This is a genomic window from Cellulosimicrobium composti, from assembly GCF_009711085.1.
GTDB lineage: Bacteria > Actinomycetota > Actinomycetes > Actinomycetales > Cellulomonadaceae > Cellulosimicrobium > Cellulosimicrobium composti.
Genome location: NZ_WMKA01000015.1, coordinates 1 through 57,143, shown reverse-complemented (window position 1 = coordinate 57,143; position 57,143 = coordinate 1). Strand labels below are relative to the sequence as shown.

At 75.7% G+C, this 57,143-nt stretch carries 54 protein-coding genes (1 of these 54 running past the window's edge); 10 read left to right on the top strand and 44 right to left on the bottom strand.

Annotated elements, in window-relative coordinates; all coding sequences use genetic code 11:
* Window positions 1-2,005: the 5' portion of an APC family permease gene (locus GJV82_RS08725; RefSeq protein WP_162289396.1), read on the bottom strand. It extends 2 nt beyond the left edge of the window; only the first 2,005 of its 2,007 coding nucleotides appear in the window; the start codon lies at window positions 2,003-2,005; the stop codon is cut by the window's left edge — 1 of its three bases falls inside, at window position 1.
* Window positions 2,006-2,099: 94 nt separating this feature from the next.
* On the opposite strand from GJV82_RS08725, the gene GJV82_RS08720 reads away from it, so the two are divergent.
* Both GJV82_RS08720 and GJV82_RS08715 read left to right on the top strand, forming a co-directional pair.
* Window positions 2,100-2,753, top strand: a complete 654-nt coding sequence (locus tag GJV82_RS08720; RefSeq protein WP_024839526.1) for a potassium channel family protein — start codon at window positions 2,100-2,102, stop codon at window positions 2,751-2,753.
* On the top strand, window positions 2,753-3,538 hold the full coding sequence (locus GJV82_RS08715; RefSeq protein WP_024839525.1) for a potassium channel family protein: 786 nt from the start codon (window positions 2,753-2,755) through the stop codon (window positions 3,536-3,538). Before GJV82_RS08720 ends, GJV82_RS08715 begins: the two co-directional genes overlap by 1 nt.
* A gap of 27 nt (window positions 3,539-3,565) precedes the next feature.
* Here the strand turns inward: GJV82_RS08715 and GJV82_RS08710 are convergent, their stop codons facing one another.
* The 4 genes from GJV82_RS08710 to dut all read right to left on the bottom strand — a co-directional run bounded on the left by GJV82_RS08710 (window position 3,566) and on the right by dut (window position 6,291).
* Window positions 3,566-4,474: a DUF3159 domain-containing protein gene (locus tag GJV82_RS08710; RefSeq protein WP_115942458.1), complete on the bottom strand. Its 909-nt coding sequence runs from the start codon at window positions 4,472-4,474 to the stop codon at window positions 3,566-3,568.
* Between the two features lie 117 nt (window positions 4,475-4,591).
* Window positions 4,592-4,966: an OB-fold nucleic acid binding domain-containing protein gene (locus GJV82_RS08705; protein WP_024839523.1), complete on the bottom strand. Its 375-nt coding sequence runs from the start codon at window positions 4,964-4,966 to the stop codon at window positions 4,592-4,594.
* A 1-nt stretch (window position 4,967) separates the two neighbouring features.
* Complete coding sequence (locus tag GJV82_RS08700) at window positions 4,968-5,708, bottom strand: DUF3710 domain-containing protein (protein WP_115942457.1); 741 nt, start codon at window positions 5,706-5,708, stop codon at window positions 4,968-4,970.
* Between the two features lie 106 nt (window positions 5,709-5,814).
* On the bottom strand, window positions 5,815-6,291 hold the full coding sequence (gene dut, locus GJV82_RS08695) for a dUTP diphosphatase (protein WP_318657448.1): 477 nt from the start codon (window positions 6,289-6,291) through the stop codon (window positions 5,815-5,817).
* Window positions 6,292-6,367: 76 nt separating this feature from the next.
* Here dut and GJV82_RS08690 point away from each other — a divergent pair, with 76 nt between their 5' ends.
* On the top strand, window positions 6,368-6,880 hold the full coding sequence (locus tag GJV82_RS08690) for a DUF3093 domain-containing protein (protein ID WP_115942455.1): 513 nt from the start codon (window positions 6,368-6,370) through the stop codon (window positions 6,878-6,880).
* 121 nt (window positions 6,881-7,001) lie between these two features.
* Here the strand turns inward: GJV82_RS08690 and GJV82_RS08685 are convergent, their stop codons facing one another.
* The 3 genes from GJV82_RS08685 to GJV82_RS08675 all read right to left on the bottom strand — a co-directional run bounded on the left by GJV82_RS08685 (window position 7,002) and on the right by GJV82_RS08675 (window position 9,132).
* A complete protein-coding gene (locus tag GJV82_RS08685) occupies window positions 7,002-7,301 on the bottom strand; it encodes a DUF4193 domain-containing protein (RefSeq protein ID WP_021483601.1) in 300 nt (99 codons plus the stop codon).
* Between the two features lie 322 nt (window positions 7,302-7,623).
* A complete protein-coding gene (locus GJV82_RS08680; RefSeq protein WP_231492795.1) occupies window positions 7,624-8,475 on the bottom strand; it encodes an inositol monophosphatase family protein in 852 nt (283 codons plus the stop codon).
* 3 nt (window positions 8,476-8,478) lie between these two features.
* Window positions 8,479-9,132: a trimeric intracellular cation channel family protein gene (locus tag GJV82_RS08675; RefSeq protein ID WP_024839518.1), complete on the bottom strand. Its 654-nt coding sequence runs from the start codon at window positions 9,130-9,132 to the stop codon at window positions 8,479-8,481.
* A 229-nt stretch (window positions 9,133-9,361) separates the two neighbouring features.
* Between GJV82_RS08675 and sepH the strand changes: the two genes are divergently transcribed.
* The gene (sepH, locus tag GJV82_RS08670; protein ID WP_024839517.1) at window positions 9,362-10,477 is read left to right on the top strand and encodes a septation protein SepH; all 1,116 of its coding nucleotides are present in this window, start codon (window positions 9,362-9,364) and stop codon (window positions 10,475-10,477) included.
* 76 nt (window positions 10,478-10,553) lie between these two features.
* On the opposite strand, the gene GJV82_RS08665 is transcribed toward sepH, so the two are convergent.
* The 4 genes from GJV82_RS08665 to GJV82_RS08650 all read right to left on the bottom strand — a co-directional run bounded on the left by GJV82_RS08665 (window position 10,554) and on the right by GJV82_RS08650 (window position 15,935).
* Window positions 10,554-11,195: a thymidine kinase gene (locus GJV82_RS08665; RefSeq protein ID WP_024839516.1), complete on the bottom strand. Its 642-nt coding sequence runs from the start codon at window positions 11,193-11,195 to the stop codon at window positions 10,554-10,556.
* 56 nt (window positions 11,196-11,251) lie between these two features.
* Window positions 11,252-12,454 carry an alkaline phosphatase family protein gene (locus GJV82_RS08660; protein ID WP_318657447.1) on the bottom strand — a complete coding sequence of 401 codons (1,203 nt, stop codon included), beginning with the start codon at window positions 12,452-12,454 and terminating at the stop codon, window positions 11,252-11,254.
* Window positions 12,451-13,044, bottom strand: a complete 594-nt coding sequence (locus GJV82_RS08655) for a DUF5998 family protein (protein WP_024839514.1) — start codon at window positions 13,042-13,044, stop codon at window positions 12,451-12,453. Before GJV82_RS08655 ends, GJV82_RS08660 begins: the two co-directional genes overlap by 4 nt.
* 83 nt (window positions 13,045-13,127) lie before the next feature.
* The gene (locus GJV82_RS08650) at window positions 13,128-15,935 is read right to left on the bottom strand and encodes a GNAT family N-acetyltransferase (RefSeq protein ID WP_318657446.1); all 2,808 of its coding nucleotides are present in this window, start codon (window positions 15,933-15,935) and stop codon (window positions 13,128-13,130) included.
* 212 nt (window positions 15,936-16,147) lie between these two features.
* Here GJV82_RS08650 and GJV82_RS08645 point away from each other — a divergent pair, with 212 nt between their 5' ends.
* Window positions 16,148-18,598 carry a DNA gyrase/topoisomerase IV subunit A gene (locus tag GJV82_RS08645; protein WP_155098929.1) on the top strand — a complete coding sequence of 817 codons (2,451 nt, stop codon included), beginning with the start codon at window positions 16,148-16,150 and terminating at the stop codon, window positions 18,596-18,598.
* An 81-nt stretch (window positions 18,599-18,679) separates the two neighbouring features.
* Here GJV82_RS08645 and GJV82_RS08640 read toward each other — a convergent pair whose 3' ends face one another.
* Entirely contained in the window at window positions 18,680-19,378 is a 699-nt protein-coding gene (locus tag GJV82_RS08640; RefSeq protein ID WP_155098928.1) for a lysoplasmalogenase, read from the bottom strand.
* A gap of 183 nt (window positions 19,379-19,561) precedes the next feature.
* Here GJV82_RS08640 and GJV82_RS08635 point away from each other — a divergent pair, with 183 nt between their 5' ends.
* A complete protein-coding gene (locus tag GJV82_RS08635; RefSeq protein ID WP_318657445.1) occupies window positions 19,562-20,212 on the top strand; it encodes a sigma-70 family RNA polymerase sigma factor in 651 nt (216 codons plus the stop codon).
* Between the two features lie 55 nt (window positions 20,213-20,267).
* On the opposite strand, the gene GJV82_RS19995 is transcribed toward GJV82_RS08635, so the two are convergent.
* From GJV82_RS19995 to GJV82_RS08555, 17 genes are all read right to left on the bottom strand, one after another.
* Window positions 20,268-20,888: a helix-turn-helix transcriptional regulator gene (locus tag GJV82_RS19995; RefSeq protein WP_225873221.1), complete on the bottom strand. Its 621-nt coding sequence runs from the start codon at window positions 20,886-20,888 to the stop codon at window positions 20,268-20,270.
* 18 nt (window positions 20,889-20,906) lie between these two features.
* Complete coding sequence (locus tag GJV82_RS08630) at window positions 20,907-23,039, bottom strand: ATP-binding protein (RefSeq protein WP_318657444.1); 2,133 nt, start codon at window positions 23,037-23,039, stop codon at window positions 20,907-20,909.
* A 169-nt stretch (window positions 23,040-23,208) separates the two neighbouring features.
* On the bottom strand, window positions 23,209-23,973 hold the full coding sequence (locus tag GJV82_RS08625; RefSeq protein WP_024839510.1) for an SDR family oxidoreductase: 765 nt from the start codon (window positions 23,971-23,973) through the stop codon (window positions 23,209-23,211).
* A 105-nt stretch (window positions 23,974-24,078) separates the two neighbouring features.
* Window positions 24,079-25,068 carry a hypothetical protein gene (locus tag GJV82_RS08620; RefSeq protein WP_225873220.1) on the bottom strand — a complete coding sequence of 330 codons (990 nt, stop codon included), beginning with the start codon at window positions 25,066-25,068 and terminating at the stop codon, window positions 24,079-24,081.
* Complete coding sequence (locus GJV82_RS08615) at window positions 25,065-25,547, bottom strand: hypothetical protein (protein ID WP_318657443.1); 483 nt, start codon at window positions 25,545-25,547, stop codon at window positions 25,065-25,067. The genes GJV82_RS08620 and GJV82_RS08615 overlap by 4 nt, the downstream gene beginning before the upstream one ends.
* 2 nt (window positions 25,548-25,549) lie before the next feature.
* Window positions 25,550-26,050, bottom strand: coding sequence for a nucleotide disphospho-sugar-binding domain-containing protein (locus GJV82_RS20450; protein ID WP_404812950.1), 501 nt, complete (start codon window positions 26,048-26,050; stop codon window positions 25,550-25,552).
* An 844-nt stretch (window positions 26,051-26,894) separates the two neighbouring features.
* Window positions 26,895-27,593, bottom strand: coding sequence for a lysophospholipid acyltransferase family protein (locus GJV82_RS08605; protein ID WP_155098926.1), 699 nt, complete (start codon window positions 27,591-27,593; stop codon window positions 26,895-26,897).
* A complete protein-coding gene (locus tag GJV82_RS08600) occupies window positions 27,583-28,812 on the bottom strand; it encodes a glycosyltransferase (RefSeq protein ID WP_318657442.1) in 1,230 nt (409 codons plus the stop codon). Before GJV82_RS08600 ends, GJV82_RS08605 begins: the two co-directional genes overlap by 11 nt.
* Window positions 28,813-29,014: 202 nt before the next feature.
* Entirely contained in the window at window positions 29,015-30,406 is a 1,392-nt protein-coding gene (locus GJV82_RS08595) for a helix-turn-helix domain-containing protein (RefSeq protein WP_155098925.1), read from the bottom strand.
* Window positions 30,407-30,688: 282 nt separating this feature from the next.
* Entirely contained in the window at window positions 30,689-31,042 is a 354-nt protein-coding gene (locus GJV82_RS08590) for a metal-sulfur cluster assembly factor (protein ID WP_024839505.1), read from the bottom strand.
* Window positions 31,039-31,566, bottom strand: coding sequence for a Fe-S cluster assembly sulfur transfer protein SufU (gene sufU / locus GJV82_RS08585; RefSeq protein WP_024839504.1), 528 nt, complete (start codon window positions 31,564-31,566; stop codon window positions 31,039-31,041). The genes GJV82_RS08590 and sufU overlap by 4 nt, the downstream gene beginning before the upstream one ends.
* Window positions 31,567-31,577: 11 nt before the next feature.
* Window positions 31,578-32,873 (bottom strand): cysteine desulfurase, encoded by a 1,296-nt coding sequence (locus GJV82_RS08580; protein WP_155098924.1) that lies wholly within the window; start codon window positions 32,871-32,873, stop codon window positions 31,578-31,580.
* Between the two features lie 26 nt (window positions 32,874-32,899).
* Window positions 32,900-33,682 carry a Fe-S cluster assembly ATPase SufC gene (gene sufC, locus GJV82_RS08575; RefSeq protein ID WP_024839502.1) on the bottom strand — a complete coding sequence of 261 codons (783 nt, stop codon included), beginning with the start codon at window positions 33,680-33,682 and terminating at the stop codon, window positions 32,900-32,902.
* A 69-nt stretch (window positions 33,683-33,751) separates the two neighbouring features.
* The gene (locus GJV82_RS08570) at window positions 33,752-34,096 is read right to left on the bottom strand and encodes a non-heme iron oxygenase ferredoxin subunit (RefSeq protein WP_021480875.1); all 345 of its coding nucleotides are present in this window, start codon (window positions 34,094-34,096) and stop codon (window positions 33,752-33,754) included.
* The gene (gene sufD, locus GJV82_RS08565; RefSeq protein WP_024839501.1) at window positions 34,093-35,346 is read right to left on the bottom strand and encodes a Fe-S cluster assembly protein SufD; all 1,254 of its coding nucleotides are present in this window, start codon (window positions 35,344-35,346) and stop codon (window positions 34,093-34,095) included. Before sufD ends, GJV82_RS08570 begins: the two co-directional genes overlap by 4 nt.
* A 1-nt stretch (window position 35,347) precedes the next feature.
* Window positions 35,348-36,808 (bottom strand): Fe-S cluster assembly protein SufB, encoded by a 1,461-nt coding sequence (gene sufB, locus GJV82_RS08560; protein WP_024839500.1) that lies wholly within the window; start codon window positions 36,806-36,808, stop codon window positions 35,348-35,350.
* Window positions 36,809-36,905: 97 nt separating this feature from the next.
* A complete protein-coding gene (locus tag GJV82_RS08555) occupies window positions 36,906-37,706 on the bottom strand; it encodes a helix-turn-helix transcriptional regulator (protein WP_115942446.1) in 801 nt (266 codons plus the stop codon).
* Between the two features lie 192 nt (window positions 37,707-37,898).
* On the opposite strand from GJV82_RS08555, the gene GJV82_RS08550 reads away from it, so the two are divergent.
* The 3 genes from GJV82_RS08550 (at window position 37,899) to GJV82_RS08540 (ending at window position 40,664) form a co-directional block, all read left to right on the top strand.
* Window positions 37,899-38,861, top strand: a complete 963-nt coding sequence (locus GJV82_RS08550; protein ID WP_318657441.1) for an ABC transporter ATP-binding protein — start codon at window positions 37,899-37,901, stop codon at window positions 38,859-38,861.
* A complete protein-coding gene (locus GJV82_RS08545; RefSeq protein WP_155098923.1) occupies window positions 38,858-39,658 on the top strand; it encodes an ABC transporter permease in 801 nt (266 codons plus the stop codon). Before GJV82_RS08550 ends, GJV82_RS08545 begins: the two co-directional genes overlap by 4 nt.
* Before the next feature lie 67 nt (window positions 39,659-39,725).
* Window positions 39,726-40,664: a COX15/CtaA family protein gene (locus GJV82_RS08540; RefSeq protein WP_115942443.1), complete on the top strand. Its 939-nt coding sequence runs from the start codon at window positions 39,726-39,728 to the stop codon at window positions 40,662-40,664.
* Window positions 40,665-40,704: 40 nt separating this feature from the next.
* On the opposite strand, the gene GJV82_RS08535 is transcribed toward GJV82_RS08540, so the two are convergent.
* The 14 genes from GJV82_RS08535 to GJV82_RS08470 all read right to left on the bottom strand — a co-directional run bounded on the left by GJV82_RS08535 (window position 40,705) and on the right by GJV82_RS08470 (window position 56,115).
* Window positions 40,705-41,694: a patatin-like phospholipase family protein gene (locus GJV82_RS08535; protein WP_225873219.1), complete on the bottom strand. Its 990-nt coding sequence runs from the start codon at window positions 41,692-41,694 to the stop codon at window positions 40,705-40,707.
* Between the two features lie 246 nt (window positions 41,695-41,940).
* A complete protein-coding gene (locus GJV82_RS08530; protein WP_404812948.1) occupies window positions 41,941-42,813 on the bottom strand; it encodes a formylglycine-generating enzyme family protein in 873 nt (290 codons plus the stop codon).
* A gap of 59 nt (window positions 42,814-42,872) precedes the next feature.
* Window positions 42,873-43,544, bottom strand: coding sequence for an NUDIX hydrolase (locus GJV82_RS08525; RefSeq protein ID WP_318657440.1), 672 nt, complete (start codon window positions 43,542-43,544; stop codon window positions 42,873-42,875).
* Entirely contained in the window at window positions 43,545-45,230 is a 1,686-nt protein-coding gene (locus tag GJV82_RS08520; protein ID WP_024839492.1) for a CTP synthase, read from the bottom strand.
* A 99-nt stretch (window positions 45,231-45,329) separates the two neighbouring features.
* Complete coding sequence (gene murJ, locus GJV82_RS08515) at window positions 45,330-47,006, bottom strand: murein biosynthesis integral membrane protein MurJ (RefSeq protein ID WP_318657439.1); 1,677 nt, start codon at window positions 47,004-47,006, stop codon at window positions 45,330-45,332.
* Window positions 47,003-47,833, bottom strand: a complete 831-nt coding sequence (locus GJV82_RS08510) for a hypothetical protein (protein ID WP_318657438.1) — start codon at window positions 47,831-47,833, stop codon at window positions 47,003-47,005. The genes murJ and GJV82_RS08510 overlap by 4 nt, the downstream gene beginning before the upstream one ends.
* Before the next feature lie 10 nt (window positions 47,834-47,843).
* Window positions 47,844-48,908, bottom strand: a complete 1,065-nt coding sequence (locus tag GJV82_RS08505) for a copper transporter (protein WP_024839489.1) — start codon at window positions 48,906-48,908, stop codon at window positions 47,844-47,846.
* A 118-nt stretch (window positions 48,909-49,026) separates the two neighbouring features.
* Entirely contained in the window at window positions 49,027-50,214 is a 1,188-nt protein-coding gene (gene steA, locus GJV82_RS08500) for a putative cytokinetic ring protein SteA (RefSeq protein ID WP_024839488.1), read from the bottom strand.
* A 6-nt stretch (window positions 50,215-50,220) separates the two neighbouring features.
* Entirely contained in the window at window positions 50,221-51,963 is a 1,743-nt protein-coding gene (gene recN / locus GJV82_RS08495) for a DNA repair protein RecN (RefSeq protein WP_318657452.1), read from the bottom strand.
* A 2-nt stretch (window positions 51,964-51,965) separates the two neighbouring features.
* Complete coding sequence (locus GJV82_RS08490; protein WP_318657437.1) at window positions 51,966-52,952, bottom strand: NAD kinase; 987 nt, start codon at window positions 52,950-52,952, stop codon at window positions 51,966-51,968.
* Window positions 52,949-53,974, bottom strand: coding sequence for a TlyA family RNA methyltransferase (locus tag GJV82_RS08485; protein WP_318657436.1), 1,026 nt, complete (start codon window positions 53,972-53,974; stop codon window positions 52,949-52,951). Before GJV82_RS08485 ends, GJV82_RS08490 begins: the two co-directional genes overlap by 4 nt.
* 2 nt (window positions 53,975-53,976) lie before the next feature.
* Window positions 53,977-54,180: a hypothetical protein gene (locus GJV82_RS08480; RefSeq protein ID WP_024839484.1), complete on the bottom strand. Its 204-nt coding sequence runs from the start codon at window positions 54,178-54,180 to the stop codon at window positions 53,977-53,979.
* A 136-nt stretch (window positions 54,181-54,316) separates the two neighbouring features.
* The gene (locus GJV82_RS08475) at window positions 54,317-55,339 is read right to left on the bottom strand and encodes an HAD-IIA family hydrolase (protein WP_318657435.1); all 1,023 of its coding nucleotides are present in this window, start codon (window positions 55,337-55,339) and stop codon (window positions 54,317-54,319) included.
* On the bottom strand, window positions 55,336-56,115 hold the full coding sequence (locus GJV82_RS08470) for a tetratricopeptide repeat protein (RefSeq protein WP_225873218.1): 780 nt from the start codon (window positions 56,113-56,115) through the stop codon (window positions 55,336-55,338). The genes GJV82_RS08475 and GJV82_RS08470 overlap by 4 nt, the downstream gene beginning before the upstream one ends.
* Window positions 56,116-56,295: 180 nt before the next feature.
* Here GJV82_RS08470 and GJV82_RS19410 point away from each other — a divergent pair, with 180 nt between their 5' ends.
* Complete coding sequence (locus GJV82_RS19410; RefSeq protein ID WP_196217210.1) at window positions 56,296-57,057, top strand: hypothetical protein; 762 nt, start codon at window positions 56,296-56,298, stop codon at window positions 57,055-57,057.
* Window positions 57,058-57,143: the final 86 nt, after the last annotated feature.

Below are 57,143 nucleotides of genomic sequence, written 5' to 3'. Positions count from 1 at the left end.
AGTAGCCGGTGAAGCGCTGGCGGAACCCCTCGCCCTCGAGGCCCGTCTGGCCCTGCGACGAGGAGAGCTGCCACGGCACGGACGCCACGACGACGCCGGGCGTGAAGAGCAGGCGGCCCTTGAGTCGCAGCGCGCTCTGGTTGTGCAGCAGCTGCTCCCACCAGTGCCCCACCACGTACTCGGGGATGTAGACCACCACGAGGTCGCGCGGCGACTCGCGCCGCACCGAACGCACGTAGGACAGCACGGGTCGCGTGATCTCCCGGAAGGGCGAGTCGAGCACGCGGAGCGGCACCGGGAGGTCGAGCGCCTCCCACTGGCGCATGAGCTCGTCGACGTCGTCCGGGTCGACGCCGACGGTGACGGCCTCCAGCACCGACGGGCGCGACGCGCGCGCGTACGCGAGCGCGCGCATCGTCGGCCGGTGGATCTTCGACACGAGCACGATCGCGTGCACGCGGCTCGGCAGGGCGCGCGCCGCGGTGGCCTCGTCGTCGCCGAGCGCGAGCTCGTCGCGCACCGTGTCGTAGTGCTTGCGGATCGACCGCATGAGCACGAACACGAGGCCCATGGCGAGGATCGCGATCCAGGCGCCGTGCGTGAACTTCGTGACGAGCACGATGACGAGCACCGTCGCGGTCATCGCGAGGCCGACCGCGTTCACCGCGCGCGAGCGGCGCATCCGCGAGCGCTCGCGCGGCTGGTGCTCGGTGCGCAGCGCGCGCGTCCAGTGCCGCACCATCCCGAGCTGGGAGAGCGTGAACGAGACGAACACGCCCACGATGTAGAGCTGGATGAGGCGCGTGACCTGCGCGTCGAACGCCCAGATGAGCACGATCGCGGCGACGGCGAGCGTGATGATGCCGTTCGAGAACGCGAGCCGGTCGCCGCGCGTGTGCAGCTGCCGGGGCAGGTAGCCGTCCTTGGCGAGGATCGAGCCGAGCACCGGGAAACCGTTGAACGCGGTGTTGGCCGCGAGGACGAGGATGATCCCCGTCACCGCCGAGACGACGTAGAACAGCACCGGCACGCCGCTGAACACCGTCTCCGCGAGCTGCCCGAGCACCGGGTGCTGCACGTAGTCGGCGGGCAGCGGCTCGCCGTCGAGCGCGAGCTGCGTGTGCGGGTCCTCCGCGTAGTGCACGCCCGTCGCGCGCGCGAGGAAGAGGATGGACAGCATCATCACGGCGGAGATGCCGCCGAGCAGCGCGAGCGTCGTCGCCGCGTTGCGCGACTTCGGCTTGCGGAACGCGGGGACGCCGTTGCTGATCGCCTCGACGCCCGTGAGCGCCGCGCACCCGGACGCGAACGCGCGCGCGACGAGGAACGCGCCCGCGATCCCGATCAGCCCCTGGTCGAACCCGCTCTCGGCCGTGAGCTCGAACCGCGCGCTCTCCGCCTGCCCCAGCGAGCCGGTGACGTACCGGAAGAACCCGACGACCGCCGTCGTGCCGATGGCCGCCATGAACAGGTAGACCGGCACCGCGAAGAAGGTGCCGGACTCCTTGACCCCGCGCAGGTTGACGAGCGTGAGCAGCACGACGAGACCGATCGCGAACGCCGCCTCGTGGTCGCGCAGCGCGGGGATCGCGCTCGCCGCGTACTGCGCTCCCGAGGAGATCGACACGGCGACCGTGAGCACGTAGTCGACCATGAGCGCCGACGCGACGCCGACGCCCGCGGTCGGTCCGAGGTTGACCGTCGCGACCTCGTAGTCGCCGCCGCCCGACGGGTAGGCGCGCACGTTCTGGCGGTAGGACGCGACGACCGTGAGGAGCACGACCACGACGGCGAGCCCCACCCACGGGGAGATCATCGTGGCGCTGAGGCCCGCGATCGCGAGGGTCAGGAGGATCTCGTCGGGCGCGTACGCCACGGACGAGAGCGCGTCGGACGCGAAGACGGGCAGGGCCACGCGCTTGGGGAGCAGCGTGTGGCCCAGGTGCTCGCTGCGGACCGGCCGCCCGAGCAGCAGCCGCTTCGCGGCATCAGCGATCTCCGACACGAGGCCTCATGCTATGCCCGCCGTCGCCCGGCCGCGCTGGTGCGCGCCGGGCGGGCCGCCGGACGGTAGCGTTCGACTCGTGCACTTCGTGATCATGGGCTGCGGCCGGGTCGGCGCGACCCTCGCCCAGTCCCTCGAGTCGAGCGGGCACTCGGTCGCCGTCGTCGACCAGAACCCTGACGCGTTCCGCCGCCTCTCCTCCGAGTTCACCGGGAAGAAGGTCACGGGCGTCGGGTTCGACCGCGACACGCTCGTGCAGGCCGGCATCGAGGACGCGTACGCCTTCGCCGCGGTCTCCGACGGCGACAACTCGAACATCCTCTCCGCGCGCGTCGTGCGCGAGACGTTCGGCGTCGAGAAGGTCGTCGCGCGCATCTACGACCCGCAGCGCGCGGAGATCTACCAGCGCCTCGGCATCCCGACCGTCGCGACCGTGCGGTGGACCGCGGACCAGGTGCTGCGCCGCATGCTGCCGTTCGGCGCGACGGACGAGTACCGCGACCCGTCGGGCCGCGTGCGGCTCGCGCAGGTGGACTTCCACCCCGGCTGGATCGGGCGGACCGTGCGGGCCATCGAGGACGCGACCGGCGCGCGCGTCGCGTTCGTCAGCCGGTTCGGCGACGGGACCGTCGTCACCGAGCGCACCGTCCTGCAGGAGAACGACGTGCTGCACGTGATCATGGAGGACGAGCGCGCGGCCGCCGTCGAGCGCCTGCTCACCCACGCACCGAAGGTCGAGGCCGAGTGATGCGCGTCGTCATCGCGGGAGCGGGCTCGGTCGGCCGCTCGATCGCCCGGGAGCTCCTCAGCCACGACCACGAGGTCATGCTGATCGACAAGCAGCCGGCGGCGATGCGCGTCGCCCAGGTCGCCGAGGCGGACTGGCTGCTCGCGGACGCGTGCGAGCTGTCGTCGCTCGCGGACGCGAAGGTCGACGAGTGCGACGTCATCGTGGCCGCGACGGGCGACGACAAGGTCAACCTCGTCGTGTCCCTGCTCGCGAAGACCGAGTTCGGCGTGCCGCGCACGGTCGCGCGCGTCAACAACCCGAAGAACGAGTGGATGTTCGACGAGTCGTGGGGCGTGGACGTCGCCGTCTCGACGCCGCGCATCATGACGGCGATGGTCGAGGAGGCCGTCGCCGTGGGCGACCTCGTCCGCATCTTCACGTTCCACCAGTCGGGCGCGGACATCCTCGAGGTGACGCTCCCGCCGGGCTCCCCGCTCGTCGGTCGCCGCGTCGGCGCCGTCCCGTGGCCGCCGGACACCGTGCTCGCCGCGATCGTCCGCGGCGCGCGCCCCATCGCGCCCAGCCCGGACGACACGCTGGAGGTCGGCGACGAGCTCCTGCTCGTCACCGGGAGCGAGGCGGACGAGGACGCGCTGCGCCGGCTCCTCGCCGACGCGCCGGACGAGGGGACGGCGACGCCGGACGACGAGCCGCAGCAGGCCGTCGAGTCCCCGGTGCCGGCTCCCGAGGCCGACGACGACGCCCCGCTGCAGGCCCCCGAGGCGACCGACGACGCGCGGTGACGCGCCGTCCGCCGGCGGGTGGTCGCGCTACGCGGCCGGACGGTCCGCGGCGGGACGGTCCGCGACGGCGTGCGGACGACGCACGAGGACCCACGTGAGCCACAGGACGAGCGCCCACAGCGGGATGCCCATGACGAGCCGCGCCGTGCCGAGCCAGCCGACGTCGCCGTCGAGGTACAGCGGCACCTGCACGGCGAGGCGCGCCGCGAACAGGCCGATCCAGAGCCACGTCGCGGCCGTGTAGCGGCGCAGGAGCGCGCGGTCGGACCGCCACGCGCGCGCCCAGCGCGCGAACGCGCCGGGCTCCCCCGGCTCCGCGGCCGCCGTGCCGTCCGGCGACGCCGGATCGCCCGGCTCGCCCTCCGCGCGCGCGTCGTCGGCGGCCGCGGGCGACGTCGTCGCCGCCCCCGCGCCGAAGCCGCTGCGGAAGCCCTCGACGACGAGACCGACGAGCGGCCAGCGCACCAGCACCGAGACGAGGAGCGCGACGAGGTACGCCGCGTTGGTCCACAGCCCCCAGGCGAAGTAGTCCTGCGCCTCACCCGAGCGCCACGCCCAGATCACGCCGATCCCGACGCCGAGCAGCCCGCCGAAGGCCTGGGTCACGGGCGTGCGCTGGACCAGACGGGCCGCGACGGCGACGAGCGCGGCGGCCACGGACGTCCACAGCGCCCACGGAAGGTTCGTCGTCGCGACGTACACGACGACGAACACGAGCCCCGGGGCCACCGACTCGACGAGCCCGCGGACGCCGCCGATCGCGTCCGCGACCGAGAACTCTTGACCGGCGAGCGCCCGGACGCCGCGCGCGCGGCCGTCCTCGGGCGCCGCGACGTCGTCGACGACGGTCTCCGCGACGTCGGCGTCGTGGGCCGCGGACGGCTCGTCGGCGTCGGGACGCTGCGCGGGGCCGCTCGGGTCGCTGCTGGGTGTCATCTCGTGGCGTCCTCGGTGGCTCGGGGTCGGTCGGCCGCGGTCCCGGCGACGGGTCCGGCGCGGCCGCGGCGGACCCGCAGGATCGTACGGCACGGTGCGGCGGGCGCCGCCGCGACGTCACTCCCCCGGCTTGGCGAGGAGCTCGTAGCGCGGGTTGAAGATGGTGCGCCGCCCGTCGACGTCGCACACGAGGCCCTCGACGAGCGCGCGGCGCCCCGGCTCGATCCCCGCGATGCGGCGACGGCCGAGCCATACGAGGTCGACGACGCCGGAGCCGTCGAACAGCTCGACCTCGACCGTCGGGACGCCCTCGCGCGGCCGCAGCACGACCGAGCGCAGGACGCCGGAGATCTTGGCGCGGCGGCGGTTGGGCAGGTCGGAGACGGCCCGGCAGCCCTTCTGCCGCGCCGCCTCGGTGCGCTCCTCGTCCGCGGCCAGCTCCTCCTGGGAGGCGAGCGCCGTGCGCCAGGCGTCGCGCAGCGTGGGGGCCATGTCAGCGGATCTCCGTGATCTCCGGCCCGCGCGTGAGGGGGTCGAACGAGGGCGTCGCAGGGGTTCCGGCGGGAGCAGGCGGCGTCGCGGCCGGGCCCTTGCCCGGCAGGTGCAGCGCGAGCAGGTCGCGCGGGGGGCGCGGGCTCTGGTCGCGGACGACGACGATGTTCGCGAACACCGACTCGAGCAGCCGCGCCTCGGCCGGGTCGACCGCAGCCTTGCCCGTGAGGACGCCGCGCAGGAACCAGCGCGGGCCGTCGACGCCGACGAAGCGCGCGGGCCGCACGCCGGGGCGACCGTCCGGCGTCTGGGCGGGGATGCGTGCGAGCAGCTCACGGCCGAACGGGCCGGGGATGTCGTCGACCGTGCCGCCCTGCTTGGTCACCGAGGCCGCGATCTCGCCCCGGATCTCGTCCCAGATGCCCTCGGTGCGCGGCGCGGCGAACGCCTGCACCTGCAGGCCCGAGCCTGCGACCGCGCACGCGACGCCCGTGATGCGCTGGGTCTTCTTGTCGACCTCCATGCGCAGCTCCATGCCCGGGACGCCCGGCAGCCACACGGCACCGAGGTCGAGGCGCGGGCCGCGCTCGGGGACCTGCGAGGAGTCGAACGGGCCGCGGGCCGGCTTCTCGTCCGCGACCGCGGGTGCGGGCGCGCCGGCGTCGACCTGCTCGGGCGCGGTGCCCGACGGCTCGGGCGACTCGGCCGGCTCGGACGACCTGGAGCGACGGAACAGACCCACGGACGAACTCCTTCACCTGCCCGGCGCTCGGCCGGGACTCCTCACGGGGCGCTCGCCCCGCACTGATTCCACACTAGCCCGCGCGGCGGCGGGTCGGGAGCGCCGGTCAGGGCGCGGGCGTCCAGCCGCCGCTCGACCCGAACCCGCCCTCCCCGCGGTGCGAGCCGGGCAGCCGCTCGGCCTGCACGAACCGCGCCCGCTCGACCTTCTGCACGACGAGCTGCGCGACCCGGTCGCCGCGGCGCAGCACGACGCTCTCGCGCGCGTCGGTGTTGAGCAGCGTCACCTTGATCTCGCCGCGGTACCCGGCGTCGACCGTGCCCGGGGCGTTGACGACGGTGACGCCGTGCTTCGCGGCGAGGCCCGAGCGCGGGTGCACGAACGCCGCGTACCCGTCGGGCAGCGCGATCGACACGCCCGTCGGCACCACGGCGCGCTCCCCCGGCGCGAGCTCGACGTCGACGGTGGTCACGAGGTCCGCGCCCGCGTCGCCCGGGTGGGCGTAGGCGGGCAGCGGGACGTCGTCGAGCAGCGTGATGAGGACGTCGACGTCCCCGGTCGTGGGCTGGTGGTGGTTCGACACCCGCCAGAGCCTAGTGGTCCCGCGGAGGCCGGGCGAGCACGTCGGGCCGCTCCGCGACTGCTGGGATGATGGACCCATGACCGACGCCGCCGACCGCAGCATCCCGTCCTCGACCCCGGCCGCCGCCGGGAACGCCGGCCCGAGCGCGCCGTCGTACCAGGAACGGCTCCTGCCCGGCGTGGGCGGCTGGGCCGCGGCGCTCGGCTTCGCCGCGGTCCTCGGGATCGCGCTGTGGCCCGCGAGCCACGCGATCGCGCTCGGCGTGGGCGCGCTCGCCGCCGCGGCCGGCGTCGTGGCGCTGTGGTGGACGTCGCCGGTCGTCGCGGTCGCCGACGGCGAGCTGCGCGCCGGGCGGGCCCACGTCCCCGTCGCGCTGCTCGGCCAGGTCACGACGCTCGACGCCGAGGCGATGCGCGTCCAGCTCGGACCGCGCCTCGACGCGCGCGCGTACGTGTGCCTGCGCGCGTGGGCGCGCACCGGCGTGCACGTCACGCTCGAGGACCCGCAGGACCCCACGCCGTACTGGCTCGTCTCGACGCGCCACCCGCAGCGCCTCGCCGACGCGCTGCGCGCCGCGCGCGCGGCCTGAACCGCGTCGCCCCGGTCGAGCCGCGGACGACCCCGCGGGGACGACGCCGACCGCCGCAGACGACGACGGCCGCCGCCCCGGGGAGGGGGCGACGGCCGGCAGGGTCGTCGTGCGGTGCGGCTCAGGCGGCGCACTCCGAGCAGATCTGCTGCCCGTTCTTCTCGTACGCGAGCTGGCTGCGGTGGTGCACGAGGAAGCAGCTCGCGCATGTGAACTCGTCCGCCTGACGAGGCAGGACCCGGACGGAGAGCTCCTCGCCGGACAGGTCGGCACCGGGCAGCTCGAAACCTTCCGCCGCCTCGGTCTCGTCCTCGTCAACGACGCCCGAGCTCTTGTCGGAGCGACGAGCCTGGAGCTCCTGGAGCGAGTCCTCGCTGAGCTCCTCTTCACTCTTGCGGGGGGCGTCGTAGTCTGTTGCCATCTGTGGGGTCACTCTCCGGAGTATTCGTCGATCGCGACAGTGCCCGTCCGGACCGCCGGCCAGGGGCCGGTGTGCCGGTCGGCACAGGTGCGGGGCGCGGGGGGCACCCCGTGACGTGGCGTGCGTCGAGGTCGTCGCTGCACGTGCACGCTGATCAATGCGCGGCGCACCGGAATTGTTCCCGGCGGGCCCCCGGATTCTGCACCATTTCGCGAGGCGTTGCACCCCGTACGGCGCACGTCGTGCGGTGTCGTTCGTCACGGGCGAACACGCGCCCGCTCGAGGAGGGCGGGCGGCCCTCGCCGACGCCCCCGCCGGGACCTCAGGAGTCCCTGTCGGCGTCCACGTCCTCGAGGACCCGGACCAGCCGGGCGACCGCCTCGGGCGGTCCGGCGACGACCATCTCGCGGTCCGCCGGACGCCCGCGCAGTCCGGTCACCCGCGCGCCGGCCTCCTGCGCCACGAGCGCGCCCGCCGCCATGTCCCACGGGTTGAGGCCCCGCTCGTAGTAGAGGTCGAGCTCTCCCGTCGCCACGAGGCACAGGTCGATCGCCGCCGAGCCCAGCCGGCGGATGTCGCGCACCTGCGGCAGCACGTCGACGAGCACGCGGGCCTGCGCCCGACGGCGGTCGGCGTCGTACCCGAAGCCCGTCCCGACGAGGCACTGCCCGAGGTCGGTCTCGGCGTTGACGCGCACGGGGCGGCCGTCGAGCGTCGCGCCCGCGCCGAGCCCCGCCGTCCACGTGCGGTCGTCGACGACCGAGTGCACCGCCCCGGCGAGCACCGTCCACTCGCGCGGGTCGGGCGGGCCCACGACGGCCGCGACGGACACCGCGTACGACGCGACGCCGTAGAGGTAGTTGACCGTCCCGTCGACGGGGTCGATCACCCACGTGATCCCGGACGTGCCGGACGACGAGCCCTCCTCCTCGCCGAGGATCGCGTCGTCCGGACGCGCCGCCGCGATCTCGCGCCGCAGGAGGGCCTCGGAGTCCGCGTCCATGCGCGTGACGACGTCCGTCGCGGTCGACTTGGTCGCCGCCACCTCGACCTGGTCGGGGCGGCCGGAGCGCACGAGCTCGCCCGCCTCGCGGGCGAGGCGCTCGGCGAGGTCGCGCAGGTCGGCCACGGTCACGTCGTCGGGCAGGCGGGGGTCGTCGATGAAGAGGCGCACGGCTCACATCCTGCCCGACCCGCGACGCCCCGTGCGACCTTCCCACGGGCCGGGGGCCGCCCAGCCGAGCCGGAGCGAGAGCAGGCGGAAGCCGAGCACGAGCGCGAGGACGCCCGCCTGGGACAGCGGACCGAGCGCGCCGAGCCCCGCGAGCGCGGCCGTCAGCGCGGCGCCCGCGAGCGCCGGGATCGCGTAGAGCTGCTTGTCCTGGAACAGCAGCGGCGCCTCGTTGGTGAGCAGGTCCCGCAGGATGCCGCCACCGACGCCGGTGAGGACGCCGACGAAGACCGCCGCGAGCGGGCCGACCCCGTACTCGAGCCCCTTCATCGTGCCGGACAGGACGAAGAGCGCGAGCGCGCCGGCGTCGAGCACGATGATGCTGCGCCGCAGGCGCTCGAGCCGCGGGTGCCAGAAGAACGTCACCGCGCCGGCGAGGACCGCGGCTGCGACGAGCCGCCAGTCCGAGATCCCGACGGGCGGGATCGCGCCGATGAGGACGTCGCGCAGGAGACCTCCGCCGAGTCCCGCCGCCCACGCGAGGACGAGCACGCCGACGAGGTCGAACCGCTTGCGCACCGCGGCGAGCCCGCCCGACAGCGCCGCGAAGAAGACGCCGGCGAGCTCGAGCGCGTCGCCGGGCACCAGGTCGAGGATCACACCCCGCATCATCCCAGCCGGGCGCGCGACCGCCCGGGAGCCGCGCGCCGAGTCCGCGGCACACCGCGCGTGCTGCGCCGCTCGCGGGTGGGACGATGGCACCCTCGAGACAGCGGTGCGGCGGACGTCACGGTCCGCGGAGCCCGGCGGGCCCCCGGGACGGCCCGCCCGGCGACGGGGACCTCGCGGCACCGCGAGCGCCACCGGGCGCGGCGACACGGGAGGACCCATGGACGAGCTGGAGCTGGTGAGACTGCACGAGGACGGGGAGCACCTCGTCCTGCGCGCGACGGGCGGCGCGCAGTTCACGCTGCCGATCACCGAGGCGCTGCGCGCGGCCGTGCGGCGGGACCGCCCGCACCTCGAGCACCTGCGCGCGGAGGGCGAGCGCAACCTCGCCCCGCGCGAGATCCAGGCGCGGCTGCGGGCCGGCGACACCGTCGAGGCGGTCGCCGAGGTCGCGGGACTGGCCGTCGAGCACGTGCGCCGGTTCGCCGGCCCGGTCGTCGCGGAGCAGGAGTACGTGGTGGAGCGCGTCCGCGGCTCGCGCCCCGGGCACGAGGAGGACTCGCCGACGGTCGGCGAGCTCGTCGCGCAGCGGCTCGCCGCGCGCGACGTCGACCCGGAGTCCGTGGACTGGAGCGCCGCGCGCGAGCACGGCGCGCCGTGGGTCGTGACGGCCGCGTTCGAGGTCGGCTCGGGCAGCCGCGCCGCACGCTGGTCCTACGACCCCGGCACGCGCGTGCTGCAGCCGCTCGACGACGAGGCGCGGTGGCTCGCGGGGACGGACGCCCCGCAGGACCCGACGCCGGGTGCGGTCGCCGTGTTCGACGTCGACGCGACCGGTCGCGGGCGACGCGGCGGGCCGCCGGCCGACGACGGGACGGCCGAGCTGCTCGACGACCTCAGCCAGCGCCGTGGGGTGCGCCCGCGGCGCGCGCCCGGCGGCCCGGTCGAGGTCGAGGGACAGGAGCCGTTCGAGGGCTTCGGGCCGCAGGTCGGGCGCGTGCCGGACGAGCGCGACGACTCCCCCGCGCCGTCGGGCGCGACGGTCGTCCACCTCCCGACGATCCGGCCGCTCGACGACGCCCCGACGGACGCCGCGGCGCCGTCCGGGGGCGACGCCCCGGAGGGGCGCGACGACGTGCCCGCGGAGAGCCGGCCCCGCGACGAGCACCCGTCGGCGTCACGCCCCGCGCCCGACGCCGACGCGCCGCCCGCCGCGGCCGAGCCGCCGCACGCGGGCCGCACGCAGGGCGCGCGCGAGCCGCGCAGGGGGAAGAACCGCTCGCGTGCCAAGGTGCCGAGCTGGGACGAGATCGTGTTCGGGGCGCGCCCGGAGTAGTCGCCGGCTCGGGCCGCGACGGCGGGCGCGAGCCGGTGACTCGCGACGGCCCGGTCGACGGAGCCGTCGGGTGCGGTCAGCGCGGCAGGTCGAGCGCGAGCCCGTCCTGGGTCGCGAGGCGGCGGGCGACGGTCGTCGTCATGCGGCGCATGTGGTGGCGACGGCACAGGACCTCGTAGCCGATCTCGCCCGACCCCGCGTCCACGTCCCCGACGACGACCTGGTCGCCCTCGACGACCATGCGGCCGTCCACGGTGCGGGCGTTGTGGGTCGCGCGCCGCCCGCACCAGCACAGCGACTCGACCTGCAGCACCTCGACCCGGTCGGCGAGCTCGATGAGCCGCGCCGACCCGGGGAACAGGCGCGTGCGGAAGTCGGCCGTGATCCCGAACGCGAACACGTCGATCTCGGTCTCGTCGACGAGCCGGGCGAGCTGCTCGACCTGCGCCGGGGAGTAGAACTGCGCCTCGTCGCACACCAGGTAGTCCACGGGCACGGGCTCGGCCGTGACGAGCGACCAGAAGTCGGTGTCGTCGTCGACCTCGCGCGCGACGACCTCGAGCCCGAGGCGGGACGACAGCCGGTCCGACCCCGCGCGGTCGTTGCGCGAGAAGATCAGCCCGCGGCGCCCGCGTGCCGCGTGGTTGTGGTCCAGCTGGAGCGCGAGGGTGGACTTGCCGCAGTCCATGGTCCCGGAGAAGAAGACGAGCTCGGCCATCGGGGGCGTTCCTTCGCGAGGTCGGTCGGGCGGGGTCGGACGGCGGGTCGGGCGACTCAGGTGGCCGCGACGAGGAGCGGCACGCGCATCTCGCGCTCGGTGAGCGAGCCGTGCACCCCGACGAGGGCGAGCGACGCGGGCGTCTGGGTGCGCGAGTCGACGACCGTGGCGCGGCCGCGCATCGCGACCACGACGTCACCGGCCGCCGCGACCGCGTCCGGGCGCGGGTCGGGCCCGAGCAGGCCGCGCGCGAGCACCTCGTCACGGCCGAGGACGAGCGCGTCCTCGCCCAGCGCGTCGCGCCAGCGCTCGGCGACGGCCTCGGCCTCCCCCGGCTCGGCGTAGACGTGCACCGCGCGCGGCTCACCGCCCACGAGCGCCACGCCCCGCGACAGGACCGGATCGGTCGCGACGTCGCGGCGCAACGCCGGGTCGACGTCGACCATGCCGTGGTCCGCGGTGACGAGCACGAGCGTGCCCGTCGGGACCGACCGGACGAGCCGGGCGAGCTCGCGGTCGAGCGCCTCGAGCTCGTCGCCCCACTGCCAGGACGCGCTGCCGTGGTGGTGGCCCGCCTTGTCCACCTCGCCCCAGTAGACGTACACGAGGCCGGGGCGGGCGAGCGCACGCACCGCGGCGTCGACGCGCGCAGGCAGCCCCTCGCCCGCGGCGTAGGTGCCGCCGCGCAGGGCCGCGAGCGTCATCCCGGACCCGGCGAACCGCGCCGGCCCGGTCGACGTCACGGCGAGCCCGGCCGCGGCGACGCGCTCGAGGACCGGCTGCTCGCGCTGGAGCTCCGCGGGCGGCGGGGCGCCGTCCCACGACACCATGTTCGCGAGGCCACCGGTCACGGGGTTGCGCTGGGTGTACCCGAGCATGCCCGTGCGGCCGGGCGCCGTCCCGGTGCCGAACGCGCCGATCGCGGCGGCGGTCGTGCTGGGGAACGTCGAGGTGAGGGCGCGCGCGTCGGGCAGCAGGGAGCGCAGGAACGGCGCGTGCCCGGCCCGCTCGGCGAGGTTGAGGTGCCCGAGGCCGTCGACGAGCACGACGCACACCCGCTCGGCGCGGGGCAGGTCGAGAGCCGTGCGCGCGCGCTCGCTCGCGACGCCCGTCGCCGTCGTGAAGCGCACGCCGAGCGCGCCCGCCGCGGCGGGGAGCACCGCGGCGAGCCCGCCGTCGCCGTGCTCGGGGGCGAGCAGCCCCACCGGGAGCGCCGGAGCCGCCGGCAGACCGGCCTCGTCCGCGCGTGCCTCGCTCACCGGGCGCTGTGCCTGGCCGTGGCGCGCGAGAGCGCGCGCGCGAAGTCGACCGCCGCGCGGACCGCGTCGCGACCCTCCGCCTCGGCGCTCACGCGCACGACGACGTCGTCGGGGGTGATCTGGCCGGTGAGGCCGTGGTCGGCGTCGCACGCCGGGTCGGGGCACGTGGCCGGCTCGAGGTCGACGCGCGAGACGGCGCCCCAGCCGAGCGCGAGCGTCACCTCGAGCGGGGCGGTCCCCGCGCGGTGCTCGTGCGGCTCCGCGACGACGTGCGTGAGGGACACCGAGCGCACCTCGGCCAGCGGGACCGACTCGGTCGTGGCCGCGGCGGACGCCGACGGGTTCTCGCTGTCGGCGGGGTGGTCGTCCACGTGCGCGGTGACGAGTCGCGTGGGCGTGAGGACGAGCACCGTGAGGTGGCGACGCACCTCGGCCGCGTCGAACGTCGTCTCCGGCAGCACGAGGTGCGAGACGATCTCCTCCCCCGCGACCGCGAGGTCGAGGACGTCCGCGACGAGCTCCGGGTAGTACCCGGCGCGGTGGAGCTGGGTCGTCAGGTCGGTCCAGGCGTTCGATGTTGCTGAGGGCACCCGCGCATTCTCCCATCCGGCGCACCGCCCCGGCCACCTGCCGCGGCGGCGCTGTGGACCGCGGGACGCCGCGCACGGCGGCGTCAGCCGGGCAGCGCGCGCCGGAGCGCGTCGGCACGCTGCGCGTCGGCGAGCGTCACGCGCGCGCTGAGCACGGCGGCGTCGTGCTCGGACACGACGACCGGGTAGAGCTCGAGGCTGCGCACCTCGGGCAGGTCGTCCGCGAGCACGGACACGCGCGCGAGGACGTCCTCGAGCGCGGCCGTCGCGACCGCGTGCGTGCCCATGTACCCGAAGAGCCGCGGCGCGGCCCGCACCGAGCGCACCATCGCCGCGACGTCGACGTCCGTGAGCGGCGGCACCCCGTACGCCACGTCGCCCAGCAGGTCGACGGCGTCGCCCGCGAGGCCGAACGACACCACCGGGCCGAACAGCTGGTCCTCGGTCGAGCGGATCACGCACGCCACGCCCGCGTCCGCCATCGCCTGGATCTCGAACGGCTCGTCCGCGGCGGCGGGCAGCACGGCTGCGAGCGCCTCGCGCATCTGGGCGACGTCGGTGCGCAGCTCGGTCTCGTCCCCGATGTCGAGCCGGACGCCGCCGAGGTCCGCGCGGTGCCGCAGCCCGGCGGCGGTGCTCTTGAGCACGACGGGCCACCCGACCTCGTGCGCGGCCGCGACGGCCTCGTCGGCGGTGCGGACGCGACGCGCCGGCCAGACCCGCACGCCGTAGCACGCGAGGAGCTCCGCGGTCGTGGCCGGGTCGAGCTCGACGGCGTCCTTGTCGCCGAGGGTGCGCTCCACGAGCGCGCGGGCGCGCGCGGCGTCGGTCCCCGCGGGGCGCACGACGGTGCCGTGGTCCGCCTCTCGCCAGCGCGCGTACCGCACGACGGCGCCGAGCGCGGCGACCGCGTCCTCGGGCGTGGAGTACGCGGGGACGCGGCGCAGCCCGTCGGGAGCCGCGTCGTCGGCGGCCGGGGCGGCGAGCTCGTCGGTGAGGCCGTGGAGCCCGAGCATGCTCGCGACCGTCGTGCGCCCCGTGCGCGCCGCCGCGGCGGCGACCGCACGCGACACGTCCTCGCGCCGCGGCCGGGCCACGGGCACCTGGACCACGACGACGACGTCGCACGCGTCGGGCGCGTAGAGGGCGTCGACCGTCGCCGCGACGTCGTCGGCGGACGCGTCCTCGGGCAGGAAGTCCGTGCGGGCGACGACGAGCCCGGCGGACGACGACGCCTCGGCGACGAGGGCCGCGAGCGAGGCGGAGCTCGCGAGGATGCCCACACGGCGGCCGCGCGGGAGCGGCTGGTGCGCGAGGAGCTGGGCGATGTCGATCATGTGGTGCGTGTTCTCGGCGCGGATCACGCCCGACTGGCGCAGCATCTCCTCGAGCGTGCGGCGCGGCGCGCGCGTCGAGCGCACGGCGTGCCCGGGCGGGACGACGTGCCCGGAGCGCCCGGCCGTGACGACGACGACCGGCTTGACCGACGCGAGGCGGCGCGCGATGCGGGAGAACTTGCGCGGGTTGCCGATCGACTCGAGGTACAGGCACACGACCTGGGTCGCGGCGTCGTCCTGCCAGTACTGCATGAGGTCGTTGCCGGAGACGTCGGCCCGGTGCCCCGCGGACAGGAACGACGACACTCCGAGGCCGCGCCGCGCCGTCGTCGCGAGGAGCGTCACGGCCATGGGCGCGGACTGGCTGAACAGGCCCACCACGCCGGGTGCCGGGAGGTCGTCGGCGAGGGTCGCCGCGAGCGCGGGGCGTTCGCGCGCGTCGCCCGTGCGGAGCAGGCCGTAGCTCGCGGGTCCCACGACGCGCAGCCCGGCGGTGTGCGCGACGCGCAGGAGCTCGCGCTGCAGCGCGAGGCCGTCGGGCCCCGTCTCGGCGAACCCGGCGGAGAGCACGACGACGCCGCGCACCCCGAGGCGGGCGAGCTGGCGGACCGCGTCGATCGCGTCGGGCGGGGGCAGCGCCACGACGGCGAGCTCGACCGGGCCGGGGACGTCGGCGAGGCGCGCGTGCTCGTGCGGCCCGGCGCCGTCGTGGGCCGGGAGCGGCGCGTCCGCGGCGTCCTCGTCGGGGGGCACGCCCACGACGTGCACGGTGACGTCGTGGCTGCGCACGAGCGCCGCGAGCGCGCGCCGGGCGAGGACTCGGTCGAGGGCCTCGCCCGGACGGTCGGGCGCGTCGCGGCGCGGCGCTCCGGGCCCGACGAGGACGACGCTCGTCGCACCGAGGAGACCCTGCATGCTCCGGGCCTCGGCGCGGTGCTCGCGGTCCGCCATGACGGCGCGCGACCGCTCCGTGGGGTCGAGGTCGACGCTCACCTGCACGAAGCCGTCGTCCATCTGCTGGTGCACGTCGTACCCGGCCTCGCGGAACACCGCGAGCATCTTGCCGTTCTGCGGGAGCACCTCCGCGGTGAAGCGGCGGACGCCGCGCTCGCGCGCCGCGGCGGCGACGTGCTCGAGCAGCACGGACCCGAGCCCGCGGCCCTGCGCGGAGTCCGCGATGTTGAACGCGACCTCGGCCTCCGCGGGCCCGGTGCGGTCGAAGCGCGCGACGCCGATGATGTCCTCGTCCGCGTCACCGGGGGCCGCGTCGGGGGCGCCGTCGCGTGGCCGGACCGCGACGAGCGCGACGCGGTCGGCGTGGTCCACGTGCGTGAAGCGCTCGAGGTCGCGCTCGGACAGCCGCTCCATGGGGGCGAAGAAGCGCAGGTACGTCGAGCGCTCGGACTGGCCGACGTGGAAGCGCTGGAGCGCGTCGGCGTCCTCGGGGCGGATCGGGCGCACGTGGGTCGTCGTCCCGTCGCGCAGCACGACGTCGGCCTCCCACTCCACCGGGTACGTGTCCGGGCCCTGCCCGGCTGCGCCGCCGTCGCTCACGTGCCCAGGCTATGCGGTGCGACGCGCCGTGCGCCTGCGCCACCCCGCCCCGACGGGGGAGGACAATGGTCCCGGCAGCCGTGGTGAGTCGGTGTGTCGGCGCCGTGGCGTACCCTCGCGTGCGGCACGCACCCGCAGCACGTCACCGCCGGCCGCCACCGGCACGAAGCAGCGCCCTCCGGGCGCACCGAACGGCAGGAGCCCGCAGGCACATGGCGCGCAAGTCCTCGACCCCCTCGATCGACCCGGCCGAGGTGAACGAGAAGATCGTCGACGTCGACGTCCAGGCGGAGATGGAGACGTCGTTCCTCGAGTACGCCTACTCCGTCATCTACTCCCGCGCCCTGCCCGACGCGCGCGACGGCCTCAAGCCCGTCCAGCGCCGCATCCTCTACATGATGGCCGACATGGGCCTGCGCCCCGACCGCGCGCACGTGAAGTCCGCGCGCGTCGTCGGGGAGGTCATGGGCAAGCTCCACCCGCACGGCGACGCCGCGATCTACGACGCGCTCGTGCGCCTCGCGCAGGACTTCTCGCTGCGGCTGCCCCTCGTCGACGGGCACGGGAACTTCGGCACGCTCGACGACGGTCCCGCCGCCTCGCGGTACACCGAGGCGCGCCTCGCGCCGCCGTCGCTCGCGATGACCGCGGGCCTCGACGAGGACGTCGTCGACTTCGTCCCGAACTACGACAACAAGCTGCAGCAGCCGGACGTGCTGCCCGCCGCGATCCCCAACCTCCTCGTCAACGGGGCGTCGGGCATCGCCGTCGGCATGGCGACGAACATGGCGCCGCACAACCTCGTCGAGGTCGTCGCCGCGGCGCGCCACCTCGTCGCGCACCCGGACGCCGACCTCGACGCGCTCATGCGCTTCGTCCCCGGCCCGGACCTGCCCACGGGCGGCAAGATCGTCGGCCTCGACGGCGTGCGCGACGCCTACCGCACGGGCCGCGGCACGTTCCGCACGCGCGCGACCGCGCGCGTGGAGAACCTCACGCCGCGGCGCAAGGGCATCGTCATCACCGAGCTGCCGTACCTCGTCGGCCCCGAGAAGGTGATCGAGAAGATCGCCGAGGGCGTGAAGTCGAAGAAGATCCAGGGCATCACCGCCGCGACCGACCTCACGGACCGCGAGCACGGCCTGCGGATCGTCGTCGAGGTGAAGACGGGGTTCAACCCCGAGGCGGTCCTCGAGCAGCTCTACAAGTACACGCCGCTCGAGGACTCGTTCGGCATGAACAACGTCGCGCTCGTGGACGGCCAGCCCCGCACGCTCGGCCTGCGCGAGATGCTGTCCGTCTGGGTCGACCACCGGATCGACGTCGTGCGCCGCCGCTCGGCCTACCGGCTGCGCAAGCGGTCCGAGCGCCTGCACCTCGTCGACGGCCTGCTCGTCGCGATCGTCGACATCGACGAGGTCATCGAGGTCATCCGCTCGTCCGACGACGCCGCGACGGCGCGCGCCCGCCTGCAGACGGTGTTCGACCTCTCCGAGCCGCAGGCCGACTACATCCTCGAGCTGCAGCTGCGCCGCCTCACGAAGTTCTCGCGCATCGAGCTCGAGAAGGAGCAGGAGACGCTGCGGCGCGAGATCGAGGAGCTCCAGGAGATCCTCGGCAGCGACGCGCGGCTGCGGGCCGTGGTGTCCGCCGAGATGGCCGACGTCGCGAAGACGTACGGCACGCCGCGCCGCACGATCCTCCTCGAGTCGGCGGGCGCCGCCCCGACGACGACCTCGGCCGTGCCGCTCGAGGTCGCGGACACGCCGTGCTGGGCGCTGTTCTCCGCGACGGGGCTGCTCGCGCGCACGAGCGACGAGACGGAGCCCGCCCGGACCGGGCCGCGCGCCGCGCACGACGTGCTGCGCGCCGCTGTCCGCACGACGGCGCGCGGCGAGGTCGGCCTCGTCACGAGCCGCGGGCGCATGGTCCGCGTGTCCGTGCTCGACCTGCCCGCGCTGCCCCCGACGGACAGCGCGCCGAGCCTGTCCGGCGGCGTCCCGCTCAGCGAGGTCGTCGCGCTCGAGCCCGGCGAGGAGGCCGTGACGATCGCGTCGATCGCCGCCGACGCTCCCCCGCTCGCGCTCGGCACCGCCCAGGGCGTCGTCAAGCGCGTGACGCCCGGCGACCCGCCCGCGAACCGTGACGACTGGGAGATCATCGGGCTCAAGGACGGCGACACGGTCGTCGGCGCGGCACCCGCCACCGACGCGGACGAGCTCGTGTTCGTCAGCAGCGACGCGTCCCTCCTGCACTTCGACGCCTCGGCCGTGCGCCCGCAGGGCCGGCCCGCGGGCGGCATGGCGGGCATCCGCCTCGCGCCGGGTCACCGCGTGGCGTTCTTCGGGGTCGTGCCGGCGGACGTCCGTGACCTCGGGGTCGTCGTGACGATCGCCGGGTCGTCGACCGCGCTGCCCGGCACGCAGACCGGCGCCGGCAAGGTCACCCCGTACGAGCTGTACCCGGGCAAGGGTCGCGGCACCGGCGGCGTCCGGGCACAGCGGTTCCTCAAGGGCGAGGACGCGCTCATCCTCGCCTGGGTCGGCCAGGGTCCGGCGCGCGCGACGGGCTCCGGCGGCCAGGCCGTGGACCTGCCCTCGGTCGACCAGCGCCGCGACGGGTCGGGCACGCCGCTCGCGTCGCCGGTCACCGCGGTCGGCTAGCCCTCCCGCCGCCGCGCACGGTCCCGCCCGCTCTCGACCCTGCGAGCCACGACCGCCCCTCCTGGACGACGCGTGCGAGCGTCACGTCGACGCCCAGGCGGGTTCTCCTTCCGCAGCGGCGACCGACTCCCGGCGCTCACGACGCAGCACTCCCAGAACGAGGAGCACCTGGCCGGAGACGTAGGTGAGCATGACCCAGAACCCGTGGGCGGGCAGGTCGTACCAGGGCGCGAAGGCGTGGAGCGCGATGAGCGCGTCCGAGACGAGGAAGACGGCGCCGCCGACACCGGCGAGGCGGTCCACGCCGGTCGACGTGACCGCCGTCGCGACGAGAGCCACGCCGTAGACGAGCACCGGGACGAGCAGAGACCCGGCGCCCGGCGCGCACGCGACGACCAGCGCGACGAGGGCGAGCGCGTACGGCGCGAGGGCGAGCGGGCGGCGGAGCACGGAGCCTGCGCGGAACGGCCAGAACGCGAGCGTGTACGTGACCTGGGCGCAGAGAAAGAAGCCCACCATGACGAGGAACGCGGCGTCGCCGTCGGCGAGGTCGGGTGCGGCGTCCCCGAGCCACGAGAAGCCGAGCGCGACGAGCACGAGCCGGACGAGCCGCGAGCGCCGCGCACCGCCCGGGGAGGGTCGCGTCGCGAGCCACAGGCAGCCCGCGAGCAGGGGCATGAGGAACCACTGCGTCGTGTCGGCGAGCACCGGGGGCCCGGTGAGGTGCGCGACGAGGTGGACGAGGGTGAGCAGGGCGAGCGCGCCCCACGCGGCGGGCATGGGCGTCGTGACTCCTTCGGTCGAGCGGCCGGCACCGTCGCCGGCGGCCCGATCCTAGTGCGCTCGCACTCCCCAGGGGACGCCGTCGCGCTCGGACCAGGGTGTCCCCGGGACGCGACGCCCGGGCGTGGGGCGCGACGCTGCGCGTGAGGCGTCGGGGGACGCCAGGACGGAGACGGGACCGTGACCGCACAGGTGCTCGCGACGCGCCCGGAGGACCGGGAGCTCACGTCGACCTTCCTCGCCGCACGACCGCAGCTCGTGGCGATCGCGCGCCGTGTGCTCCGGGACGGGGTCGAGGCCGAGGACGTCGTGCAGGAGGCGTGGCTGCGGTGGCGGCGGGCCGACCGCGACCGGGTGCTCAACGCGCCCGCGTTCCTGTCGTCGACCACCACACGGCTCGCGATCAACGTCGTGCGGTCCGCCCGCAGCCGGCGCGAGACGACGGCGGGCGGATGGGTCCTCGACGGGGCGGACCAGGACGGCGGGCCCGAGCCGGCGGTCGAGGTCGCGGAGTCGGTCGACGCCGGTCTGCGGCTCCTGCTGACGACGGCGACCCCGGCGGAGCGGGCCGCATACCTCCTGCGCGCCGCGTTCGACTACCCGTACCGGCGCATCGGCGAGGTCCTGCACGTGCGGGCCGACCACGCGCGGCAGCTCGTGCGGCGCGCGCACCAGCACCTGCGCTCGGGCCGGCGGCGGCCCGTGGACGCCGCCGAGCACCGGCGCCTCGTGCGGACCTTCCTCGACGCGGCGCGCTCGGGCGACCTCGCGGACCTCGAGCGGCTGCTCGCCGCCGCCGTCCCGCACCGGGCCGTGCGCCGCGCGGCGTGAGTGCGCGGAGCCGGCGGCTCGGTGCCCGATCAGGCAACCCGCTGCGCGGGTGGGCTCAGTCCGCGGGGGCGGGGCTCACGGCGTCGGGCAGGACGGCGCGCAGCTCCCGCCGGGACGAGATGCCGAGCGTCGCGAAGACCTTGGCCAGGTGGTACTCGACCGTGCGGGGGCTGAGGAACAGCTGGGCGGCGATCTCGGGGTTGGACAGGCCCGAGCGCGCGAGCCGGGCGATCTGGCCCTCCTGCGGGGTGAGCCGGTCGTGCGGCGCGCCGACGCTGCGCCGTCGCGCGGACTCGCCGGTCGCCGTGAGCTCCGCGGCGGCGCGTCCGGCGAACGCCTCCATCCCGATCGCCGTGAAGAGGTCGTGCGCCGTCGTGAGCTCGGAGCGCGCGTCCGTGCGCCGACCCTCCCGCCGCAGCCACTCCCCGTAGAGCAGGTGTGCGCGCGCGAGCTCGGGCCGAAAGCGCGTGCGCCCGAGGCGCTCGACCGCCTCGCGGTACGCGCTCTCGGCGTCGTCCCCGCTCGCGAGCAGCGCGCGCGACCGGGCGTAGAGGCCGAGGCCCCAGTCCGTCCCGGCGGTACCCGTCACCTCGGCGAGGCGCCCGAGCGCCTCCTCCGCGCTCGTCGTCCGGCCCGCGCGGGCGCCCGCCTCGACGACCTCCGGCAGCGCGGCCATCGCCAGGGTGAGCTCCGTCTACGCCGCGGCGGCCTCCGCGTCGGCGAGCGCGCGGTCGTAGCGGCGCAGGCCGTTGTGCAGGACGGCGGAGACCCACCCGGCGTACTGGTGGCCGGTCCCCTGCCCCGTCGTGCGGGCGTCGGCGACCATCGCGTCGACGAGCCTCGTCGCCTCGGCCTCAGCGCCGCGGAACGCGGCGAGCGTCACGGCACCGTACGGGCCGAGCAGCGTCCCGGTCGCCGCGGCGATCGATTCGCTCTCCGCCACGTACGACGCCGCGGCCGCGAAGTCCCCGTGCCGCACCGCGTTCATGCCGGCCGCGTTGACCCAGATCATCAGCGGCGCGAGCATCCCGGCCTCGCGGCTGAGCCGCAGCTCGCGGTCCTGGATGGTCGCCCAGGACTCCTCGTCCCACACCACGCCCGCCGCGACGACCGCCATCTGGCTCCAGCGCAGCCGGTCGGCCACCGAGACGTCGCCCGCGGCGAAGGCGCGCGCGGAGCGCTGGAGTGCGGGCGTCGCGCGGACCGGACCCTCGGTGACGAGCGTCGCGAGCCCGTGGAGCAGGACGTCGGCCGGGCTGGGCGCCCCGACGGGCGGCGGGGCGGCGAGGGCCGCGCGGGAGACCTCCTCGAGGTCGCCGGCACCGGCGAAGCGGCCCGCGTAGATCCCCGCGTACCACGCCTCGAGGTACGTCTCGCGGGCGAGGACGTCGTCGAGCGGCTCGAGCTGCTTCGCGGCCTTGGCGAGCAGGGCGGGCGCCTCGCTGCCCGCGCTCGTCGCGAACGCGATGCGCCCGCGAAGGAGCGTCGCGCGCGCCTGCTGGAGCTCGTCCAGCGGCCCGACCGCCGCCATCTCGACGAGCTCGTCGGCCGGGCCGAACGCGCCGGCGACGAGGTTCGCCTGCGCGGCGGCGAGCGCGCGCTCCGACCGTCGCGCCGGGTCGTCCGTGAGCTCGGCCGCGCGCTGCAGGAACGCGGCCGCGGACGCCATCCCGCCGCGGGCCTGCGCGCGGTCGGCCGAGCGCTCGAGCTCGACGGCGACCTCCTCGTCGGGACCCGTGGTCGCCGCCGCGAGGTGCCAGGCGCGCCGGTCGGGGTCGCGCTCCCGGTCGGTCACCTCGGCGAGCGCGCGGTGCGCGGCGCGCCGCTGCTCCGGCGTGGCCGCGGCGTACGAGGCGGACCGGACGAGGGGATGCCGGAAGCGCACGCGCGTGCCGACGTGCAGCAGTCCCTCGGTCTGCGCGGCCTCGGCCGCGGACGACGGGACGCCCAGGCGCTCCGCCGCGCGCCAGAGCAGGAGCGGGTCCCCCACCGGCTCGGCGGCCGCGAGGAGCAGGAGCGAGCGCGTGTCGGGCGGGAGCGCGACGACACGGCGCAGGAACCCCTGCTCGATCCGGACGGGTACGGTCTGGGCACCGACGAGGCCGAGCCCGCCCGCGAGCTGCGCCGGCCCGAGCCCGCGCGGGAGCTCCAGCAGGGCCAGCGGGTTGCCCTGCGTCTCCGCGAGGATCCGGTCGCGGACGGGCTCGTCGAGGCGGAACCGCACCACGGAGCGCAGGAGGGCGTGCGCCTCGCGCCGGCCCAGGCCCCGGACCTCGAGCTCCGCGAGCCCGCGGAAGTGCTCGGCCGGCTCGCGCGCGGCGAAGAGCAGCCCCACCGGCTCCGCGAGCAGCCGGCGCGCGGTGAAGGCCAGGACCTGGGCGGACGCCCGGTCGAGCCACTGCGTGTCGTCCACGACGCACAGCAGCGGCCGCTCTCGCGCCCGCTCCGACAGGAGCGTGAGGACCGCGAGGGCCACGAGGAACCGGTCGGGCGCGCCCCCGTCGCGCAGCCCGAACGCGACCTCGAGGGCGTGCCGCTGCGGCGCCGGCAGCACCTCCACTCGGTCCAGGAGCGGCAGGCAGAGGAGGTGGAGCCCGGAGAACGCGAGGTCGATCTCCGACTCGACGCCGGCCGCGCGCACGACGTGCAGGCCGTCGGCCGCCCCGACCGTGTACTCCAGGAGGGCGGACTTCCCGACGCCCGCCTCGCCCCGGAGCATGAGCGCGCGCCCGTGCCCCGCGTGCAGGTCGGCGAGCAGGGCGTCGAGGACCGCGCGCTCGCGGCGTCGGTCCAGCAGGGGCCCCCGGGTGCCTGGTCGTGCCTGCACGACCACCTCCTCGCGTCGCGCGCCCGCGTCGACGCGGGGACCTTCTCAGGGGACCCGATCCGCCCCGGGCTGTCAAGGCTCCGCCCGGGTGCGGAGGAGCGAACGCCGCGGGCCCCCGGCCGCGGCGTCGCGGTCGGGGGCCTTCGGGGCACCGGGGACGTCCGGCGGCTCAGCTCGCCGCCGCGGCGGCGCGCGCCTCCTTCCACGCGGACAGCGTCGTCGGCGCGAGGATCGCGTCGTCGCCCACCGGCACGATCGTCGTCTCGTCGAGCGGCGTGCCGAAGTAGGTCGCGGCCGGGTCGGAGACCACGGTGCGCGGGTCGCCGGCCGCGGCGAGAGCGCCACGCACGAGCTCGTCGAGGTGGAAGCGCTCGGGGCCGGCGATCTCCACGGTGGCGTTCCGCGCCGGTGCCATGGCGACGTCGGCGACCTCCGCGGCCACGTCCTGGGCGGCCATCGGCTGGATCGCCCCCGTGGACAGCGTGACGACGCCGTCCTGCGTCGCCGAGTCCGTGATGGCCGCGAGGAACTCGAAGAACTGCGTCGCCCGGACGATCGTCCACGGCACGGGTGACGCCTTGATCAGCTCCTCCTGGGCCACCTTGGCCCGCAGGTACCCGCTGCGCGGCGCACGGTCCGCGCCGACGATCGAGAGCGCGACGTGGTGACCCACGCCCGCGGCCTGCTCCGCGGCGAGCACGTTGGTGGTCGACGTGGTGAAGAAGCTCAGCACGTCCGCGTCGGCGAAGGACGGCGAGTTCGACACGTCGACCACGACGTCCGCGCCCGCGAGCGCCTCGGCGAGCCCCTCCCCCGTGAGCGTGTTCACTCCCGTGTTCGGCGCCGCCGGCACCGCCTCGTGCCCCTGCTCCCGCAGCCGCGAGACGACCTGCGAGCCGATCAGCCCTGTTCCCCCGATGACGACGACCTTCATGACGCACCTCCGTGACGTGGATCCGGGCGGCCCGCGGCGCGCCCCTGACTCCTGTTCGACCGGCCGGGCCCGCGATCCGTGACAACGCCGCACGCGGGCCGCGGCTCACGGCGCCGGGCGCCGACCCGAGCGGTCGGCGAGCGGCTCCGGACGCCGCACGTCGCCCGCGCGCGAGGCGTCCGCGTGCCGTCGCACGGCGCGGAGCACCTCGTCCGTCGTGCGGTCCAGGAAGGTGCGCCCGTCGGGGGCGCACGCGTCGGGGCTGATGTAGCTGCCCGCGCCGATGTGGGCGGCGGGGCTGAGGTCGACGTCCGTGACCCTGCCGGCCCGGACGGCGCGGTTCCACGCGCTGCGGCGCGTGACCCGCGAGCGCCAGCGCGCGGGGAAGACCACCGTCCCGAACCGCTCGATCCAGTCCGCGCCGCTCGTCAGGCGGTACACGTGCTCGGCGTCCGCGAGGTCGTTCGTGCCGCTGTGGAAGCCCCCGACGGTGACGATGACGATCGGCGCGCGCAGCTGCGCGTAGAGCTCGCGGACGGCGCCTGTCGCCACCTGGGCCCCGCCGCTGTAGCAGAGCAGGACGACGAGCGTCCCGGTCCCGGCACGGTAGCCCGCGAGACGGAGCTGGTCCGCGACGTGCGCGCCGACCGCGTCGTTGTAGAGCGGCCGGTATCGGCGGTCGGCGGCGACGAACGTCTGCACGACGTTGTGCAGGAACAGGACGATCCCGGCGCGGCGGCGGAACCAGTCCCACACCGGTCGCCCGACGAGCGGGCGGACGAGGGGCGAGTACGGCTGCACCTGCCCGAGGACCCGCAGCGTCGGGCCGCGCGCGATGACGGCCTGGACGAGCCGGCCCCCGTCACGCGTGTCGCGGAACCGGAGCTTGCCGATGCCGTCGAGGTACACGACATAGGCGTCGGGCGGGCGGTCGGGGTCGGCTCCGCGCGCGTACGGGAGTCCGTCCGGCAGCTCCCGCGCCTGCTCCCGCCACCCGGTCGCGTACACGAGCAGCTCGTGGCGGGCGAGGATGGCCTCGACGACGAGGACGGTCCCGAGCGCCGCGAGCACGCCGACGACGAGCGCTTCGGTCACGCGACGGCCCGCCGCGAGCCGGTGGCGACGACCCGTGCCACGACGAACCGGACGACCTCGACGGCCGCGGCGAGACCGAGCCCGGCGACGGCCACGCACGCGGCCGCGGCCCACCAGCCGGCCCCCGCGGCGTCGGCGAGGCGCCCGGCCATGGCCGCCCCGACCGCGACGAGCAGCGTCGCGTGGAGGAACGGGCCGACGAGCGGGAGCGCGAGCACGGCGGCGAGGACCAGGGGCGCGACCGTCGCGGCGGTCCAGCCGAGCGTGACCCCCGGCGCGGCGCCCGTCGCACGTGCGACGGCGACGGCGGCGGCCGGCCAGGCAACGATCACGACGGCCTCGACGACGGTTCCCGTCAGCATGAGCGCGGCGACGAGGGGACCGGACGCGCGCGACCTGCGCGCCACGACCGGGAGCACCCGGCCGGCGGCCTCCGACAGTCCCGCGAGCGCCACGAGGGCGAGCACGGCGGCGGTCACGGTCAGGCCCCTGCGCGCTCGGCGGCCGGCTCGCGGCCCAGCACCCGCTCGAGCTCGTCGGCTGCTCGCCCGGCCCCGCCCGCCCGGACCTGCTCCTCCCGGAGCCGGCCCGCGGCCTCCCGGAACCGCGGCTCGCGGAGGAGCCGGCCCGCGAGCTCCGTCACCGCCCCCACGGAGACGTCGCGCGTCGACAGGACCAGCCCGGCGCCGAGCGCCGCGACGCGCGCCGCCACGAGGGGCTGGTCAGCACCCTGCGGCACCAGGAGCATCGGGACCCCGGCGAGCATCGCCTCGTTGACGCTGTTCATGCCCGCGTGCGTCACGAAGAGCGCGGCGCGACCCAGGACCTCCGGCTGCGGCACGGAGCGCCGGGCGACGACACCGGCGGGCAGCGCGCCGAGCGCGGCCGGGTCGGTGCGGCCGGTCGCGAGCACCACGGTGCCGCCGAGGGGGGCGAGGCCCTCGGCGAGGGTCCGGAGCAGGCGAGGGCCGCCGTCGAACACCGTGCCGAGCGAGGCGAAGAGCACGGGCGCGTCGAGGTCGCTCGGGAAGGTCGGGTCCGCGAGCCGCGCGCCGACGCTCGCCCCGACGAACCGGTACGACGGGCCCAGGGCGTCCGCACACCGGGCTGGAACGACCGGGTCGTGAAGACGAGATTGACGGGCTCGCGCGCGTTGACGAGGTCGACGAGCGGGAGCCGCCCGGCGCCGTACCGGCGGCGCAGCGCCCAGCGCGAGCGCACGTAGCTCCCCGCGAGCGCGGGCCGGCGCGCGGCCGAGCGGAGCAGGTCGCGCGAGAGGCGGGTCGGGCTCGGCCCGTTCGCGCCGAACGCGAAGGTGGTGAAGAGCGACACCGCGGGCACACCGAGCACGCGCGCCGCGAGCGCGCCCCACGGGCAGGCCGCCCCGTGCACGACGAGGTCCGGTCCCACCTCCCGCAGCCCGGCCAGGACGGCGGGCAGCACCTCGTGCGTCGTGCGGGCGAGGCCGTCGAGCATCGCGAGCGGGATCGGCGGGTCGGGCAGCGGCAGCCGCGCCGGGTCGGGGCGAACTGTCGCGCCCGCCGCCTCGACCTCGGGGGCGAGCTCGGGCGACGTCCAGCAGACCACGGTGTGCCCGCGCCGGACGAGCTCCGCCACGACCGGGAGCGTGGGGTTCACGTGCCCGCGCAGCGGGACGTTGAGGAACGCGACGACGCTCACGACGGCACCGCCACGACGCCGTCCTGCGCGGCGGGGCGCGCCCGACCGCCCCCGGTGCACCTGCCGAGCCCCGTGCCCACCGCTCTTCCCTCCGTGCGAGCCGTCCTGCCGACAGGACGACCGGGCAGGGCCGCGATCCGTGACAGTCACGTCCGCCGACGGCGAGCCGTCACGGGCCGGTCGCCGACCCACCCGTGGTCACGGACGACCGCGTCCATGGCCTCCCGGCAGCGGGCCAGGAGCTCGGCGACGTCGGCGGGTGCCGCGCCGCGGGGTCGCTCGGGCGGCAGGATCGTCAGCCGGATCGACGGCCGCGGACGCCACCAGGGCCACGGACCGTACGTGAAGACCATCGGGACGACGGGCACGCCGAGCCGGCACGCGTACGCGAACGCGCCGCGCCGGAACGGCCGCAGCGCCGTGTCGTACATGACGAGCTCGCCCTCGGGGAAGACGTGCACGCCCTGGCCCGCGTCGAGGACCCGGCGCAGCCGCTCCTCGAACGTGCGGAGCTCCCCGGGCGTGCGCGGCAGCGCCAGGGCGAGGAGGTGGGTGACGAGGAACCCGGCCACGGGGAGGCGGAAGTTCTCGGGCTGGGACGTGACGGCCGCGCGTCGGCCCCGGAACTGCCCGGCGGCCCACGGGCCGTCGAGGTAGTGCACGTGGTTGGAGACCGTCACGACGCCGCCGCGCACCGCGTCGAGGTGCTCGCGCCCCGTGACGCGCAGCCCGTGGACGACGTACCCGTACCCGCGCACGATCGCCATGGCGACGTCGAAGAAGACCGCGTCGGCGCGGCTCCAGAGTCGGGGCGTCCGGCCCTCGCGCGGGACCTCAGCGCTCATGGGAGCGCCCGTGCGTGCGGCCCTCGGTGTCCTCGTGGTCGAGCGCCGTCGGGTCCGCCGCACGGCCCTGCTCGGCCACCGCGCGGAGCAGCATCTCCTCGATCCGCGGGACGCACCGGTCGATCGCGTGCTCCGCGCCCAGCTCGGCGTAGACCGACCCCATCCGGGCACGCTCGTCGTCGTGCTCGACCCAGTAGTCGATCGCACGCGCGAGGTCCGTGGGGTCGCCCGCGCGGAAGAGGCTGCGCTCGTCGAGCGCGAACTGGCCGGTCGCCGACGCGCGGGCGTCGGCGATCACCGGGACGAGCCCGGTCGCGACGGCCTCGAGGCACCCGACGGCCTCGATCTCCGCGTCGGCCGCGTGCACGTACAGGTCGCTCGACGCGAGCACGTCGCGGAGCGCGTCCTGGGAGAGGAAGCCGATGACCGGCGGGTGCGGGAGCGACCTGCCGAGCCGCGCGTACCGCTCGGCGAGCGGCCCGCGCCCGGCGAGCACGACCTGGATGCGCTCGGCGTGCCGGGACCGGCGGACCGCCTCGAGGAGCACGTCCTGACGCTTCTCGCGGGACAGCCGGCCCGTCATGGTGATGACGAACCGTCCGGCCAGGTCGCCCCACTTCGGCAGCCGGCGCGGGACGAAGCGCGGGTCGACGCCGTTCGACACCACGTGCAGCGACGCGCGGTACCCGTGGTTGCGCAGCTCGTCGGCGATGAACCGGCTGGGGCAGTGGACGTGGCCGAAGCGGTCGTAGAACGGCCGGAACACCGCGTACACGAGGTCGTTGAGCGGCCGCACCCGACCCAGCCCGAGGCTGTACGTGACGTTCTCCGGCTGCACGTGGAACGCGGCGGTGGCCGGGACGCCGAGAGCGCCCGCGAGCCGCTGGGCCCGGGAGCCGAGCCAGAACGGCGACATGACGTGCGCGATGTCGGCCCAGCGCAGCGCCTCGCGCAGCACGTCGTCGTCGGGCTTGGCGAGCACCCAGCCCTGGGCGGCGACGACCCGGTCGAACCCCGGGACGCCGCGCCGCCGGAGCGGGTAGCGCACGACGTCGTCGGCCGGGTGCGGGGCGTCGGATCGCTGCGTCGCGTCGTCGGCGTAGCACGCGACGCGCACCTCGTGCCCGCGCCGGCGCAGCGCGGCGGCGAAGCGCCGGGCCGAGACCGTGGTCCCGTTGGTGGGATCCTCGAACTGGTCGATGACGAGCAGGACGCGCACCCGCGGCTCCCTCACGACGCTCGGCGCACGGTCCGCGCCTGCTGACGGGATGACGTCAGGCTAGAGGACCGCCGCCGGGGGACGCCGGACGCGCCGGGAGCGTGTCGCGGTCCGCCGGGGTCCGGGCCCCGGTCCGAGCGCGCCGCCGGGCACGCTCGGACCGTCGGGCCGCAGCCGGGCGCTGCCGCGCCCGAGGTCCCGCTCAGGCGTTGGCGAGCTCGCGCTCGTCCTCCTCCGCGAGGGGCTTCTGGTCCTCGTAGCGGCGCACGACGCGGCTCACGGTCGAGCGCGACGCCGAGACCTTCTGCGCGATCTCGCGCTGGTTCATGCCCTGGCGGGCGAGCTCGACGATGCGGCGGTCGCGCTCGACGGTCGGGTCCTCCTCGCCCGGCGTCGCCTCGTCGGTCGCCGCCGCCGAGGTCTCGGCCGCCGGGCGCGCGAGGTCGAAGAGCTCGACGCGGCGCGTGTGGCCGGTCACCGTCGGCGGCTCGACGGCCGGGGCGCTCGGGGTCTCGGGGACGGGCTGCTCCCACGGGAGCGGCCGGGTGCGCCCGAACACCTCCTTGACGCGCGCCTCCAGGTCCGGCAGGGCCTCGAAGGACGTCTGGGGCACGTAGGGCTTCTCGTCCACCTCGTCCACCGCCTCGTCCGCCACGTCCACCGCGTCGGCCGTGCCGTCCTCCGCGGGCGCCTCGGTGGCGGGGAGCTCCTCGGTGATCGCGTCGTCCTGCGAGGACTCGGCCGCACGCTCCTGCGCCTCGACCACGGCCTCGGCGGCCGTCGCGCGCGCCGGCTCGGGCGCCGCGATCTCGGGAAGGGTCGAGCCCCCGAGCTCGCGGGCGTCGGCCTCGCGCGCGTCCGCCCCGCGAGCGTCCGTGACGACGGCGACCGGCGCGGCGACGACCGCGGCGACGGCCGCGACCTCGGCCGGGCCGCGCGCGGTGCCGCGCTTGACGGAGCTCGCCCCGATGAGGTCGAGCCGCGCGCCGTGACGCTCCGCCGCCTCCAGGCGCTCGACCCACACCTGCATGCGGCGCTCGAAATCCTCGACCGTCAGGAGCTTGAGCGCGGCGTCCCGCGCGGCGCGCTGACGCTCGTGCGCGGCGCGGACCTTGCGCAGGTCCGCGGGCGAGCCGGCGCTGTCCGCGCGCGCGTCGCGCCACTGCTCCAGGGCGGAGACGTAGCCGTGGACGCGTGCCTCGCGACGACGCTCCTCGAGCGTGTGCCCCGTGACCATGTGCCGCTCTCCCACGAGGGCGAGGTGCCACATGAGCGCGGCGACCAGCGGCGGGACGAACCGGAAGATCACCATGTACGGCGTGCTCGCCGTCGGCACGGCGACCTCGTGGAGGGCCGCGAACAGGCCCGACGTGCCCGAGAGCACCCAGGTGAGCGTGAGCAGGACGCCGTACGGGCGGCCCTCGAGCGCCGCGTTGCGCGCCATGAGCGCGACCGCGACGAGGCTGACCTCGAGGAAGCCCGCGAGGCCGTACGCCTCGAGCGGCGTCATGTGCGCGACCTCGAGGCCGAACAGGACCATGCCGCTGTAGGCCAGGGCGGTCGCGATGAGTGCCGCGACCACCACGGCGACCATGGGCAGATGCCTGCCGCGGTAACGCACCTGCCGCGGTGAACCGCCCGATCCGGTCTGGTCCTGCTGTGTCACGTCGTCCTCCGAGAAGTGGGGTGGGGCGCCCATATCCCAACACTCAGGACACTCCTCGTCAACGCGCCGGAACGATCCGAAACCGGATCGTGAGCAGCGGCGCGCCCGCAGGTGCCGCGACGGGCCGTCAGACCCCGCGACGGACCCTCCGGACAGCACGACGCCGCGCCCCCGTGGGGACGCGGCGTCGGTGTCGACCGGTGCTGACCGTCAGACGTTGAAGCCGAGCGCGCGGAGCTGCTCCTTGCCGTCGGTCGTGATCTTCTCCGGACCCCACGGCGGCATCCAGACCCAGTTGACGCGGAAGCCGTCGACGAGGCCCTCGAGCGCCTGGGCGGACTGGTCCTCGATGACGTCGGTCAGCGGGCAGGCCGCGGACGTGAGCGTCATGTCGATGACGGCGTGGTTGTTCTGGTCGATCTGGATCCCGTACACGAGGCCGAGGTCGACGACGTTGATGCCGAGCTCGGGGTCGATGACGTCGCGCAGCGCCTCCTCGACGTCCGCGACGTTCGGCGGGCTCGGCGTGGCGCCCTCGGCGGGCGCGCCGGTCTCGGTGGTCATCGGTTCTCCTCCGTCGTTGCCCGCGCGGCGGGCGCCGCGTCGGGGGCTGCTGCGGTCTGCGGGGCGGCGAGGGCTCCCGAGGTAACGAGCGAGTCGCGCAGCGCGGCCCACCCGAGCAGGGCGCACTTGATACGCGCAGGGTAGCGCGACACGCCCGTGAAGACGGTCGCGTCGCCGAGCTCGTCCTCGGTGGCCTCGTCGAGGCCCTTGCCGCGCGAGCCCATGAGCTCGCGGAACGCCTCGCCGAGGTGCTCGGCCTCGGTCGCGGGGCGACCGGTCACGAGGTCCGTGAGCACGGACAGCGAGGCCTGCGAGATGCTGCAGCCCTGCCCCTCCCAGCTCACGCGCTCGATGGTGTCGCCGGCGAGCTCGACGCGGAGCGTCACCTCGTCGCCGCACGTGGGGTTGACCTGGTGCGACTGGCCGCTCGTCGCGCCGTCCGTCACCTCGACCAGGCCCCGACCGTGCGGGGTCTTCGCGTGGTCGAGGATGACCTGCTGGTACATCTGCTCGATCGAGCTCATGGCGTCCTTCCTCAGTCCACCGAGAAGAACGCCCGGACCCCGGCCAATGCTTCCCGGAACGCGTCGACGTCCTCGCGCGTCGTGTACACCGACGCGGACGCGCGCGCGGTCGCGGCGATCCCGAACCGGCGGTGCAGCGGCTGCGCGCAGTGGTGGCCCACGCGCACGGCGATCCCGGCGTCGTCGAGCACCTGGCCGACGTCGTGCGCGTGCACGCCGTCCACGACGAACGACACGACGGCGAGCCGGTCCACGGGCTCGCGCGGACCGATGATCCGCACGCCCGGGATCTCGCCGATGCGCAGCAGCTCGGCCGCGAGCTCGTGCTCGTGCGCCGCGACCGCGTCCATGCCCAGCTCGTGCAGGTACTTCGCGGCGGCGCCGAACCCGACGACCTGCGCGACGGGCTGCGTGCCGGCCTCGAAGCGCTGCGGCGGGGCCATGTAGGTCGACTCGGTCATCGTGACGACCTCGATCATCGACCCGCCGGTCGTCACGGGCGGCAGCGCCTCGAGCAGCTCGCGCCGCCCGTAGAGCGCGCCGACGCCCGTCGGGCCCAGCATCTTGTGGGCCGAGAACGCGGCGAAGTCGACGCCGAGCGCGGGCAGGTCCACGGGCAGGTGCGGGACGGACTGGCACGCGTCGAGCACGGTGAGCGCCCCGACCTCGCGCGCCCGCGCCACGACCGGCTCGACCGGCGTGATCGCGCCCGTCACGTTCGACACGTGCGTGAACGCCACGACGCGCGTGCGCTCCGTGATGACGCTCGCGGCGTCCTCGACGCGCACGCGGCCGTCGTCGTCCACGTCGAACCAGCGCAGGACGGAGCCCGTGCGGGCCGCGAGCTCCTGCCACGGGACGATGTTCGCGTGGTGCTCGGCCTCGGTGACGACGATCTCGTCGCCCGGGGCGAGCGCGAAGCGGCGGGCCGCCTCTCCCCCGCGCCCGAGCGTCGCGTTCGAGATCCCGTACGCGACGAGGTTGATCGCGGCCGTCGCGCCGGACGTCCACACGATCTCGCCCGGCCGCGCCCCGACGAACGCCGCGACGTCCGCACGGGCGTCCTCGAACGCCTCCGTCGCCTCCTCGGCGAGCTGGTGCGCGCCGCGGTGCACGGCCGCGTTGCGCTCCTCGTAGAAGTCGACCTCGGTGTCGAGGACGACCTGCGGCTTCTGCGACGTCGCCGCGGAGTCGAGGTAGACGAGCGGACGACCACCGCGCACGGTGCGCTCGAGCAGCGGGAAGTCCGCTCGCACGGCGGCGAGCTCGTCCGCCGTGAGGCGGGCGCTGTGCGCGGTGGTCGTCATGGCTGGCTCCTCGGGTGCGGGACGGCTCAGGCGGAGGCGGCCGAGGCGGACTCGACGGCGCCACCGAGGTAGCGGTCGTAGCCCTCCTCCTCCAGGCGCTCGGCGAGCTCCGGGCCGCCCTCCTCCGCGACCTTGCCGTCGACGAAGACGTGGACGAAGTCCGGCTTGATGTAGCGCAGGATGCGCGTGTAGTGCGTGATGAGCAGGATGCCCGCGTCGGTCTCGCCGTGGACGCGGTTCACGCCCTCGGAGACGATGCGCAGCGCGTCGACGTCGAGGCCCGAGTCGGTCTCGTCGAGCACGGCGAACTTCGGCTTGAGGAGCTCCATCTGGAGGATCTCGTGGCGCTTCTTCTCACCGCCGGAGAAGCCCTCGTTGACCGAGCGCTCGGCGAACGAGTCGTCCATGCGCAGGCGCTCCATGGCGCCCTTGACGTCCTTGACCCAGTGACGCAGCGCGGGGGCCTCGCCGTCGATCGCGGTCTTCGCGGTGCGCAGGAAGTTGGACACGGACACGCCGGGGACCTCGACCGGGTACTGCATCGCGAGGAAGAGGCCCGCGCGGGCGCGCTCGTCGACGCTCATCGCGAGGACGTCCTCGCCGTCGAGCGTCACGGTGCCGCCGGTGACCTCGTACTTGGGGTGGCCGGCGATCGAGTACGCGAGCGTCGACTTGCCGGAGCCGTTCGGGCCCATGATGGCGTGGACCTCGCCGCTGGCGATCGTCAGGTCGACGCCGCGCAGGATCGGCTTCGGCCCTTCCTTGGTCTCGACGCTGACGTGCAGGTCGCGGATCTCGAGAGTGGACATCTGGTTCTTCTCCAAGAGGTTCTGGTGAGCTGTGGGGCGCGCGCGGCGCGCCGGGTCAGTCAAGGACGGTCAGGTGGGGGCGACGACGCGGTCGACGTCGACGAGCACCTGCTCGCCGTCGACCGTCACCGGGTAGACGGGCACGGGCCGCATCGCGGGCAGCGCGGTCGGCATGCCGGTCCGCAGGTCGAACTGCGAGCCGTGCAGCCAGCACTCGACGAAGCAGCCCTCGACCTCGCCGTCCGAGAGGGACACCGCCCCGTGGGAGCAGATGTCCGAGATCGCGTGCCAGCCGCCGTCGCCGTCGCGCACGACCGCGACCTCGACGACGCGCCCGTCCTCGGCCGGGAGCTCGACGCGGAGCGCCTCCTCCGGGCCGAGGTCGGACGTCGTGCAGGCGGGCTGAGCGGTCACGCCGACGCCTCGGCGGGCTCGGCGCTCCCGTCGATGATCGACATGGACTTGCTCAGCTCGCGCTCGATCGCCTCGAGCAGGCGCTCCTCGACCGACGCGACGCCGATCTCCTGGATGAGCTCGGCGAAGAAGCCGCGGACGACGAGGCGACGCGCCTCGATCTCCGGGATGCCGCGCGCCTGCAGGTAGAACAGCTGCTCGTCGTCGAAGCGACCGGTCGCGGACGCGTGACCCGCGCCCTCGATCTCGCCCGTCTCGATCTCGAGGTTCGGCACCGAGTCCGCGCGCGCGCCGTCCGTGAGGACGAGGTTGCGGTTGAGCTCGTAGGTGTCCGTGCCCTCGGCCTCGGCCTGGATGAGCACGTCGCCGACCCACACCGCGTGCGCGCCCTCGCCCTGCAGCGCGCCCTTGTACGTCACGCGCGACTTGCAGCGCGGCACGGCGTGGTCGACGAACAGGCGGTGCTCCTGGTGCTGGTCCGCGTCCGCGAAGTAGAGGCCGACCATCTCGACGTCGCCGCCCTCGGCGGTGAACTCCGCGTCGGGGGTGATGCGCACGACGTCGCCGCCGAGCGTCACGACGACGTGCTTGAGGCGCGCGTCGCGGCCCAGGCGGGCGCGGTGCGACGACGCGTGCACGGCGCCGTCGGCCCAGTCCTGCACGGACACGACGGTGAGGTGCGCGCCGTCCTCGACGACGATCTCGACCGTCTCGTTGAGCGTCGCGGTGCCCACGTGGTCGAGCACGACGACGGCCTCGGAGTGCCGCTCGGCGCGCACGAGGACGTGGCTCGCCGTCGGCGTGCCTCCGTGGCCCTCGACCCGCACGGACGTGACGTCGGACGCCACGGCCTCCTTGGGCACGGTGACGACGGTCGACTGCTCGAACGCGTTCCACGCGGTGACGGCGGTGCGGTCGCCCGGCTTGCCGGCCGTGCCGAGGCGCTCGTCGTCGCGGCCGACGATCGCGACCTCGACCTCGGGCGCCTCGACGACCGTGACGCGCACGTCGCCGCCGCCCGTCTGGCCGACGATCTGCTCGTCGAACAGCGGCGCGAGGCGCGCGACCGGCGAGAAGCGCCACTCCTCCTCGCGCCCGGAGGGCACGGGGATGTCGGCGAGGTCGAACGACGTGAGCCGCTCGGCGCGCGAGCCCTGCGGCACGACGCCGTGGGAGTGCGCCCCGTCGGCCTGCGCGCGCGAGTGGTCGGTCGTCAGGCCGGCCTCTTCGGGAATGGTGGTGGTGGTCATATCAGCCGACGGACCCTTCCATCTGCAGCTCGATGAGGCGGTTGAGCTCGAGCGCGTACTCCATGGGCAGCTCGCGCGCGATGGGCTCGACGAACCCGCGCACGATCATGGCCATCGCCTCGGTCTCCTCCATGCCTCGGGACATGAGGTAGAACAGCTGGTCCTCGCTCACCCGCGAGACCGTCGCCTCGTGCCCCATGGACACGTCGTCCTCGCGGACGTCGACGTACGGGTAGGTGTCGGACCGGGAGATCTGGTCGACGAGCAGCGCGTCGCACAGCACGGTCGAGGCCGAGTGCGAGGCGCCCTCGAGCACCTGGACCAGGCCGCGGTAGGACGTGCGGCCACCGCCGCGCGCGACCGACTTCGAGACGATCGACGACGACGTGTGCGGCGCCGCGTGGACCATCTTGGCGCCGGCGTCCTGGTGCTGGCCCTCGCCCGCGAACGCGATCGACAGCGTCTCGCCGCGCGCGTGCTCGCCGAGGAGGTAGATCGCCGGGTACTTCATGGTGACCTTGGAGCCGATGTTGCCGTCGACCCACTCCATCGTCGCGCCCTCGGCCGCGGTCGCCCGCTTGGTCACGAGGTTGTAGACGTTGTTCGACCAGTTCTGGATCGTCGTGTAGCGCACGCGCGCGTTCTTCTTGACGACGATCTCGACGACCGCGGAGTGCAGCGAGTCGGACGAGTAGATCGGCGCGGTGCAGCCCTCGACGTAGTGCACGTACGAGCCCTCGTCCGCGATGATCAGCGTCCGCTCGAACTGGCCCATGTTCTCCGTGTTGATGCGGAAGTAGGCCTGCAGCGGGATCTCGACGTGCACGCCCGGCGGCACGTAGACGAACGACCCGCCCGACCACACGGCCGAGTTGAGCGCCGCGAACTTGTTGTCGCCCGCGGGGATGACGGTGCCGAAGTACTCCTGGAAGAGCTCGGGGTAGTCGCGCAGGCCCGTGTCGGTGTCGACGAAGATGACGCCCTGCGCCTCGAGGTCCTCACGGATCTGGTGGTAGACGACCTCGGACTCGTACTGGGCCGCGACGCCCGCGACGAGGCGCTGCTTCTCCGCCTCCGGGATGCCGAGCTTGTCGTACGTCGCCTTGATGTCCTCGGGGAGCTCGTCCCAGCTCGTCGCCTGCTTCTCCGTCGAGCGCACGAAGTACTTGATGTTGTCGAAGTCGATGCCGGAGAGGTCGGAGCCCCAGCTCGGCATGGGCTTCTTGCCGAACAGGCGCAGCGCCTTGAGGCGCTGGTTCAGCATCCACTCCGGCTCGTTCTTCAGCGCGGAGATGTTGCGCACGACGTCCTCGGAGAGGCCGCGCTGCGCGGACATGCCGGCGGCGTCGCTGTCGTGCCAGCCGTACTCGTACGCGCCGATCGAGGCGATGATCTCGTCGTCGGTCTGCTTCTCGCCGGTCGGCTGGGCCGTGCCGGCGGCGTCCTGGGTGGGAGCGCTCATGGTCGTCCTTCCACTGTCCGTCGTGTGCGGGCGGGGGCAGTCGGTACTGGGGGTTCGGGGGGTGTCGTGCGGGCAGGGCGGCGAGCCGCCCTCCGGGTCACGTCTCGCCCGACGTCGGACGCCCCCGCGCCCGGACGTCGTGGTCCGCGGGCGGCCGGGCCGCACGAGGTGCGGGAACCGGGACGGCCACGCCCACGGGGACGTTGGTCGTGCACGCGTGCGCACCGGTCGCGAGGGTCGCGAGCCGCTGCACGTGCGAGCCGAGCAGCCGGGCGAAGACCTGGGCCTCCGCCTCGCACAGCTGGGGGAACTCCTCCGCGACGTGCTGCACCGGGCAGTGGCCCTGGCACAGCTGGATCGCGGAGGTGCCGGGGACGGGGCGCACGCTCGCCGCGTAGCCGTCGTCCGCGAGCGCCGCGGCGAGCTGCTCGGCGCGGCCCTCGACGTCGTCGGCGTCGAGGCGGCCGGCGTAGCGGTCGGCGAGCTCGGCGAGCCGGGCCTGCGCGAACCGCTCGACGGCGCCGTCCCCGGCGACGTCGCGCAGGTACCGCAGCGCCTGGGTCGCGAGGTCGGCGTAGGTGCCGCTCAGCGCGCCCTGCCCGGCCGGCGTCGTCACGTAGCGCCGTGCCGGGCGCCCGCGCATCCCGGTGGGGTGCCCGGCGTCGTGCACGGCGACGAGGTCGTCGTCCTCGAGGAGGGCGAGGTGACGCCGGACGGCGGCGGGGGTGAGCCCGAGCCGCGCGGCGAGGTCGGCCGCGCTGACGGGCCCCTCGCTGGCGACGAGCTCGAGCACGCGCTCGCGCGTGCGCCGGTCCGCGTCCGCGGCGGGGGTCGCGGGGGGAGCGCCGGCGGGCGCGACGGAGGCCGGTACCTGCGGCCGGACCGCTCCTGCTGTCATGCTCCCCTCCTCTCGCTCACGGGCACGCGCGAACGCGCAGCGTCTCCGATATAGACAACATGGTTGTTCCCTAATTGCTCCGGCGCAAGCAAGGCGACCCTCAGACGGGGCCCGGTGTGGCGTACGCGACACCCGCGCGACGCCGGTCGTGCGGGTCCCGGGTGGTGCGCGCCCTCCCCCTAGAATCGCCGGGTGCCCGCCCCCGCCGTGCTCGTGCACGACCTCGTCAAGCGCTACGACGGTCGTGCCGTCGTCGACGGCGTGAGCCTCGCCGCCGAGCGCGGCGCGATCACCGCCGTGCTCGGGCCCAACGGCGCGGGCAAGACCACGACGGTCGAGTGCTGCGAGGGCCTGCGCTCCCCCGACGCGGGAAGCGTGCGCGTGCTCGGCCTCGACCCGCTGGCCGACGCGCGCGAGCTCCGCCCGCGCGTCGGCGTCATGCTCCAGGACGGCGGCCTGCCCACGGGCGTGCGCGCGCTCGAGATGCTGCGGCACGTCGCGTCCATGTACGCCCGGCCGCGCGACGTCGGCGAGCTCACCGAGCGCCTGGGGCTCGCGAGCTTCGCGCGCACCACGGTGCGGCGCCTGTCGGGCGGGCAGCGTCAGCGGCTCGCGCTCGCCGCCGCGATCGTGGGCCGGCCCGAGGTCGTGTTCCTCGACGAGCCGAGCGCGGGCATGGACCCGCAGAGCCGGCACGCCGTGTGGGAGCTCGTGCGCGAGCTGCGGGCCGAGGGCGTGGGGATCGTCCTCACGACGCACCTCATGGACGAGGCGGAGGACCTCGCCGACCGGGTCTACGTCGTCGACCACGGGAAGGTCATCGCGGCGGGAGCGACGCGCGCGCTGCTGGAGACCGGCGCCGACGGCACGGCCGACCGCACGGTCCGGTTCGAGGCGGCGCCCGGGCTCGACCTCGACGGGCTGCGCGACGCGCTCGGCGCCGGGTCCGACGTGCCCGACGGCACGCACGGCGTGTGGACGGTCGCCGAGCCGCAGCCCGGCGCGTACGCCCTCACCGGCCCGGCCGACCCCGCGACGCTCGTGACTCTGACGACGTGGCTCGCCGCGCGCGGCGTCCTCGCCGCGCGCGTCACGGTGGGCCGCCGCACGCTCGAGGACGTGTTCCTCGACCTCACGGGACGGCACCTGCGATGAGCGCGACCCCGACCACGCCGGCCGCGCCCGGCACCCAGGGCCCTGCCGCCGACCTCGCCGCGCCCGCGTGGCGCCGCGTCGTCGCGCAGACCGGGTTCGAGACGCGCATGATCCTGCGCAACGGCGAGCAGCTCCTCGTGACCGTGATCCTGCCCGTCATGCTCCTGCTCGGCCTCGTGCTGACGTCGTTCGTGGACCTCGACACGGGCGGCGCGTCACGCGTCGACTTCGTGACGCCGGGCGTGCTCGCGCTCGCCGTGATGTCGACGGCGTTCACGTCCCAGGCGATCGCGACGGCGTTCGACCGCCGCAACGGCGTCCTGCGTCTCATGTCGACCACGCCGCTGGGGCGCGGCGGGCTGCTCGCGGGCAAGGTGCTCGGCGTCCTCGCGGTCGAGGTCGTGCAGGTCGTCGTGATCTCGGGCGTCGCGCTCGCGCTCGGGTGGCGCCCCGACCCGGCGGGCATCCCCGCGGCGCTGCTCGCCGTGCTGCTCGGCACGGCCGCGTTCACGTCGCTCGCGATGCTCCTCGCGGGCACGCTGCGCGCCGAGGGCGTCCTCGCGGTCGCGAACCTCGTGCTCGTGCTGCTCACGGTCGGTGGCGGCGTGCTCGTCCCGGCGGACCAGCTCCCCGGGCCGCTCGAGCAGGTCGCGCTCCTGCTGCCGTCCGGCGCGCTCGGCGAGGCGATGCGCGGGGCGCTGCTCGACGGCGCGGTCCCGCCGTTCTCGGTCGTCGTGCTGCTCGGCTGGACGGCCGCGCTCGGCTCGGGCGCGGGCAGGCTCTTCCGCTGGACCTGAGACCTCCCGACGCATCTCACACCCGCAGGATTCCGGGCCGGGCGACCCGCCCGGATACCGTGGGACCGTGAGCACCCCGTCCCCCGCGCTCGACCCCGCCACCGACGACCGCACCGGCCGGCCGGACCGGCTCGCACCGCTGCGCCGCTGGACGCGGCCCGTGCTCGTGGCGAACCTCGTCGCCCAGATCGGCATCATCGTCACCGGCGGCGCGGTGCGGCTCACGGGCTCGGGCCTCGGGTGCTCGACGTGGCCGCAGTGCGAGCCCGGGCAGTTCGCCGCCCAGTTCCACCCGGAGACGACGTACCACCAGTTCGTGGAGTTCGGGAACCGCACGCTCACCGGCGTGCTGAGCGTCGTCGCGCTCGCGACCCTCGTGCTCGTGTGGACCGACCGCTCGCGCGCGCTGTCGTACCGGCTCCTCGGCGCCGTCCCGCTGCTCGGCGTGGCGGCCCAGGCGGTCATCGGCGGCGTCATCGTCCTGCTGCACCTGCACCCGGGCTGGGTGTCGCTGCACTTCGTGGTCTCCGCGGCGCTCGTGGCGGTCTCGCTGCTCCTGCTGCACCGCTCGGGCGAGGGCGACGGCGCGCCCGTCCCGGCCGTCGAGCCGCGCTCGCGCACGCTCGCGTGGGTCCTCTACGGCCTCACGGCGCTCGTCGTGGTGCTCGGCGTGATCGTCACCGGGTCGGGGCCGCACAGCGGCGACGAGGAGGTCGGCTACCGCTTCGCCGTCGACCCGGTGCTCATGAGCAAGATCCACGCATGGGCGGTGTGGGTGTTCGTGGCCGTCCTCGTCGCCTACCTGGTGAGCGTGCGCCGCGGGCCGCGCGAGGTGCGCCGCGCCGCGTGGATCCTCCTCGCGATCACGCTCGGGCAGGGCCTCATCGGCTACGTCCAGTACTTCACGGGCCTCCCGGAGCTGCTCGTCGGCCTCCACATGCTCGGCTCGGCCCTCCTCGTCGCGGGCTCGACGCGCGTCGTCCTCACGACCCGCACGCGCGCGTAGGGCGGGGCCCGGACCTGCGCGGCCCGGGCCCCGCGCGACGTCAGTTCCAGAACGCGGCGACGCGCTCCGCGAGCGCCGTGCCCCGGGCGTGTCGCGCGCGGGCGGCCTCCGGACGCAGCGTCAGGTCCATGGCCTGCGGTCCGAACAGGTGGTCCGCAGCGGCACCCGGCACGACCACCTCCACCGCGCTCCCGCGGGCACGGAGCTCGTCGACCTGCGCCGCCAGGTGCAGCCCCCAGGCCCGCGGTGCGCGCGTCCCGCCCCCGAACGGCGCCAGCACCAGCACCCGCCGACTGCCTGCGGCGAGGTCGGCGTTCTCGCCGCGCCGGTAGCCGCCGTCGACGTACCTCTCGTCCCCGATCCGGTAGGCGAAGGCGCTCGCGCAGCTCGCCGCGACGGCGTCGACGAGGTCGACCCCGCTGTGCCGGTCGAGGACGACCGGCTCTCCCGAGCGCGCGTCGACCGCGGTGAGCAGGACGGGCCGCTGCGGCCAGGACGGGCTCGGCAGGCGCGCGGCGACGGTCGCCCGCCACCGGGCGCGCGCGGACTCGTCCGACGACGCCGGCAGCGCGAGCGCCGCCGCCCCGATCCGGCGCCGCATGTCGGCCGCGTCCCGGGCACCCACGACGAGCGCGGCCGTCCGCGCCATCTGCTCGGCCGCCTGGCGCGTGCGGTCGTCGGCCCGTCCCGGGCCGGCCGTCCGCACGGGCGGTGGGACCAGTGCCGCGGCGTACAGCTCCGCGGCCGTCACCCCCGCGAGCTGCGCCGCCGCCGTCGACCCGGCCGAGGTCCCGACCGTGAGGTCGGCGGTCACGTCGACCTCCGCGTCGGCCAGGCCGGCGACGACGCCGATCAGCCACGCGTTGCCGGTGGACCCCCCTCCCCCGAGCACGAGGGAGCGTCCGCCCGTCGTCGGGGCGGGCGCGGGGTCCGTCGGGGCGGGTGCGGGAGCGGGGTCCGTCGGGCCGGGGAGCGGCCGAGACGCCGCGAAAGGTCCTGCGGGAGAAGGAGGTGGGGTGCTGGTGGTCATCGGAGTCGCCTCTCGCGATCGCGCGGCGAGCGCTCCCGATGACGACTACGGTCGTCGCGCGATCGTGGGCAGCGAGGGAGCGCCCGGTACGGACACAGCGTGCACGGGACTCACCTCCTCCGCTCGGATCACGATCGCCGTCGACGCTAGCACTCCGGCACTCGCCCGCCGCAAGGGTTTTCCACCCCGAACGACCCGGGCGGTGCGGAGGCGGCGCGGCAGCGTCCGGCTCGGGTGCCGGCGAGGTCACCGGTCCGAGGGCGTCCCGGGCTCGTCGAACGCCAGCGGCGTCCACCCGAGGGGCAGGAGGCCGGCCACCCGGGCTCGGTCCCGGTCCGCGGCGTCCGACCACCCCTGCGCCGCCGGGACCCCGGCCTCCCCCACGGCGCCCCGCGCGACACGGAACCCGACGTCCTCGATCCGCGCGTCCGGCGCGCTCGCCCGACGCACCCCCGCGCGCACGCTCCACGCCCGGTCCGCCCAGCCCCCGCCGCGCAGGCTGCGGTACTCGCCGTAGCGGGCCGTGTCGGCGTAGTCCCAGCACCACTCCCAGACGTTGCCGAGCATGTCGTGGAGGCCGAACGCGTTGGGCAGGCGCTCCGCGACGGGTCGCGGCCCGTCCAGGTCGTCCTCCGCGGTCCACGCCACCGCGCCGAGCGGGCCGTGGTGCGCGCCGCGCGTCCCCGCGCGGCACGCGTGCTCCCACTCGGCCTCGGTCGCGAGGCGGTAGCCGGCCGAGCGGACGTCCCACCGCACGGTCCGGTCCTCGACGCGGTACGCGGGGTCGAGGCCCGCGACCCGGGACGCCGCGTTGCACCACCGCACCGCCTCGAACCACGTCACGCCGTGCACGGGGACGTCGTCCGGCTCCCGGGGCGTCCGGTCCTGGCCGGCCCCGGAGCGACCCGCCCGCCCGCCGGTCGGCGGCGCGACCCGGGGGCGCGGCCGCGCCGGGTCGGCGGCGAGCACGGCCGCGTACTGCCCGGCGGTCACCGGCGTGCGGGCGACGTGGAACGACTCCAGGGAGATGCTGCGCCTCGTCCGGGTGCGCGCGTCGACGGCGTCGATCCGGCCCGCCGGGACGAGGCGGAGCTCGGGCAGGGTCACGTCCACGTCCACGTCCGGGACGCTACCCGAGGGCGCGGCGGACCGATCACCGGACCCGCCCCGCCCGGGCGTCAGCCGCCGCGGCGCACCGGCCACGGCGCGTCGGCGGGGCGCAGCGACGCCCAGCCGTCCGCGCGCGACGCCGCGGCCGCGAGGATCCCGACGACGGCCGAGGGGTTGTGCAGCTCCCCCCGCAGGACCTTGCCCACCGCCTCGTCGAGCGGCACCCAGCGCAGCTCCATGTCGAGCTCCTCCGCCTCCCGCTCGAACCGGCCCGCCTCCGGGACCGGCGAGAGGTCGCGCGCGAGGAACACGCGCAGCGCCTCGTTCGAGCCGCCCGGCGTCGTGAAGTAGTCCACGAGCACGTCCCAGCGCGCCGCCCGCAGGTCCGCCTCCTCGGCGAGCTCGCGGGCCGCCGCGACCTGGCCGTCCTCGCCCACGACGTCGAGCAGGCCGGCGGGCACCTCCCACAGCTCGCGCCGGACCGGGTGCCGGTACTGGCGCAGCAGGAGCACGCGCTCGTCGTCGTCGAGCGCGACGATCGCGACCGCCCCGGGGTGGTCGAGGTACTCGCGCGTGACGGTCCCGCCGTCGCCGAGGTCGACGACGTCCGAGCGCAGGTCGAACACCCGACCGGCGTGCACGACCGCCGTCTCGACGACCGGGCGCGGCGCGAGAACGTCGACGACGGGCGCGCCCTCCGGCGCGGGGCGCGGCTCGCCCGCGCCCGGCTCGGCGGCCACTCAGTCGGCCTGGTTCTCGAGCGCGGCGCCGATGAGGCCGGTGAAGAGCGGGTGCGAGCGCGTCGGGCGCGACTTGAACTCCGGGTGCGCCTGGGTGCTCACGTAGTACGGGTGGACGTCCGCGGGCAGCTCGACGAACTCGACGAGCGACGAGTCGGGCGAGGTCCCGCTGATCACGAGGCCCGCCTCCTCGAGCTGCGCGCGGTAGGCGTTGTTCACCTCGTAGCGGTGGCGGTGCCGCTCGGAGACGCGCTCCGACCCGTACGTCTTCGCGACGACCGAGCCGGGGGTCAGCGCCGCCTCGTAGGAGCCGAGGCGCATCGTACCGCCGAGGTCGCCCTCGCCGCCCACGATCGCGAGCTGCTCCTCCATCGTCGCGATCACGGGGTGCGACGTCGACGGGTGGAACTCGGTCGACGACGCGTCCTCGATGCCGAGCACGTTGCGCGCGTACTCGATGACCATCGACTGCAGGCCGAGGCAGATGCCGAGGGTCGGCACCTTGCTCTCGCGCGCCCAGCGCAGCGCGCCGAGCTTGCCCTCGATGCCGCGCACGCCGAACCCGCCCGGCACGAGAACCGCGTCCACGCCGCTCAGCGCGTCGTCCGCGCCCTCGGGCGTCTGGCACTCGTCGGACGCGACCCAGCGGATCGTGACCTTCGCGTCGTTCGCGAACCCGCCGGCACGCAGCGCCTCCGTGACCGAGAGGTAGGCGTCGGGCAGGTCGATGTACTTGCCGACGAGCGCGACCTCGACCCGGTGGGCGGGCTGGTGCACCCGCTCGAGGAGCTGGCTCCACCCGTCCCAGTCGACGTCGTGGAACGGCAGGCCGAGGCGGCGCACGACGTAGGCGTCGAGGCCCTCGGAGTGCAGCACGCGCGGGATGTCGTAGATGCTCGGCGCGTCGACCGCGTTGACGACGGCCTCGTTGTCCACGTCGCACATGAGCGCGATCTTGCGCTTCACCGGGTCGGGCACGACGCGGTCCGCGCGCAGCACGATCGCGTCGGGCTGGATGCCGATGGAGCGCAGCGCGGCGACCGAGTGCTGCGTGGGCTTCGTCTTGAGCTCGCCCGACGGGCCGATGTACGGCACGAGCGAGACGTGCAGGAAGAACACGTCGTCGCGGCCGAGCTCGTGGCGCACCTGGCGGGCCGCCTCGAGGAACGGCTGGGACTCGATGTCGCCGACGGTGCCGCCGATCTCGGTGATGATGACGTCGACGTCCTCACCGGCCTGCGCGCGCATGCGCGCCTTGATCTCGTCGGTGATGTGCGGGATGACCTGGACCGTGTCGCCGAGGTACTCGCCGCGCCGCTCGCGCGCGATGACCTGGGAGTAGACCTGGCCGGTCGTGACGTTCGCGGAGGCCTCGAGGTCGACGTCGAGGAAGCGCTCGTAGTGGCCGATGTCGAGGTCCGTCTCGGCGCCGTCCTCGGTGACGAAGACCTCGCCGTGCTGGAACGGGTTCATCGTGCCCGGGTCCACGTTGAGGTACGGGTCGAGCTTCTGCATGGTGACGCGCAGGCCGCGCGAGCGGAGCAGACGACCGAGGCTGGATGCCGTGAGGCCCTTGCCGAGCGAGGAGGCGACGCCGCCGGTGACGAAGACGTGCGCGGTGCGGTGCTCGGAGCGAGCGCCCGAGGCGTTGAGTCGGGAGGAGGGCCGGTTCAGGTGATCTGCCACGGAACTCCATCCTAACAGCGAGCCCGCCGACGGCACGCGGGCCGCGGGGTCGGTCCGCTCACACCGGGCCCGCGACGAGCCGGCGCCCGAGGGCGCGCGTCACCGGTCGGACGGCCCGTCCGGGGCGTCGTCCGTGGTGGGAGCGGGTGCCGCGCCGGAGACCGGGGCGCCGCGGCGCAGGACGCCGAGCAGCGCGGCACGGTCGCCCACGAGCGACACGCCGACGACGACGGCGCCCGCCACGAGCGCGGCCAGCGCCCCGACGCCGACCGCCGGCAGCCAGCCCGCGTCGTCGGGCAGGAGTGCGCCCGAGAGCGCCGAGCCCGCGAGCGCGCCGAGCGCGACGCCCACGGCGACGACCGCGAGCGTGCGCGGCACGCCGTGCGTCGCCTCCGGCCCGGCGTACCGCCGCGTCGCGACGAGGAGCCCCGCCCCGGCGACGGACATGCCGACGGTCGTCGCGAGCCCGAGCTGGAGCAGGACCCCGGCCTGGTCGCGGACGCCGGTCACCAGGGGCAGGACGTACGCGGTCGCCGCGACGACGAGCCACCCTGCCGCGGTCACGACGACGGCGACGCGCTGCCGGTCGATCGTGTACAGCGCACGCGACAGGTGGAGGATCAGCGAGAACCCGACGATGCCGACGGCCATGCCCGCGACCGCGCCCCCCAGGCCCGCCACCGAGCCGGTGGCGATCTCGGCGAACACCACCTCGACCGCCGCGGAGGCCGCGACGAGGGCCGCCACGCCCAGGCCCGCGACGACGAGGAGCGTCCGCGTCGTCGCGGCGAGCAGGCGCCGGTAGGCGTCGTGGCGCGCGTGGGCCACGTGCTCCGCGAGGCGCGGGAACGTGCTCGTCGCGAGCGGGAAGGCGAGCACCGCGTACGGCAGGAGGTACACCTGCTGCGCGTACCAGTAGGTCGGGAACGTCTGCTCGGGCCCGAACCCGTAGGCGGCGCCCATGATCGCGAGGACCGAGAGCTGCTGCGCGACGAGCGCGCCGATCCCCGCGAACGCGAGGTTGCGGGCGCGCACCGCCTCGCCGCCGGGGAACCGCAGCGTGGGCCGCAGCCGCACGCCCAGCCGGCGCACGGGCAGGACGAGCGGGAGCGCGAGGACGGCGACGCCCGCGGTGGTCCCCCAGCCGAGCCACGCGATCGCCTCGCCCGAGAGCGCCGCGACGTCCTTCTGGTCCCCGTCGGCCAGGCCGGCGAACACGAGGAACACCGCGATCACGGCGAGGCTCGACAGCAGCGGCGAGAACGCCTGCCAGAAGAAGCGCTTGTGCGCCTGCAGGATGCTGCCGAGGACGACGGCGAGGCCGTAGAGCGGGACCTGGAGCGCGAACACGCGCACGAACGTGGCGGTGACGTCCACGAGCTCCGGGTGCTTCGACGCCATGAGCACGGTCGCGATCGGCTGGGCGAGGAGCGCGAGGAGGGCGCCCAGCGGGACGAGCACGACGAGCGTCCACCCGAGGAGCGCCGACGCGACGCGGGACACCTCGGTGCCCGCGCGCCGCGCGATGGGGGCGGCGAGGAGCGGGACGACCGACCCCGCGAGGGCACCGCCCGCGGCGACCTCGAACAGGACGTTGGGCAGGAGGTTCGCCGCGGTGAACGCAGACCCGACGCCCTCCGTGCCGACCGCCGCGGACTGCACGAGCGACCGCGCGAACCCGACGAGGCGGCTCGCGATCGTCACGAGCGTGATCATCGCGGCGGCACCCGCCAGCGTGCCCGTGGCGGCGCGCAGCCGCCCGGCACGCCCGCTCACGCCGGGCGCCGGCCCCACGAGTCCACGCGCCGCAGCACGTCGTTGCCGTCGATGACCGTCGAGAAGCTCACCTTCTCGCTCGCGAGGGTCAGCCCGACGACGCCCGCGAGCGCGAGCCAGCGCACCGCACGGGGCGCGGCGAACGCGACCTGCGAGCCGAGCGCGGCGCCGAGCGCGTTGGCGCCGCAGTCGCCCAGCATGTCGCGCTCGCCCAGGTCACCCGGGGCGGCCGCGGCGGCAGCGCCGAGGACCGCGCCCGTGGTGGGAGCCGCGGACGTCGCGAGGAACGGCGCGGACGCCGCCCCGGCGGCCTTGAGCGCGCGCCCGGGGCGCAGGTCGAGAAGGTTGAGCAGGTTCGCGGTGCCGGCCACGAGCGCACCGTTGACCCCGACGTCCACGAGGTGGGCGAACGCGCCGCCCGTGCGCCGCGTGCCGATCGCGGCCGCGACGAGCGAGACGCCGCTGATCCCGAGGACCTTCATCGCGCCCGTCGTGACACGACCCTCGGCCAGCGCGCCGAGGTGGCCGCGCAGGCCCTTGGTGCGCGTCGAGGTGTCCTCCGCGAGGTCGTCGACGAGCCCGAAGGTGCCCGCGCTCGCCGTCGCGAGCGCCACGGCGCCGCGCGTGCGGGCGTCACCGCCCGTCGCGAGGGTCGCGGCGACGAGGCCCGCCGCGACGGCCGGGCCCTCCAGCAGGCTGATGGGCTCGCCCCGGTGGTTCGTGCGCGTCCACCGCTCGGCGCCGCCCGGCGGGTTCGACGCCGTGGCGCGGCGCGCCGCCGTCGTCACCGCGGCGGAGACCCCGGCGGCCAGGAGCGTGCGCAGCACGCGCGCCACGTCAGCCCTCCCCCGCGTCGGCGTCGGTCTGCTCGACGTCCGCGTCGCCCGAGGTCGGCGTGCCCGTGTCGGACGCCGTCGTGCGCGTGACGGGCGGGAGCTCGACCGCGGGCGGGAGGACCGCCGTCGCGCTCTCCTCGAAGCCGAACTGGCCGACCTCGCCCGCGACGCGGGCCGCGAGCGCGAGCGGGACGTTGATCCGGCCCGGCTCCCCCTCGACGCCGCTCACCGTCGACAGGGTCGACGCGAGGTCCTCGTTCGCGCGGATCGTCGAGACGACGTCGCCGGAGACGGCGGTCGGGCCGGCGACGAGCGCGGCCTCGGCGACCTCCTGCGCGGCGACCGCGACCTGGACCTCGATGTCGACGACGTACGTGTCCGGGGCGGGAGCCTCCTCGCCCTCCTCCCCGGTCGGCGCCGCCTGCTCGGGCGCCGGTCCGCCCAGGAGGAGCACGACGTCCGCCGGGAAGGTCTGCTCCGTGACGACGTCGACGAGCGCGAAGCGCTCGAGCAGGGCCTCGAGCTCGATCGCCTCCGGGCTGCGCTCCTCGGAGCTCGCGGGCGTCGAGCCCGTCAGCGCGAGCGCGAGCGCGCGCGACAGCCGCTGCTCGGGCGTGGCGTCCTGCGGCATCTCGCCCAGCTTGTCGCCGAGACCCTCGGCCACGGTCTGGCGGGCGCTCTCCTCGTCCTGGCTCGTCCACGCGTCGGTGAGGCGGACGTGCCCGACGACGGCCGCGCCGGCCGTCTCGAGCTGCTCGGTGATCGCGTCGTCCCGCTCGCGGTCGGCCCCGTCCAGGTCGACGACGGCGACGCGGCGGTCCTGCAGGGAGCCCGCGACGAGCTGCGGCCCGGCGGCCTCGATGTACCGCGCGTCGTCGCCCAGCGTGACGTTGGCCCGGTCGAGCTGGTCGCGCAGGTCGTTGCGCTCGGTGCGCAGCTGCTCGACCTGCCCCGTGAGCTGGTCGCCGATCGCGCCCTGGAGCGGCCCGGCGCCGAGGATGATGCCGACGGCGAGGGCCAGGAAGACCGAGATCAACGAGACGATGTGGTACCTGAAGTCGATCACTGTGCGGTGGTGTCCTTCGGTTCGAGCTGCTGCGTGCTGGCAAGGTCAGGGGTCCGCGACGGACGCGGGGCGGGCACGGCGGGGGGCGACCGCTCGGGCCGACGGCGGCCCGGCCCGGTCAGCCCCCGCCGGAGAAGAGCGAACCGATCCACGACCACAGGTCGTCGAACCGGGCGCCCACGATCCCGAAGAACGTCTGGCCCGCGGCCGTGGACCACAGCGCCGCGACGACGGCGAGGAGGCCCGCGAGGGACAGGAGCCAGAGCTGCAGGTTGGAGATGCGGTGCCGGTACAGGCGCGACACGCCCTTCGCGTCGACGAGCTTGCCGCCGACGCGCAGGCGCGTGAGGAACGTGCTCGCCATGCCCGCGCGGCCCTTGTCGAGGAACTCGACGAGCGTCGCGTGCGTGCCGACCGCGACGATGACCTCGGCGCCCTTGTCGTCCGCGAGGAGCATCGCGATGTCCTCGCTCGTGCCCGTCGCCGGGAAGACGACGGGCTCGACGCCGAGCGCCTGGACCCGCTCCAGGCCCGGCGCCTTGCCGTCGCGGTAGGCGTGCACCACGATCTCGGCGCCGCTGCTCAGCGCGCGGTCGGACACGGAGTCCATGTCGCCCACGATCATGTCGGGCTTCCAGCCGGCGTCGAGGATCGCGTCGGCGCCGCCGTCGACGCCGATGAGGACCGGCCGGTACTCGGTGATGTAGGGGCGCAGCGTCGCGAGGTCCTCGCGGTAGTGGTAGCCGCGCACGACGATGAGCACCTGGCGCCCGTCGATCGGGGTGCGGATGTCCGGGACGCCGACGCCGTCGAGCAGCAGGTCACGCTCGCGGCGCAGGTAGTTCATCGTGTTCTCGGCGAACGACTCGATCTCGACCGAGAGGTTGGCGCGCGCCTCCTCGAGGCTGCGCGCGACGGTCTCCTCGCTCTGCAGCACGCCCTCGGCCACGAGGTCGTCGCCGAGGTAGACCTTGCCGCCGTCGAGCCGCACGTCGCGACCCTCGGGGATCGCCATGATCGCGGGGCCGAGGTCGTCGACGAGGACGATGCCCGCCTCGACGAGCACGTCCGGACCGAGGTTCGGGTAGCGCCCCGAGACGGACTTGGCGGCGTTGAGGACGGCGGACGGCCTGGCCGCCACGAGCGCGTCGGCCGCGACGCGGTCGATGTCGACGTGGTCGATCACCGCGACGTCGCCCGGCTGCAGCCGCTTCGTGAGGGCCTTCGTGCGCGCGTCGACCTTGGCCGGGCCGAGCGTGCCGGACCCGGCCTCCGGCGGGGAGGCTTTGCGCAGAGTGAGTCTCATCGTGCCCTATCGTCCCACGACCGACGACTCCAGAAGCTCCACCGCGTGGCGGCGGGCCGCGTCGGAGTCCTCCTGGCCGGAGAGCATCCGCGCGAGCTCGCGGACTCGCTCCTCCCCCGTGACCTCGCGCACACCCGTGACCGTGACGGCGGCCGCCGGGTCGTCCACGCCGTCCGCGTCGCCCGAGGACTTCGTGACGACGAGCTGCACGTCCGCGAACGCCGCGACCTGCGCGAGGTGCGTCACGACGACCACCTGCGCGCGGCGCGCGAGCGACGCGAGCCGGCGGCCGACCTCGACCGCCGCCTTGCCCCCGACCCCGGCGTCCACCTCGTCGAACACGAACGTCGGCAGCACCTGGCCCGTCCCCTCGACGGCGGCCGTCGCGAGCGCGACCTCGATCGCGAGCATGACGCGCGAGAGCTCACCGCCCGACGCGCCCTTGCCGAGCGGCCGCGCCGGGGCGCCCGCGTGCGCGACGAGCGAGAACGTCACGACGTCGACGCCCCACGGCCCGGGCTCGTCCGCGCGCTCGACGTCGACGACGAGGCTCGCCCCGCCCATCGCGAGCCCGCGGAGCTCGTCGGTCACCGCGGCGGCGAGCTCGGCGGCGGCGCGCTCGCGCGACGCGGTGATCGCGGTCCCGAGGCGCTCGAGCTCCGCGTCGAGCTCGTCGCGGCGCGCGGTCGCGGCCTGGAGCCGCTCACCGCCGTCGTCCAGGTCGAGGAGCCGCAGCCCGGCGTCGCTCGCCCAGGCGAGGACGTCGTCGACCGTCTCGCCGTAGCTGCGCGTGAGCGTCCCGAGCTCGGCGAGGCGCGCGTGCGCGCTCTCGAGCCCGGCCGGGTCCGCGGCGAGGTCCTCGACGTAGCCCGAGATCTCCGTCGCGACGTCGGCCAGCACGTAACCCACCTCCGCCAGCCGCTCGGCGAGCCGCCCGAGCACGGGGTCCGTCCCGGCGACCGACTCGAGCGCCCGGCGTGCGCGGTCGACCGCGACGACGGCGTTCTCCTGCGGCTCCGCGGCCTCGTCGCCCGCGACGGCGTCGTGCGCGAGCTGCGCGGCGACGCGCAGCTCCTCGACGTTCCCGAGCCGCGCCACGAGCGCGGTGAGCTCGACGTCCTCGCCCGGCTGCGGCGCCACGCGCTCGACCTCGGCGAGCCCGAGGCGCAGGAGCTCGGCCTCCCGGGCACGCTCGCCCGCGCGCGTCTCGATGTCCTCGATCTCCGCCTGGAGCGCCGACCGCTCGGTCCACGCGTCGCGGTACTGGGCGAGCAGCTCGGCGTGCTGGGGCCCCGCGAACGCGTCGAGCGCGGCGCGCTGCCGGCTCGCCGTGCGCAGGCGCAGCTGGTCCGACTGCCCGTGGACCGTGACGAGGTCGTCGGCGATCTCCGCGAGCACCCCCTGAGGGACGCTGCGCCCGCCGAGGTGCGCGCGCGAGCGGCCCTCCGCGGCGACGGTGCGCAGGATGACCACGGTGCCGTCGTCGTCCACCTGGCCGCCCGCGTCGTCGACGCGCCGGGCGACCGCGGGCCGGTCGGCGACGCGCACGCGACCCTCGACGACGGCGCTCGACGCGCCCGGCCGCACCGTGGCCGGGTCGGCCTTGCCGCCCATGAGCAGGCCGAGCCCGGTGAGGACCATCGTCTTGCCCGCGCCGGTCTCGCCCGTGATGACGGTCAGGCCCGACCCCACCGGCACCCGGGCGGACCGGATGACACCGAGGTTCTCGATCGCGATCTCCTCGAGCACGCTCACTCCTCCTCGTCCGTGGTCCCGCGGTCGTCCGGCGTCGCACCGGGCGGCGCGGACGCCGCGCGCTCCGCCGTGGTCCCGGCCGTCGCGGCGACGCTCGCCGCGCGCTCGCGCCAGCCGACGACCGGCAGCGAGAACTTCGACACCAGACGGTCGGTGAACGGCGCCGGGCTCAGACGCGCGAGCCGCAGCGGCGTGTCCGAGCGGCGCACCTCGACGCGCGAGCCGTTGGGCAGGTCGATGCGCCGGCGGCCGTCGCACGTGAGGACGCCCGGCGACGCGGAGTCCGGCAGCACGTCGACCGTGACCGTCGAGCGCGGGCCGACCACGAGCGGCCGCGCGAACAGGGCGTGCGCCGCGAGCGGCACGACGAGCACCGCGTCGACCTCCGGCCACATGACGGGACCGCCCGCGGAGAACGCGTGCGCCGTCGACCCCGTCGCCGTCGCCGTGATGACGCCGTCGCACCCGAACGACGACAACGGGCGGCCGTCGACGCCGATGACGACCTCGATCATGCGCTCGCGCTGCGCCTTCTCGACCGTCGCCTCGTTGAGCGCCCAGCCGACGAGCGGCTCGTCCTGCCCGGGCAGGTAGGCGCGGACCTCGACGATCGTGCGCTCCTCGACCGTGTAGTCGTACGCCGCGAGCCGGCCCACGGCCGCGCGCAGGTCCTCGCGCTCGCTCTCCGCGAGGAACCCGACGTGCCCGAGGTTCACCCCGAGCAGCGGGACGCCGGTACCGTGCGTGAGCTCGGCGGCGCGCAGGATCGTGCCGTCGCCGCCGAGCACCATGACGACCTCGGACTCCGTGACGCCCTCGCGCGCCCGCGTGCGCGCCATGTGGTCGCCGAAGGACTCCGCGAGGTCGTCGTCGTGCAGCGTCACGGTGAACCCGGCGCGCTCGAGCTCGGAGACGGCCTCGTGCAGCGCGACGACCGCCTCGGGGCGGCCGCCGTGGGTGACGATCAGCACGCGTCGCGTCACGGTGCTCCTCCAGTCAGGGGTCGGTCGGGGGTGGGGAGGGCGGGCGTCCCGGGTGCGGCGTCCCGCGGCCAGGTCGCGGGTCTGACCGGCACGACGGGTGGCGGGCCGCCGTCGGGCGACGGATGCCACGCCACGGCCGCCGCGGCGGCGTCCTCCAGCGCGGCGTCGTCGAGCACCGCGTCGTCCGCGCGCCCGGGGTCGCCCGCGCGCAGCCACCAGAAGTACTCGCGGTTCCCGCTCGGCCCCGGCAGGGGGCTCGGCACGACGGCGACGGCTCGCAGGCCGAGCACCGCGGCGTGCCGGGCGACGGCCACCACGACCTCGACGTGCAGCGCCGGGTCGCGCACGACCCCGCCGCTGCCGAGACGCTCGCGGCCCACCTCGAACTGCGGCTTGACGAGGAGCAGCAGGTCCGTGCCGGGACCGACCACGCCCACCACCGCGGGCAGCACCATCGCGAGCGAGATGAACGACAGGTCGCCGACCACGAGGTCGGGCGCCGCCCCGACGTGCTCGGGGCGCAGCTCGCGCACGTTGAGGCCCTCGTGCACGACGACGCGCGGGTCGGCGCGCAGCGCGGGGACGAGCTGGTCGTGCCCGACGTCGACCGCGACGACCTCGCGCGCGCCGCGACGCAGGAGCACGTCGGTGAACCCCCCCGTCGAGGCACCGAGGTCGAGGCACCGGGCGCCGTCGACGACCGGGACCCGCGGCAGGACGCCGTCGGGGACGGTCGGAAACCCGACGGGAGACGCCGCGCCGGACCCGGAGCCCGACCCTGCCAGGGCGTCGAGGACGCCCGCGAGCTTGAAGCCCGCGCGCGACGCGTAGCCCGGGTCGCCGGGGTCCGGAGCCACCTCGAGCACGTCGGTCGGCGCGACGGCGGTCGACGGCTTCGCCAGGACGCGACCGTCCCGCGTCACCCGACCGGCCGCCACGAGCTCCGACGCGTGCCGTCGCGACCGCGCGAGGCCACGCCGGACCAGCTCGCCGTCGAGGCGGGCGCTCTCGCGCTCGCCCACGCTCAGTCCTCGGTGCGGGCGAGCTCGGCGACCAGCGCGTCGTGCACGGCCTGCAGCACCCCCACGTGGTCGGCGGTCGCGAGCCCGTCGAGGCCGTCCAGGCGCGCGAGGACGGCCTCGAGCGTGCCGTCGCCCGCGCCTGCGTCGGCAGGAGCCGCCGGCGGTCGCGGTGGGCCGGGCACGGGACGCAGCGGACCGTCCGTCATGGCACGCCTCCTGTCTGGCTCGTCGAACTCACGCCCTGGGCTGCGCCCGGGCATCCCGGACCACGCTACCGGGTGCGACCCACGCGCCGCGGCGTCCACGCACGGGGACGCGGTCGCGTCGCGAGACGGCGACCGCTCAGTGGGTCCCGACGGGAAGGTCCGGGACGCTCGCCGGGTCGACCGGACGCCCCTCGTCCGCCGACGCCCACGCGGCCGACGCCGCGGCACGCACCGTGTCGACCGTGGCCGTGCCACGCACGTCGAGGCGCAGGGCGCCGTCGTCGACGCGGGCCGCGCTGTCGCCGCACGTCCACCAGCCGTCGGCGCTCCGCGTCGGGAGCGGGTGCGCCTCGAGGAGGCTGCGCAGGTCCTCGCCCACGTAGTGCGGGCGCAGGTGCGGCTCCGCGATGACCGCGTCGCGCGCCGTGCTCACGCCCGTGAGGACGTGCAGGCCGGGGTACCCGCCCGCGCGCGCCCCCGCGAGATCGGTGTCGAGCCGGTCGCCGATGACGAGCGGGGCGCTCGCCCCCGCGCGGTCGATCGCGAGCCGGTACATCGTCGGCGACGGCTTGCCCGCGCTGTCGGGCTCCACGCCCGTCGCGGCGCGCACCGCGCCGACCAGCGAGCCGTTCCCCGGCGCGAACCCGCGCGCCGTCGGGAGCGACAGGTCGAGGTTGCTCGCGACGTGCCACGCACCCCGCTCGACCGCGTACGCCGCCTCGGCGAGCTGCGCCCACCCGAGCTCCGGCGCGAAGCCCTGCGCGACGGCCACAGGCTCGTCGTCCGCGCTCTCGACGATGACGAAGCCCGCGTCGTGCACCGCGGTGACGAGGCCCGCCCCGCCCACCACGAGCACGCGCGCCCCCGGCTCGAGCCGCGTCCGCAGGAGCGCCGCAGCCGCCTGCGCCGCCGTCATGACCTCCTCGGCGCGCGTCGGGATGTCGAGGCCCGAGAGCTGCTCCGCCACCGACCCCGGCTCGCGCGACGCGTTGTTCGTCACGAACACCAGGCGCATGCCGCGCGTGCGCGCCGCCGTAAGACTTGCGGACGCGTGATCGATCGGCTCGTGGCCGCGGTAGGCCACACCGTCCAGGTCGACGAGCGCGAGGTCGTACCGGTCGGCGAGCGGGACGTCGCTCCCGAGCAGCCCGGCGCTCACCGCTCGCCCTCCGCCGCCGGCTCCCCGGCGCCGGGCGCCGCGTCGACGTCGTCCTGCTCGTCGGCACCGTCGTCCTCGTCGGCCACGTCGGCACCGTCCGCCTCGGCAGGGCCCTCCGCGTCGTCGGCGTCGTCGGAGTCGTCGACGTCGGGCTCGTCGACGTCGGGCTCGTCGACGGCGGGCTCGTCGCCGTCGACCTCGGCGTCCTCCAGGTCGTCGAGCTCCTCCGTCAGGTCGTAGACCACGACGTCGTCGTCCTCGTCGCCGAGCGCCGCGGCGAGGAGGCTCGCGTCGATGCCGGCCAGGATCTCCGCAGCCTCCTCGGTCCGACCGGCGACCTCGAGCACGGAGGCGCGCGCCTGGAGCACGCGGGCCCCGAGCTCGCCCTGCGTGCCGACGGCGGGAACCTGGTCGAGAGCGGCGAGCGCGGCGTCGAGCTCGCCGAGGTCGACGCGCGCCCCGCTCACGACGATCGCGAGCTCGGTGCGCTCGACGTCGTCGAGCGTGGCAGCCTCGTCGGACGACGCGAGCGCGAGCGCGCGCTCGGGGCGCCCGAGGCCCCGCTCGCAGTCGGCCATGATCGGCAGGTGCTCGGACGAGCCGTTGAGACGGCGCACCGTGCGCAGCTCGCGCAGCGCCTCCGCGTAGCGGCCCGTGCGGTAGGCGGTCAGGCCCGCGGCCTCGCGCGCGACGTCGACGCGGCCGGCGCGGCGCACCGCGGCCTGCGCGTGCTCGTACGCGAGCTCGGGATCGGTGTCGATGAGGCGGCCGGCCATCACGAGGTGGCGGCCGACGACCTCGGCCGTCTCCTTGCTCAGCGTCCGCAGCCGACCTCGCGCCGCACGGTCGAGCTGGGAGAACTGGACGTCCTCGGGGATCTCGGGGCCCGCCGGGTGGCGGGGCTCCGGCCGGCGGTCGAACCCGTCGCGGTCCCGGCCCGCGCCGGCGCGCGGCGCGTGCCCACGCCGGTCGCCCCCGCGACGGTCGTCGCGCGGCCCGCCCGGTCCACGACGTCGGTCCGTCGCGTCCCGGTCGAACCTCCCGCGGCCGCCCTCCCCCGAGCGCGCGGGCCGCTCCGCGTCGCGCCGCTGACCTCCGTCGCGGTCGCCCTCGCGCGACCACCGGTCGTCCCGACGGGCGGGACGGTCGTCACGGCGCGCGGGACGGTCGCCGCGACCCGCACCCTGGTCGCGACGGGAGTACCCGCCGCCGTGCTCGCGGCGCGGGCCGTCGGTACCGTGCTCGCGGCGCGGACCGCGCCCGGCAGCATCCCGACCGGAGCCGTCACGAGTGTCGCGGGCGCGGTCACGACGGTCCGCGTCCGGGCGACCGCGGTCGGGTCGACGGTCGTCGCGACGGTCGCGCTCCGGACGGCCGCGCTCGGCACGGTCCGAACCCGGGCGTCCACGGTCGGGTCGGTCCCGGTAGCCGCCCTCCGCGCGCCCGCGCCGGTCGCCCGCGCCGCGCTGGTCACCGCCGCGGCGACGGTCACCCGACGCGTCACCGCCGGACGGCCGGCCATGTCCCCCGCCACGCTGGTCGCCGGAGCCTCGTCGACCGTCCTGGTCGCGTCGACCGCCGCGGTCGTCGCCCGACCGCGGACGGTCCGGCTCGGGCTCGTGGGAGCTGTCGTTCACGAGGGTTCCCTCTCGTTCTGGAGTTTGCGCAGGCCATCTTCCCACGCCAGCGTGCTCGGGCACGCGGCGGGGCGCCTGTGACGACGCGTGATGCGACGAACGCACCGCGGCCGACGGGGCCCTGGGTGGTTGGTCGTGGAAATGCCGAAGGCCCACCCCGTGTGGGG

Excerpts from the sequence above, each read along its gene's own strand:
- GJV82_RS08720 (WP_024839526.1), top strand. The coding sequence starts at position 2,100 with ATGGGCTGCGGCCGGGTCGGCGCGACCCTCGCCCAGTCCCTCGAGTCG.
- GJV82_RS08715 (WP_024839525.1), top strand. The coding sequence starts at position 2,753 with ATGCGCGTCGTCATCGCGGGAGCGGGCTCGGTCGGCCGCTCGATCGCC.
- GJV82_RS08710 (WP_115942458.1), bottom strand. The coding sequence starts at position 4,474 with ATGACACCCAGCAGCGACCCGAGCGGCCCCGCGCAGCGTCCCGACGCC.
- GJV82_RS08705 (WP_024839523.1), bottom strand. The coding sequence starts at position 4,966 with ATGGCCCCCACGCTGCGCGACGCCTGGCGCACGGCGCTCGCCTCCCAG.
- GJV82_RS08690 (WP_115942455.1), top strand. The coding sequence starts at position 6,368 with ATGACCGACGCCGCCGACCGCAGCATCCCGTCCTCGACCCCGGCCGCC.
- GJV82_RS08685 (WP_021483601.1), bottom strand. The coding sequence starts at position 7,301 with ATGGCAACAGACTACGACGCCCCCCGCAAGAGTGAAGAGGAGCTCAGC.
- sepH (WP_024839517.1), top strand. The coding sequence starts at position 9,362 with ATGGACGAGCTGGAGCTGGTGAGACTGCACGAGGACGGGGAGCACCTC.
- GJV82_RS08665 (WP_024839516.1), bottom strand. The coding sequence starts at position 11,195 with ATGGCCGAGCTCGTCTTCTTCTCCGGGACCATGGACTGCGGCAAGTCC.
- GJV82_RS08645 (WP_155098929.1), top strand. The coding sequence starts at position 16,148 with ATGGCGCGCAAGTCCTCGACCCCCTCGATCGACCCGGCCGAGGTGAAC.
- GJV82_RS08640 (WP_155098928.1), bottom strand. The coding sequence starts at position 19,378 with ATGCCCGCCGCGTGGGGCGCGCTCGCCCTGCTCACCCTCGTCCACCTC.
- GJV82_RS19995 (WP_225873221.1), bottom strand. The coding sequence starts at position 20,888 with ATGGCCGCGCTGCCGGAGGTCGTCGAGGCGGGCGCCCGCGCGGGCCGG.
- GJV82_RS08625 (WP_024839510.1), bottom strand. The coding sequence starts at position 23,973 with ATGAAGGTCGTCGTCATCGGGGGAACAGGGCTGATCGGCTCGCAGGTC.
- GJV82_RS08605 (WP_155098926.1), bottom strand. The coding sequence starts at position 27,593 with ATGAGCGCTGAGGTCCCGCGCGAGGGCCGGACGCCCCGACTCTGGAGC.
- GJV82_RS08595 (WP_155098925.1), bottom strand. The coding sequence starts at position 30,406 with ATGGTCGCCGTGGTGGTCGCGGCACTCATCGCGACCGCCCTGGCCTAC.
- GJV82_RS08590 (WP_024839505.1), bottom strand. The coding sequence starts at position 31,042 with ATGACCACCGAGACCGGCGCGCCCGCCGAGGGCGCCACGCCGAGCCCG.
- sufU (WP_024839504.1), bottom strand. The coding sequence starts at position 31,566 with ATGAGCTCGATCGAGCAGATGTACCAGCAGGTCATCCTCGACCACGCG.
- GJV82_RS08580 (WP_155098924.1), bottom strand. The coding sequence starts at position 32,873 with ATGACGACCACCGCGCACAGCGCCCGCCTCACGGCGGACGAGCTCGCC.
- sufC (WP_024839502.1), bottom strand. The coding sequence starts at position 33,682 with ATGTCCACTCTCGAGATCCGCGACCTGCACGTCAGCGTCGAGACCAAG.
- sufD (WP_024839501.1), bottom strand. The coding sequence starts at position 35,346 with ATGACCACCACCACCATTCCCGAAGAGGCCGGCCTGACGACCGACCAC.
- sufB (WP_024839500.1), bottom strand. The coding sequence starts at position 36,808 with ATGAGCGCTCCCACCCAGGACGCCGCCGGCACGGCCCAGCCGACCGGC.
- GJV82_RS08555 (WP_115942446.1), bottom strand. The coding sequence starts at position 37,706 with ATGACAGCAGGAGCGGTCCGGCCGCAGGTACCGGCCTCCGTCGCGCCC.
- GJV82_RS08545 (WP_155098923.1), top strand. The coding sequence starts at position 38,858 with ATGAGCGCGACCCCGACCACGCCGGCCGCGCCCGGCACCCAGGGCCCT.
- GJV82_RS08535 (WP_225873219.1), bottom strand. The coding sequence starts at position 41,694 with ATGACCACCAGCACCCCACCTCCTTCTCCCGCAGGACCTTTCGCGGCG.
- steA (WP_024839488.1), bottom strand. The coding sequence starts at position 50,214 with ATGAGACTCACTCTGCGCAAAGCCTCCCCGCCGGAGGCCGGGTCCGGC.
- GJV82_RS08480 (WP_024839484.1), bottom strand. The coding sequence starts at position 54,180 with ATGACGGACGGTCCGCTGCGTCCCGTGCCCGGCCCACCGCGACCGCCG.
- GJV82_RS08470 (WP_225873218.1), bottom strand. The coding sequence starts at position 56,115 with ATGGCCGGCCGCCTCATCGACACCGATCCCGAGCTCGCGTACGAGCAC.